The following is a 56,526-nucleotide window of genomic DNA, read 5'->3' as shown; positions in this document are numbered from 1 at the left end:
CGCCGACGTCGAGCAGTTGCTGGGTCTGCTCGACCGGCTCGTCGACTCCGGCAAGTCCGTCATCGTCATCGAGCACCACCAAGCGGTCATGGCACACGCCGACTGGATCATCGACCTCGGCCCGGGCGCCGGCCACGACGGCGGCAAGATCGTCTTCGAGGGTACCCCTGCCGACCTCATCGCTGCCCGCTCCACCCTCACGGGCGAGCACCTCGCGGCCTACGTCGGCAGCTGACCGAGGCTCTTGCGGAGACGTGGGACGAGACACCTGAAGCGGGATCGAGCTCTTGCCGATGACCAGCAGACCCGCCTCAGGTGTCGCCCATGCCGAACGCATCGTGGATCGGCCCGGACTTCGACCGCTACGACGTGGAAGTCAAGGACACGTTCGGCGATCGCACGTGCCCGTTCCGCACTGGCACAGTCGATCACGTAGTAGGCGGTCAGCTGCTCGCTCGCCTCGCGGAACGGGCCATCCGTCGTGTCCGCTCCCTCCTTGCGCCGTCGGATGGTCGTCGTGTCCTTCGGGGGTCCGTGGTCGCCATGCGTGCCTCGCTCTCTACCTGCACTTTCTCGGGAGTTACTAAGGCGACGCTAACTCCGGGGCGGCGGGGTGCGTGTGGGCCGAACGTCCCGAACCGGGCGGACCGAACGGCCCGGTCACAGCAGGCTGCTCCAGTACGACCAGAAGCGGGTGAGGACCAGCACGACGATCAGGCCGTACCAGGCCGCCAACAGCATCCAGTGGGTCTCCAGCACCAGGTTCAGCAGGCTGCGGCCGCGCGCCGGCACCGGGATGACGCCGTGCTCGAGGTTGTGCAGCGTGACGTACCAGAACAGCGCGATGGTGATGACCCAGACGACGGCGCAGTAGGGGCACAGCCGGTTCAGCTCGAACAGCGACTGGAAGATCAGCCAGTGAGTGAATCCGATTCCGATGAGCGTTCCCGCGTTGAGGGCGAGCCACAGCAGCCGGTGCAGGCGCGCCCCTGCCAGCACCGCGACGCCGAGCGAGGCGACGGCGGCGAAGGCGCCCAGGCCGAGCAGCATGTTGGGGAAGCCGAACAGATTGCCCTGCCTGCTCGCCATGGCGCTGCCGCAGCCGACGACCGGGCTGATGTTGCACGTCGGCTGGTAGCTGGGGTCCTTGAGAACGAGCCAGTCGTCGATGGCCAGGCGGAGGGAGGCGAGCCAGCCGATGATTCCGGTCAGCGCCATCAGCCAGCCGATGCGCCTGCCGGCCCCGGCGGTGTACGGCGGCGTCATGCGGCGCGGGTGCGCGGCAGCGGCGCAGGGCTCGCGGGGCGACGCACCGGGTGGCCCTGGTCGCGGGTCCGTTCGTCGGCGCGGGCCTTCGTGCGGGTGAGCGGTGTGAGGGCGGCCGGCGGCGGCCTGTCCTCCGTCACGCGCGACTGTCCCTGTCGAGCGTTGTGATCGTTCTCCATGGTCGGGAACGCTAGGTGCTGCCCGCGACCGGGGACTGGGGCCGAACGTCCCCGGTCGGGCGGCCCTTCCGGCCCGATTCCTGTGGGCGTCGAGGGGACTGCGCCTCGCGTGGCGCGGTCGCCCGTGCCGCTTGGGCCGGACGGCCCTTTGCGTGGGGCTGTTCGGCCCTGTCCGGCGTCGGGATTGTGGACCGGTGGGCGGTGTGGACGGGGACGCACGGCCCATGCCCTGACGCATGCGGCGCGAAAGGCTGGTCCGAGACCGGTCGGGAGGCGACACGGACCGTCGCGTTCCGGCTGCTCGGCCCCGTCTTCTCGTGTTCAGGGCCGCAGTCGGCGCGTGGTGCCCCCGGGCCGGTCACCGTCCGGCCACCGTTCTGCAGCCGCCGGACGGTGTTCCGCCACGGCCCCGGTGACGGCGCTCACCATGCCCAGGCCGCCCGGTGCGCCGACCGCTCCGGGGGCGTGGCGGAACAGCCGCCCCGACCAGAACCGGCCGTATCTTCCGGCCTTGAACCGCTGGAGAGACCTGAATGAGTGCCCTCACCTTCGCATCGGCCCCGGAGGACGCCGAGGCTCTCCACAGCGCCGAGGCGCGCTACGCCCGGATGGCAGGAGAACTGGCCGGACGTGTGACGCTGTTGCTCACCGCCGTCGGCCGCGACGAGCGTGCCGCCGAACGCTTCCGCGCAGGCCTCGTGGCCTTCTGCGATCGTGAACTCCTGCCGTACGCGGCTGCCGAGGAGGCCACGTTGTACCCCGTGGCCCGCCGTTTGCCCGACACGCGCTTGCTCGTCGAGGGCCTCATCGGTGAACACCGCTGCCTGGCCTCGCTGGTCGACGCCCTGCGCGGTGCGCCCACTACGGCCGGTGCCGCGGCAGACGCCCGCGCTCTGCAGGTGGTCTTCGAGGAGCACGTGGCGAAGCAGAACGGCCTTGTGCTGCCGCTGCTCGCCGCGGCACCCGGCGTCCGCCTGGCCCGGCTGCTCGAGAGACTCCACCACCGGATCGCTCATACCCCGACGAACGGTGGCGGCGCCCCTGACGCCGACGAAACAGAGAAGGCAGGAGAAACGAAGACCGAGGACAAGACCGAAGAGACCAGTGGCTGCGGGTGTGCCTGTGGCGGCGAGGAAGCGGCCGAACCCGTACTCGACGTCTGAGGCATCCCGCACGCCCTGCGCCACGCCACCGTGTTCGGCGCTCTCGAGGCCGTCCCGGCAGGCCAGGCCATGGTTCTGGTCGCGCCGCACGACCCGATTGCCCTGTTGGCACAGATCGAGCAGCGCAGCCCCGGGCTCTTCGCGGTGGAGTATCTGCAGCGGGGCCCCGAAGCCTGGCGGTTGCGGCTCAGCCACCTCTGACAGGTGGTGAATGCGTTGCCGGGTGCGGCCTGCCGCACCCGGCTGCTCGTTTCAGTGGGCTCGGATGCCGTGCTTCAGCGCGGGGAGCGCCGCGACAGCCCCGGTACGCGAGCCCCCGTGAGGAGAGACGACGAGGGCCGCGCCCACCCCGGTCAGCAGCGCGCCGAGGCCGGTGACCAGTGACGTCAGTTGCCAGGCCTGGTAGGCGGACATCAGCGAGGCGCGCAACGTCTCACCCATGAAAGCGGTCTGCCGGAGCGTGGCCAGCTTCTCGTCGTCCCCGGTGGCGTGCAGTTCCGCGGTGATCTCGGAGTAGGTGCGGCCGTTCGTCGCACGGGCCAGGTTCCCCTTGATCATGTCGGCGAAGGCCCGCGCCTCCGGTCCGGTCTCGACGGGACGGCCGGCGAACGGCGCCAGGTGGGAGGGCAGTCCGCGCTCCGGAAAAGTGATCTTCTGGGCCGTGAGTTCGGTGCGGATCTCGTGCCTGCCGCTGCGGCTGCGCCACAGCATCACGGGTCCGGCGGCCAGCATGGCCGCACCCATTGCCTTGAGCAGAGCGTCGGCTCCGCGGTTCGTGTATGTCATCGGTGTTCTTCCTCGCATGTGACGTGGGGGTGTCCGGCTGGTCGATGCCTGTGTCCTGGAGTCCGCTACTGGTCCTCGAAGAGCGCAGTGCTCAGATAGCGCTCGCCCGTGTCGGGCAGAACGACGACGATCAGGGCGTCCTTGTGCTGCGGATGGCGCGCCAGGGTCGAGGCGGCGTGCAGCGCGGCACCCCCGGGCGCGGGGAGTGGGGAACGCGGGGACGTTCCTCCTGCCGCAACCCGCCGTCGAGAGTGAGGGATACGAGACGGTTCATGGTGCTCAGCCGCCGGCACCCGGACGGCGGTCGGTCTCGGCGGTCCATCGTGCGGCCAGTTCCGCGGCACGACGGGCGGCCTCGGCCACGGCCTGGGGGCCGCCACCCTCCAGGCCTGCCGCGTAGCCCACCAGGAAGGCGGTCAGCGGCGCGGCGGGCCGGGCGACGCCGTGCGCGGTGTCCCGTGCGAGATCGAGAAGAACGGCCCTGTCGACCTTCAGGTCGATGCCCAGCTCGTCCTTGACCGCGTCGATCCATTGCTCCATCGAGTGTGCTCCGTTCTCAGTACTGCCCGTGCGCCCCCAGGGGCCGGGCTCATGCCGCTCGCCGGGTGCTCTGCCGTGTCATGGGTGTCGCCACGGGGGTGTTCGTCCGGCGGCGGTAGACCAGGTACGGGCGGGCCAGGTAGCCGATCGGCACGCTCCACACGTGGACGAGGCGGGTGAACGGCCAGGCCGCGAAGAGCAGGCAGGCGGTCAGGGCGTGCAGCTGGAACAGCAGCGGGGCGCCGGTGATCGCCTCGGGCCGGGGCTGCAGGGTGAAGATGCCGCGGAACCAGACGGAGATGGTCTCCCGGTAGTCGTAGCCCGGGCCGAAGACGTTGTGCGCGGCGGTCGCGGAGATGCCGAGCAGTACCGTTGCGGACAGCAGCGGGAAGAGGAGCTTGTCGCTGCGGTCGGTGCCGAGGCGGATCCGGCGGGACAGCAGCCGCCGGGCGCACAGCATGCCGAGCCCCGTGGCCATGGCGACGCCCGCCACCGAGCCGGCCCACACGGCCGTGGTGTGGTACTGGTGCTCGCTGATGCCCACGGACTCGGTCCAGGAGGCGGGGACCGCCAGGCCCACCACGTGTCCGCCGATGACCATGAAGGCGCCCAGGTGGAACAGCGGGCTGCCCCAGCGCAGCCAGCGGTGTTCGAGGAGCTGGCTGGTGCGGGAGGTCCAGCCGAACTGGTCCTGCCGGTAGCGCCAGATGTGCCCGACGACGAACACGGCCAGGCAGATGCAGGGGAACGCGACCCACAGCAGCAGGTCGGCGCCGCTGGTGGTGGCGAGGGAGGCGGCGGTGCTCATCGGAGGCCTTCCGGGGAGGACAAGGGCGGCATGAGGGTCGGCGGGGCCTGCTCGGGCGGGACGAAGGTGCCGGGCGGGGCGAACTCCCCGCTGCCGTACGGGTCGAGGCCGACGTCCTCGCCCGGCGGTCCCTGGGCGGCCAGCTCGGCCACGGCCTTCAGGTCGGCTTCGGTGGCCGGCGGCAGGAGGCTGAGCAGGGCGGCCAGGACATGCCGGTAGGGGGAATCCATGTCGGCCAACGCCCGGTGCATCAGCTCCAGGCCGCGCCGGTGCTGGCGCAGCGGGGCCTCGCCGGGGCCCGGCCCGCAGAGCGCGGCGAACTCCAGGGCGACCGGCAGGTGGTCGGGCAGTTCCCCGCCGTCGGTGTCCCAGCCGGCGGCGCGATAGCGCTGGGCCAGGGCGAGCAGGGCCATGCCGCGCCGGCGGGTGTCGCCGTGCAGGTAGTAGGTGAGGTAGAGGCTGCTCTTGCGGCGCAGGTCGAACGTCTCGACGTAGTGGCGTTCCAGCGCGTCGGGTTCCTGCGCGGTGAACCAGGCCGTGAAGGCGGCCAGTTCGGTGGCGGCCGGTGAGGGCGCCAGCGCGGCCACGGTGGCGGCGACGACCGGCCGGGCGGCGACCAGTTCGGCGTCCGGGTACTGCAGCAGCAGGGACATCAGCCGCAGTAGCAGGGCACGGTCCTCCGCCTCGCGGGGGGTGAGCGGGGCACGGCGGCGGGTGGCCGCGCGGATACGGGTGCGCACGATCGCGGGGACGGTGGTGGGCAGCGGGCTCACGGGTGGCCTCCGGCGGGGGCGTCGGGGTTGCGGCGGCGCAGGGTGGGGATGCCGAGCATGACGCGGCGGCCGTCCGCGGGCTGGGGGTCGCCGGAGGACTCCACCGGGCAGCGGTTCTCCATCGCGGACAGCGCCGCGGCGTCCTCCTTGTGCGCGGCGGGGATGACGTACCGGTCCTTGTACTTGGCGACCGCGAGCAGCCGGTGCATGTCCTCCGCCTCGCGGACGGTCAGGCCCACGGCCTTCAGCGCGCTCTCGTCGCCGGTCTCGCCGAGGATGCGTTCGCGCATGTACGAGCGCAGCGCGGTGAGCTTCATCAGCACGCCCGCGACGACGTCGGTGTCCCCGGCGGTGAACAGCTCGGCCAGGTACTCCAGCGGGATGCGCAGCCGGGTGACGGCGGCGAAGACGTGGTCGGGGTCGTCCTGGTTGCCGCCTGCCGCGTCCACGGCGTCCAGCACCGGGGACAGCGGAGGCACATACCAGACCATCGGCAGTGTGCGGTACTCCGGGTGCAGTGGCAGCGCCACCTTGTACGTCGAGATCAGCGCGTACACCGGGGAGCGACGGGCGGCGTCCAGCCAGTCCTCGGGGATTCCGGACCTGCGTGCCGCGGCGATCACTTCGGGGTCGGACGGGTCGAGGAAGACGTTGCGCTGGGCGTCCAGCAGGTCCTTCTCGTCCGGGGTGGCCGCGGCCTCACCGACGCGGTCGGCGTCGTACAGCACCAGTCCCAGGTAGCGCAGTCGTCCCACGCAGGTCTCGGAGCAGACGGTGGGCTGCCCGGCCTCGATGCGCGGGAAGCAGAAGGTGCACTTCTCGGCCTTGCCGGTGGCGTGGTTGACGTACACCTTCTTGTACGGGCACGCGGTCACGCACATGCGCCAGCCGCGGCAGCGGTCCTGGTCGACCAGGACGATGCCGTCCTCCACCCGCTTGTACATCGCGCCCGAGGGGCAGGCGGAGACACAGGCCGGGTTGAGGCAGTGCTCGCACAGCCGGGGCAGGTGGAAGAGGAAGGTCTGCTCGAACTCGAACTTGACCTTCTCCGCCCATTCCCCGGTCAGGTTGGGGTCGGCTCCGGCGTGTTCGGGCGCACCGCCCAGGCCGTCCTCCCAGTTGGCGCCCCAGGTGATCGCGGTGGGCTTGCCGGTGAGGACGGAGCGGGGGCGGGCGACGGGCATGTCCTGGCCCGCGGGGGCGTTGACGAGGTTGTCGTAGTCGTAGGTGACCGGCTCGTAGTAGTCCTCGATGGACGGCAGGTCGGGGTTGGAGAACAGCGACAGCAGGCGCTTGACCCGGCCGCCGGAGCGCAGCACCAGCCGGCCGCGCTTGTCGAGCATCCAGCCGCCCTTCCACTGCTCCTGGTCCTCGTAGCGGCGGGGGTAGCCGACGCCGGGCTTGGTCTCGACGTTGTTGAACCAGGCGTACTCGACGCCGGTCCGGTTGGTCCACGTCTGCTTGCAGGTGACCGAGCAGGTGTGGCAGCCGATGCACTTGTCGAGGTTCATCACCATGGCGACTTGCGCCATCACCCGTCCGATGGGGACTCCGGCACGGGGCATCTCAGTACTCCACATCCTGCGAGCGACGGCGGATGACCGTGACCTCGTCGCGCTGGTTTCCGGTCGGGCCGTAGTAGTTGAAGGCGTAGGTGAACTGCGCGTAGCCGCCCGCGAGATGGGTGGGCTTGAGCAGCAGCCTGGTCAGGGAGTTGTGGATACCGCCGCGCTTCTTGCTGACCTCGGTCTTCGGCACGTTCACGTTGCGGTCCTGGGCGTGGTACATGTACACCGTGCCCTCGGGCATGCGGTGGGTGACCACGGCCCGGGCGGCGACCACGCCGTTGCGGTTGTACGCCTCGATCCAGTCGTTGTCCTTGACGCCGATCTTCTCGGCGTCGCCGGTGGACATCCAGATCACCGGGCCGCCGCGGGACAGGGCCAGCATGTGGGCGTTGTCCTGGTAGTTCGAGTGGATGGACCACTTGGAGTGCGGGGTCAGATAGCGGACCGTGACCTCGGCCCGGCCGTCCTCGCGCAGGTGCTCGTCGCCGTAGTGCCGGGGCGTGTTCAACGGCGGTCGGTACACCGGCAGTTGCTCGCCGAGCTCGGCCATCCAGTCGTGCTGGACGAAGAAGTGCTGGCGCCCGGTGAGGGTGTGCCAGGGCTTCTTGTGCTCGACGTTGATGACGAACGGAGAGTAGCGGCGCCCGCCGGTCTCCGAGCCCGACCACTCGTACGACGTCATCACGGCGCGCGGCTGGGTGCGGGTGTCGGCGAAGGTGATCCGCTCCGCCTCACGCTCGGAGGCGAGCTCCACCAGCCCCTCGCTGCCGGTCTGCCGCTCCAGCGCGCGGAAGCCTTCCGTGGCGAGCCGTCCGTTGGTCGTGCCGGACAGGGCGAGGATCGCCTCGCACATGTCGCTGGCGGTGGCCAGGGAGGGGCGTCCGGCGGCGATCCCGTCGCGGACGGTGCCGTTGCGGTGGCGCAGCTCCTCGATCTCCTGGTCCGGGTGGACGGTGACGCCCTTGGTGGTGGTGCCCAGGGTGTCCAGGAGCGGGCCGACGGCGCGCATCTTCTGGGCGATCGCCGTGTAGTCCCGCTCGATGACGACCAGCTTCGGCATGGTGCGCCCCGGAACCGGCTCGCACTCGCCCGTCTTCCAGTCCCGCACGACGCCGCCGGGCTGGGCGAGTTCGTCGGGCGTGTCGTGCAGCAGCGGCACGGCGAGGACGTCGGTGCGGGTGCCGAGGTGGTCGGCGGCGAGCTCGCTGAACCTGTCGGCGATGGTGAGGAACGTGTCGTAGTCGGTGCGGGCCTGCCAGGGCGGGGCGATGGCCGGCGTGAAGGCGTGCACGAAGGGGTGCATGTCCGTGCTGGACAGGTCGTCCTTCTCGTACCAGGTCGCGGCCGGGAGGACGACGTCGGCGAGCAGGCCGGTGGAGGTCATCCGGAAGTCCACCGCGACCATCAGGTCCAGCTTGCCCTCGGGGGCCTCCTCGTGCCACACCACCTCCTTCGGGCGGGCCCCGGGCGGGGTCTCCTCGGAGCGGACCGCCGCGTCCGTGCCCAGCAGGTGGCGCAGGAAGTACTCGTTGCCCTTGCCGGAGGAGCCCAGCAGGTTCGCCCGCCACACGGTCAGGACACGGGGGAAGTTGGCCGGGTCGTCCGGGTCCTCGGCGGCGAACCGCAGCCGCCCGGACTTCAGTTCCTCGACGATGTGCTCGCCGACCTCGCGTCCCCGCGCCGCCGCCTCGTCCGTCAGATCCAGCGGGTTGCGGTTGAAGCCGGGGTGACCGGGCGTCCAGCCCATGCGTATCGCCTGCGCGAGACAGTCGGCGAAGCCCTTGTCCTTGAACCGGCCCTCACCGAGTGGCGAGGCCAGCTCGTCCGGCCCGAAGGCCTCGTAGCGCCACTGGTCGGTGTTGAGGTACCAGTACGAGGTGCCCGCCATGTGCCGGGTGGGCCGCTGCCAGTCGAAGGCGAACGACAGGTGCTGCTGCCCGGTGACCGGGCGGACCTTCTCCTGGCCGACGTAGTGCGCCCAGCCGCCGCCGTTGACACCTTGGCAGCCGGTCATCGTCGTCAGGGCCAGGAAGGCCCGGTAGATCGTGTCGGAGTGGAACCAGTGGTTGGTCCCCGCACCGAGAGCGATCATGGAGCGTCCGTTGGTGCGTTCGGCGTTGCGGGCGAACTCGCGGGCGATCCGGGCCGCCTGCTCGGCCGGCACCGAGGTGATCGACTCCTGCCAGGCGGGGGTGTAGGGCTGGCTCACGTCGTCGTACGAGGACGGCCAGGTGCCCGGCAGACCGGGGCGCTCGACTCCGTACTGGGCGAGCATCAGGTCGAACACAGTGGTGACGAGGCGGCCGCCGATCCGGCGCACCGGCACCCCGCGCACCATGAAGGAGCCGCCCTCGGTGGCGCCCTCGTCGAAGCGGGGCAGGGCCACGGAGACCGAGTCGCCGGCCCGCTCCAGCAGGCTCAGCTCGGGCACGGTGTCGCCCAGGTCGAGGTTCCAGCGGCCCTTGCCCTCCTCCCCCCAGCGGAAGCCGAGCGAGCCGTTCGGGACGACCGGCTCGCCGCTCGCGCTGTCCACCAGGACGGTCTTGGACTCCGCGTGCTCGCTCGCCTCCCCGAGGTCGGCGGCCGTCAGGAAGCCGTCCGGGACGAAGCCGCCGTCGCGCTCGCGCAGCGTGACCAGGAAGGGGGCGTCGGTGAACTTCCTCAAGTAGTCCTGGAAGTAGGGCACCTGGCGGTCGACGAGGAACTCGCGCAGGATGACGTGGCCCATCGCCATCGCCAGCGCCCCGTCCGTGCCCGGGTGCGGGGCCAGCCACTCGTCGGCGAACTTCACGTTGTCCGCGTAGTCGGGGCTGACCGTGACCACCTTCGTGCCGTTGTAGCGGGTCTCGGTCAGGAAGTGCGCGTCGGGCGTGCGGGTGACCGGGATGTTGGAGCCCCACATGATCAGATAGCCCGCGTTCCACCAGTCCGCGGACTCCGGCACGTCGGTCTGGTCACCGAAGACCTGCGGAGAGGCGACCGGCAGGTCCGCGTACCAGTCGTAGAACGAGAGCAGCGTGCCGCCGAGCAGGGACATGAACCGGGCACCCGCCGCGAACGACGCCATGGACATCGCCGGGATCGGGGAGAAGCCCGCCACCCGGTCCGGGCCGTACTCCTTGACGGTGTGCACCTGCGCGGCGGCGACCAGCTCGGCCACCTCGTCCCAGTCGGCGCGCACCAGGCCGCCCTTGCCGCGGGCCCGCTTGTACGCGCGCGCCTTCGCCGGGTCGCCGGTGATCTCCGCCCAGGCCGCCACCGGGTCGCCGAGCCGGCGCCGGGCCTCCCGCCACATCTTCAGCAGCGTGCCGCGCACATACGGGTAGCGGACCCTGCTGGGGGAGTACGTGTACCAGGAGAAGGACGCCCCGCGCGGGCAGCCGCGCGGCTCGTACTCGGGGCAGTCGGTACCGATCGACGGGTAGTCGGTGGCCTGGTGCTCCCACGTGATGATGCCGTCCTTGACGTACACCATCCACGAACACGAGCCGGTGCAGTTCACCCCGTGCGTGGAGCGCACCACCTTGTCGTGCGCCCAGCGGTCCCGGTAGAAGCTCTCCCACTGCGGGTCGCCCTCGCCGAACACCGCGCGACCGTCCGCCGACACCTCACGGCGCGTGAGCAGCCGCCGGGCCGCCAGCGGCCATTTTTCTCCGGCACGCTGCTTGGCAGGGCGGGTGATCTCGTCGTTCTCCATGGTTGCGAACGCTAGGCGGTGGGGGGTGCCCGGCACGTGGGCCGAATGGCCCTGCCCCGGGGACTGACAGACCCGAGAAACCCGCTCTGGCCAGGGACCGAAGGTCCGCGCCGCAGGGACCGCCGGCCCAGGCGCCGGCAGCGGGCGCAGGGACATGCTTGCGTCGACCGAACCGGAGGTTTGACGTGTACGACCGCATCGGGCGCCCGCCCGGACAGTCCCCCCGGGCAGCTCCGCGACGGGCGGGGCGTACCCATCGGTCCGGTCACCGGCCGGCCGCCCACCGCGACTGCCACCGCGGCCGGGCGGCCGGAACCGGCCCTTGCACGAGCGGGCGCCCCTGGCCGGGCAGACCCGGCCGTCGGGCGAACGCACACCCGGGGGTGGCACGATGAGCGCCCCCCGCGTGCTGCGCCATCAGCACCAGGACGCGGCGGAGCGGCCGTTCATCGTGATCTGGGAGACCACCCGGGCCTGCCCGCTGGCCTGCCTGCACTGCCGCGCCGAGGCCGTACCCGACCGGGACCCGCGCGAGCTGGACACCGTGGCCGCACAGGACCTGATGCGGCAGGTGGCCGCCTTCGGTCATCCCGCGCCGCTGTTCGTCATCACCGGCGGGGACCCCTTCCAGCGGCCCGACCTGCTGGAACTGATCGGGTACGGACGGCAGATCGGTCTGCCGGTCGCCGTCTCGCCCTCCGGCACCCCGACCCTCACCCCGGACCGGCTCCGGGCCGTCCACGAGGCGGGCGCGAAGGGACTCTCCTTGAGTCTGGACGGCTCCACGGCCGCACTGCACGACGGCTTCCGCGGCGTGGAGGGCGTCTACGGCTGGACACTGAACGCCTGGGACACCGCGCGCGCCCTCGGCATGAAGGTGCAGATCAACACCACGGTCACCCGGCACGACCTGCCCGACATCGTCCGGCTGGTCCACCGGCACGGAGCGATGCTGTGGAGTGCCTTCTTCCTGGTGCCCACCGGCCGGGGCAGGTCGCTGGGCGCGTTGACCCCCGCCGAGACCGAGGACGTCCTCAACTTCGTGTACGACGTCGGGCTGACCGTGCCTGCCAAGACCACCGAGGCCCACCACTTCCGCCGGGTCGCCCTGCAGCGCCGGATCATCGAGGACGCAGGGGAGGACCATGTGGCCGTACTCGGGCTCGGGCCGCTCTACCGTCAGCTGCGCGAGCGGGTCGTCGAACTCGGGCTCGACGCGGGCGAGCGGCGCACTCGAAGGCCGCCGCTAGACGTCAACGCCGGCCGCGGATTCGTCTTCGTCTCGCACACCGGCACCGTTCATCCCAGCGGATTCCTGCCGTTGGGCGCCGGGAGCGTGCGGGAGACGCCGCTGACCGAGATCTACCGGAACTCCGACCTCTTCACCGGCCTGCGGGACGCCGACCGGCTGGCCGGCCGGTGCGGCAGCTGCGAGTTCCGCCGGGTGTGCGGCGGATCCCGCTCGCGCGCCTACGGCGTCACAGGCGATCCCTACGCCGAGGAGCCCTGGTGCGGTTACCGCCCCGGTTCCTTCCCCTACCAGCGGGAGCTTGCCGAGCTCCTGCCCGACACCCCCGGCGGAACAGCATGATCACCATCGGGCGCGGCCCCGCACAGACCGGCGGCCCGAGCGGGCCTGCCAAGTACCCGAGCAGATTCGGGGAGTCCGGCCTGCGCGTCCGCCATCTGCGCGCCCACCTGCTCGTCGTCGCCTGGTTCGCGCCGGCCCTGCTGGCGGCCGCCGCCCAGCAGTCGCTTCCGGTGGCCCGCTGGCTGGCGGTGCATCTCTTCCTGCTGGGCGGCGCGACCACCGCCATCCTGATCTGGAGCGAGCACTTCGCCGTCGCGCTGCTGCACGCGCGGATCCCCGACGAGCGGTGGAGCGACGCCCGCCTGGCCGGAGCCAACGTGGCCGTCACCGGCATCCTCGTGGGCGTATGGGCGGACCTGCCCGTACTGACCGGCCTCGGCGGTCTGCTGCTGGTCGCCGTCGCCACCGCACACCTGGTGGTGCTCATACGGATGGGCCGGGGCGCCCTCGGCGGCCGGCTCAAGCCGGTCGTCGGCTACTACCGCATAGCGACCGCGGCCCTGATCGCCGGGGCCGTGCTGGGCGGTCTGCTGGCCACCGGTCACGCGGGCGCCGCCCATTACGCCGGGCTCCGCCTGGCCCACATCCATGTCACGCTGCTCGGCTGGATCGGACTCCCCGTCCTGGGGACCCTGTTCATGCTGTGGCCCACCGTGCTGGGCGTACGGATGAAGGAACTCACCACCCGGGTGTCGCGCTGGGTGCTGTGGCTCACCGGCAGCGGTCTGTCGGCGGCCGCCGTCGGACTGGCCCTGCAGTGGCGCCGGCCGGCCGCGGCCGGCTTTGCCGTATACGCGTGCGGGGCCGCGCTGGCGGCGGGGCTCTTCGCCCGAACCGTACGACGCAATCGCCCCGTTTCCGCGGCGGCGGCCTGGATGCTGGCGGCCGCCACCTGCTGGCTGCTGATCTCCGTGACCATCGATCTGGTCATGCTGGCCGCCCGGTCGGTCACGGCGGTCCAGACGGTGCTGGAGGACCTGGTGCCGGTGCTGCTCATCGGCTTCGTCGCACAGGTCCTGATCGGCGCCCTGACCTATCTGCTGCCCGTGGTGCTCAGCCGCGGCCCCAAGGACCGGGCGGCCGTGCGGGCGGTGCTGGAACGGGGATGGCTGCCGCGGCTCGTGGCGCTCAACGCCGGCGTGGCGCCGGCGGCGCTTCCGCTGCCCGGACCCTGCGCCTTCGTGGGCCTGAGCCTGGCCGGTGTGTCCGCGGCCGCGTTCCTGGTCCTGGTCGTGCTCGTGCTGGCCCACAGCCGTCGCACCGGGCAGGACCCGGCGACAGCCGGTTCCGGACCGGAACAGACGACGGCGACCTCCTCCCGGCGGCCCGCGCTGCTGGGTACCGCGGCCGGAGTGGTGATCACCGTGCTGGCGGTGCTCGTGGCGAACGGCGGCCGGGACACCGGAACTTCACCCGACACAACCGGTGGCGGATCCAGCTCGAGCGCCGGGTCCCGCACCGTCAGCGTCTCGATCAGGGGCATGAGTCTGAGCCCGAACCGGATCGAGGTCGCCAAGGGGACCTCCCTGCGTCTGAAGGTCACCAACAACGACGCCCAGCGCCATGACCTCAAGGCCGAGAACGGCCGCGCGACCCCGCTGCTGTCTTATGGTCAGAGCCACACCCTCGACATGGGGAAGGTCACCGACGACCTGCAGGTGTGGTGCACCGTGCCCGGCCACCGTGCCGCCGGTATGCAGATGGACATCGTCGTGAAGCCGGGCACGGGCGCGGCCGGCGACCAGAACACCCCGTCGTCCGGTTCCGCCATGAACATGGACCACGGCGGGCACTCCATGGACTCCGCCGGCGGCGGACTCGACCTGGCCAAGGGCTTCTCGACGGGCTGGACACCCCGCTCGGCCGACCTGCCGGCCGCCGGCAGCGCGAACGTCCACAAGGTCGAACTGCACGCCGCCCACCGCACCGTCGAGGTCGCGCCCGGCGTCAAGCAGCAGATGTGGACCTTCGGCGGCACCGCCCCCGGCCCCACCCTGCACGGCAGGATCGGCGACGTCTTCGAGATCACGCTCGTCAACGACGACACCGGCATGGGCCACGGCATCGACTTCCACGCCGGAGCCCTCGCCCCCGACAAGCCCATGCGGACCATCGACCCGGGGGAGCGGCTGGTCTACCGGTTCCGCGCCGCACGGGCCGGTGCCTGGCTGTACCACTGCAGCACCGCACCCATGCTCCAGCACATGGGCAACGGCATGTACGGTGCCGTGATCATCGACCCGCCCGGACTGCCCGAGGTCGACCACGAGTACGCCCTGGTCTCCTCCGAGCTCTACCTCGGCACGCCCGGCAGCACGGCCCAGGTCGACAAGATGCGCAACGACACCCCGGACGCCTGGGTGTTCAACGGCATCGCCGCCCAGTACGCCAAGGCACCCCTGAGGATGAAGGCCGGGGAGCGGGCCCGCTTCTGGGTGGTGGCCGCCGGGCCCAGTGACGGGATCGCCTTCCACATCGTCGGCACCGTCTTCGACACCGTCTACAAGGAGGGCGCGTACCTGCTGACGCCGAAGCAGCCCGGCGGGGCTCAGGTGCTCGAGCTGTCCGCGGCCCAGGGCGGCTTCGTGGAGAGCACGTTCACCGAAGCCGGTCACTACTCCTTCGTCGACCACGACATGCGCCACGCCGACGCCGGTGCGCACGGCATGATCGAGGTGACACCGTGATGGGCGCCGTCGGCCTGTGGAGCCTGGTGCGTTTCACCCACGTCATCGGTGCGGTGGTGTGGGTGGGCGGACAGCTGGCCCTGTCCCTGGTGGTTCTGCCGCTGGGCCGCCGGCTGCTCGACACGGAGGCATTCGCCCGGTTCAGCGCGGCGGCCGGCCGCCGCTTCGGGATCCTCACCGGAGCGGCGTTCCTGCCGCTGCAACTGGGCACGGGCTGGGTCCTCGCCTGGCACAAGGGCGTGACCTGGGCAGCTCTGGGCGAGCCCGGCTACGGGCGCACCCTCGCGGCCAAACTGGCCCTGTTCGTCGCGGTGATGCTCGCGGCGGCCGCACACGGCTGGGCCCATGCCAAGGGCCGCGCCGAACTGGCCAAGGCACTCGCCGTCGTCTCCCTCGTCGGCTCGCTCGGGGTCGTGCTGCTGGCCACCGCTCTGCCCGCCGGCTGACCGGACGAGAGAAGCCGGGGTACGCCACCGTGGCGTACCCCGGCTTCTCTCGTCACCACGGCCGGAGAGCACCGCGGTGGCCCCGTCCCGCCCTGTCGGCCGGAGGTCCCAACGGGCCCCAGAACGGCCCTGGTGGCGTGGCCCGCTCGGCGGGCCGGTAGGGACTGATGGCCCACCCCGTGCAGGGGTGCCGTCACCGAATCTGATTGCGGGCGGTACGCGCGGAACGCGGCCCCCGATCCGGACCGGATCAGCCGGGCCGGACCCTGTGAGCAAGAGGAGCAGGCAGAATGCTGCAGGCATCGCAGAACAAGGACAGCGGGACGGCGTCCGTTCCGCGCCAGGCGTGGCTGATGCTGGCGCTGGCCACGGTCGGTTTCGCCGTGAACTTCTGGGCGTGGGCGCTGCTCAGCCCGCTGGGCCCGCGGTTCAAGGACTCCCTCGGCCTCTCCTCGTTCCAGCAGTCGCTGTTGGTCGCGGTGCCAGTGGTGGTCGGATCGCTGGGCCGGATCCCGGTGGGCGCACTCACCGACCGGTTCGGTGGTCGGGTGATGTTCCCGCTCGTGTCGGCCGCCACCATCGTGCCGGTGCTGTACCTCGGTCTTGCCGGACACGACTCGCTGGCGACGCTGCTGTTGGGCGGCTTCTTCCTCGGCATCGGCGGCACCGCCTTCGCCGTGGGTGTGCCCCTGGTCAGCGCCTGGTTCCCCGCAGAGCGGCGGGGCACGGCGATCGGCATCTTCGGCGCGGGCATGGGCGGTACCGCGATCAGCGCCCTGACGACCGTGAAGCTGGTGGACGCGCACGGCATGGCGAACCCGTTCCTGATCACCGCGGGCGTGCTGGCGGTGTACGCGGTGATCGCCGCGCTGCTGCTGCGGGAGGCGCCGGGTCGCACGGTGCCGACCGAGCCGCTGGCCGACCGTCTGGCCGCGACCTTCAAGCTGAGCATCACCTGGCAGGCCTCAGCCCTGTACGCGGTGGCCTTCGGCGGCTACGTCGCCTTCTCCGTCTACCTGCCGACCTACCTGAAGACCGGCTACGGACTGGCCCAGGCCGACGCCGCCAACCGGATGGCCGGGTTCGTGCTGCTGGCGGTCGCGATGCGGCCGGTGGGCGGCTGGCTGTCGGACCGTATCGGTGCCGTGCGGGTGCTGACGGGGGCGCTGGGCCTGGTGCTCGTCGGTGCCTTTGTGCAGGCGATGACGCCGTCGCTGGCCCCGGTGGGCACGGCCGCCTTCCTGACCATGGCCGCCGCGCTCGGTGCCGGCAGCGGCGCGGTGTTCGCGCTGGTGGGGCTGCTGGCTCCGTCGAACATGGTCGGCTCGGTCACCGGCGTCGTGGGCGCCGCGGGCGGTCTGGGCGGCTTCCTGCCGCCGCTGGTGATGGGCTCGCTCTACGGTGCCTACGGCTCGTACGCCATTGGCCTGAGCCTCCTCGGAGTCGTCGCCACCGCCGCCCTGGCCTTCACCGCGACGGGCGTGCGCCAGGCCGTCTCGCGCCGCCCGGCGACCGCACAGTCGCACTGAATCCAGCTCCGTAGAACACGGACGAACCCGAAGGCACAACACGATGTGCGAGTACTGCGGATGCCAGTCACTGGCAGCCATCGACGAACTGACCCGTGAGCACGAGACCGTCGTGAACCTGATCGGCGACGTGCACGACGCCCGGCGTGACGGTGACGTGACGCGCATGGCGGAGCGGGCTCGGGACATCGCCGCAGTGCTCGCCCCGCACACGGCGGTCGAGGAAGGCGCGCTCTTCCCCGCCATGGCCGAGGAGTTTCCCGGCCAGATCGCCGTACTGGAAGCCGAGCACCGCCGTATCGAGGCGGTGCTGGCGGAGTCGGAGGAGGAGGTCCCGGCCGATCCGGGCTGGCCGGAGCGGCTGATGGAGATGCTCGCCCTGCTGCGTGAGCACATCCTCAAGGAGCAGGACGGCGTCTTCCCCGCCGCCCTGGCAGTCCTGGACACCGAGCAGTGGGAGATGGTGGACGCGGTACGGCTCCGCGGCGGCGGTCTCACGCAGGCACCGAACCGCTGACAACCGACGCAGGACGCAGACGAGGCCCGGCCCGCGGCATCCGCCACGGCCCGGGCGTCGTTCATGTGCGCCGTCGTTCGTGTGCGCCGGTGAGGAAGCCGGCCGGGGAAGTCACTCGGCCGAGAGAGTCACTCACGCCTCGGTGACCCGGATGCCGCACACCAGATCGGGCCGGATGCGCACGGCCTGGTCCATGGTCTGCCTCACCCAGGGGCGAAGCATCTCCCGGTAGCGCGCCAGGTCTTGTTCGTCCGTGACCAGCTCGGCGAAACCGGTGACCACCACGCTCCAGCCCACATGTGTGTCCGGGTCGATCATGTCGGCCTCGTAGGCGACGACGACGCCCCGGCTGCCGTTGTGGCGGGTGTGCGAGGTCAGGGCCGCGCCCTCGTGGGTGCGGATGACGATCTGACCGTCGTCGAGGATGTGATTGACCGGGCGGATGGTCGGCAGCGCGCTCCGGGTGAAGACGATCCTGCCCATGGGCACGCTGCCCAGCAGCCGTAGGGCTTCGGCACTGTCGAGTTCTGCGCTCCGGCGCGGCTCCGCAAGGGCCGGCTCGGCGTTCTGGATAGGCATGGCGTGTGTCCGTAGGGAGGGGTTCGGCACGTACTCATGTGCGGCCGGTGTCCGCTGATCGTCCGGTGTCCGGGTTCAGGGACCTCGATCAGACCAGTGAAATGGCCTGCGTGCGGGTCGTGCCAGGGCCGTTCGGCCCTGGGCTGGCCGCGTCCGGCCCCGCTTCGCGGGCGTCCCCGGGTGCGTGGACGCGTAAGCCGATCCTCCGTGCCGCCATCCGTCCCCGGCCCGATACCGTGGCAGATGTTCAGAAGGATCGGTGTCGGCACCGTGACCAGGTACGGAGGACAACGGTGGGAAGCTCCGACGACGCTCGCGAGGCGCGCATGCGGCTGCCGCAGCTGCGGCTGGACGAGCTCCTGGAGGAGCTGCAGGCCCGCCTGGACGCCGCCCGCGGCACCCGGGACCGGGTGCACAGCCTCCTTGAGGCGGTCCTCTCGGTCGGCCGGGAGCTGGACCTGGAGCAGGCGCTGCGCAGCATCGTGGAGGCCGCGGCGGTCCTGGTCGACGCGGAGTACGCGGCGCTGGGCGTGATCGGGCCGGACGGAAAGCTGCTGTCGGACTTCCTCACGGTCGGCGTGAGCGACGAGCAGATCGCCGCCATCGGTCCCTTCCCGCAGGGGCACGGCATTCTGGGCGAGCTGATCCGGCACCCCGAACCGCTGCGGCTGGCCAATCTCTCCGAGCACCCGGCGTCGTACGGCTTTCCGCCCCACCACCCGCCGATGAACACCTTCCTCGGCGTCCCGATCCGGGTACGCGGCCACGTCTTCGGCAACCTGTACCTCACCGAGAAGCGGGGCGGCGCGCAGTTCGACGAGGAGGACGAGTCGGTCCTGTCCACACTGGCCGTGGCGGCCGGCGTGGCGATCGACAACGCCCGCCTGTACGAGGAGTCACGGCTGCGCGAGCGCTGGCTGCGCGCGAGTACCGAGATCACCCACGGGCTGATGTCCGGCATCGAGAGAGGCGAGGTCCTCAGACTGATCGCCGAGCGGGCGGGGGAGATCACCTCGGCGTCCCTGGCCGTGGTAGCCGTACCGATGGCGGACACCGACGCGCTCACCGTGGAACTGGCGATCGGCGAGGAGGCGGAGGCCCACCGCGGTCTGGTGCTGCCCATGGACGACAGCCTGATCGGCCGGGCGTTCTCCAGCGGCGCCCCCATCACCAGCGCCGACGTGTGCCGCGACGAGCGCGTCTCGTCGGGCCCCCCGCGGTTCTACGGACTCGGCCCCGCCGTGGCCGTCCCCATCGGCTCCGGCGAGGGCGTACGAGGTGTCGTCCTGCTCGTCCGGGCCGCGGGCAGGCCCCCGTTCTCCGAGGCGGAGACGGAGCCGCTGCGGGGCTTCGCCGCGCAGGCCGCCGTCGCCATGGAGCTGGCCGAGCGACGCAAGGACTCCGAGCAGATCGCCGTGCTCGAGGAACGTGACCGGATCGCCCGGGACCTGCACGATCTGGCGATCCAGCGGCTGTTCGCCACCGGAATGACGCTCCAGAGCGCCGGGCGTTTCATCGAGCACGCGGAGGCGTCGGGCCGGGTGCTGCGGGCGGTGGACGACCTGGACGAGACGATCAAGATCATCAGGTCCACGATCTTCGGTCTGCGGGCGCAGGACAGCGCCTCCGGTCCCGGTCTGCGGGCGCGGTCGGTACGCGCGGTGGGCGAGGCCGCGCCGCTGCTAGGGTTCGCGCCCAGCCTGCGGATGGAGGGCCTGCTGGACACCGATGTGCCCCGGGAGACCGCCGACCAGGTGATGGCGGTGCTCTCCGAGGCGCTGACGAACGTCGCGCGCCACGCCCACGCCTCCAAGACCGAGGTGGCGCTGGAGACCGACGGCAGGCAGATACGGCTGACGGTCTCCGACAACGGCGTGGGCATCCCTCCCCACGGCCGCCGCAGCGGCCTGCGCAACATGACGGAACGGGCCCGGCAGCTGGGCGGGGACATGGAGCTGACCGACCGGGCCGGCGGCGGTACGACACTGGTGTGGCACGCGCCGGTGGGGGAGCCCTAGCCAGGATCACCCTTTGCTCGCTGCCGCTCGTGGGGGCGGGCCGATGCCTTTCGGCGGATACTGGGACCGGCTGCCCCGGCGCGGGAGGAACCGGGCCGGGGACCGGAACGAGGACCGTGCCCGACCCTGAATGCGACCGTCCCGGGTGCCTGCCGAACCGGACCGCCGACGGGCGAGGAGGCTGCAAGGGCCATGCGACCGCTCGACGTGCAGACGGTGTCCACGCTGGTCGGGGAGGCCACGGCCGCCCCGTCCATGCACAACGCTCAGCCGTGGAGCTTTTGCTTCGTGACCGACGAGCGTCTCCTGCTGCTGCGTGCGGACCTCGACCGGGCCATGCACCGGTCCGATCCGGGCAACCGGGCACTGCACATCGGATGCGGGGCGGCGCTGTTCAATCTGCGTGTCTCCGCCGTGCACGCCGGGTTCACCCCGCAGGTCCTACTGTTGCCCGACCCCGCGGATCCAGTGCTGCTGGCTTCCGTGCACCTGGACGATCCCGGCGCGGCGGCCCCGGACGAGGACGACCTTCGGCCACTGCATCCGGCGATCATGCAACGGCACACCAGCCGCCATCCCTTCGACGAGAAGGACATCCCCGACGACGTGCAGGCCGGGCTGCGGGCGGCGGCCGCCCGGGAGGGTGCCGAACTGCTCTTCCCCGGGCCCTGGCACATCGACTCCCTGCTGGATCTCGTCCGTGACGCGGAGAGCCGCGACACCTTGGATCCCGGGGGCCGCGAGGACCTGGAGCGCTGGACCCGGATCGGCCCGGAAGCGGAAACAGCCACCGACGGAGTGCCCGAGTACGCGTTCGGGCCGCGGCCGTCGAGCGGCCGGGCGCCGCTGCGCGATTTCGCCGGGCGCCGGGCCGTGGCCGAGCGCGGGAGCGCCGCCTTCGAACGGAACCCCCATCTGGCGCTGCTGAGCACACACACCGACACGTCTGCCGACTGGCTGCTGGCCGGGCAGGCGCTGGAGCGCGTCCTCCTGCGAGCCACCCTGGCCGGTCTGGCCACCGCCCTGACCTCTCACGCGCTGGAGAGCCGGGAACTGCGCCTGCTGGCCCGCGATCCGGTGTCGGGCACGGGCCACGTGCAGATGGTGCTGCGCCTCGGCTACGGACCGCACGGCTCCGCCACACCCCGCCGTCCCGTCCAGGACGTCCTCGACATCGCCTAGGCAGTGCCTTCCCGGACAGGGGGAGCCTTTCCTGCCGCGGAACCGTGGTGCGCCACGATCGCGACCGGGACCGTCGGCTGGTGCGCTAGGGCCATCCGGCCCTCATGGGGCCGCATTGCCGGGCCCAAGCGTCCTGACCTGCGGAGCCGTTCGGCCCTGATCGGGTCCGCAAGCCCGTGAGCGGGCCCGGACCGCCGCTTAATGGATTGCAGCTGTGATGCGTGAGCGCCCGCCCGCGCACGTCTGTATTTCCGAGGAGAGCCATGCTTTCGCCCGAGTCCGCCGCTGTCGTCCGCGCCACTCTGCCCGCCGTGGGCGGCGCCCTCGACGAGATCACGACGCGCTTCTACGCCACGATGTTCGGCGAGCAGCCCCAGCTGCTGGACGGGATGTTCAACCGGGGCAACCAGGCCAACGGCGAACAGCGGCAGGCTCTGGCCGGGTCCATCGCCGCCTTCGCCCAGGCGCTCCTCGCCGACCCCGACGCCCGCCCGGACGCCCTGCTGTCCCGGATCGCGCACAAGCACGCCGCGCTCGGTGTGACCGAGGACCAGTACACGATCGTCCACAAGTACCTGTTCGGTGCCATCGCCGAGGTCCTCGGCGAGGCGGTCACCCCCGAGGTCGTCGGGGCCTGGGACGAGGTGTACTGGCTGATGGCCGGCGCGCTCATAGCCCAGGAGGCCCGCCTCTACCAGGAGGCCGACGTCGACCCGCGGCACCCCTGGCGGCAGTGGACCGTCGTCGAGCGCCGTGAGGAGACCCCGGACGTCGTCTCCTTCCTGCTGCGCCCGGCAGACGGGTCGCCCGTACCGCCCTCCCGCGCGGGCCAGTACGTCAGCGTGCGTGTCGAAATGCCCGACGGCATCCACCAGTTGCGCCAGTACAGCCTCTCCGGAGCCACCGACGGGCAGCTGCGGCGCATCACGGTCAAGCGCGTGGCGAGTGTGGCCGAGGCTCCCGAGGGCGAGGTCTCCAACCAGCTGCACCGCACCGTGAAGGCCGGCGACGAGCTGACCCTGTCGGAGCCGTTCGGCGACGTGGTCCTCGACGACGCTGACGCCCCACTGCTGCTGGTCTCCGCCGGTATCGGCTGCACCCCGATGGTCGGCATGCTCGAACACCTCGCCGCCACCGACTCGTCCCGGCAGGTCTGGGTACTGCACGCCGACCGCTCCCCGAAGGACCACGCCCTGCGCGCCGACACCCGCCGCCTGGTGGAGCAACTGCCCAACGCGCGCGCGGAGTTCTGGTACGAGGAGGCCGCCGAGAACGCAGTCGGGGAAGCCGGTGCCCGCACCGGGCTGATGATCCTCGACGAGCTCCAGCTGCCCGCCGGCGCCGACGTGTACCTGTGCGGCTCGCTGCCCTTCATGCGCGCCGTCCGCGGCCAACTGCTCCAGGCCGGCATCCCCGCGCACCACATCCGCTACGAGGTGTTCGGCCCCGACCTGTGGCTGGCGCACGCCGAGGACTGACAGCGGCGCGGTGCGCTCCACGGCCGACCCCCGTTGCCGGACGGGGGCGGCGCAGCCAACCCCTGGACGACACCGGCCTGCCCGATGAGGCAGGCCGGTGTCGTCGTGCGACCGGACGGCGGTCGGGCAGCGGCCCGCTGCAGTCGCCGCCCGTCACCGCCGTACTCCTTGACCGCCTGGGCCGAAGGTCCCGGACCGGGAGACCGGCCGGGCCCCGAAACCCGCCCGTATCAGAGCCTTGTGGCCCTTGAACGGGGCCCGTCCGGCAGTGGGTGCCGTGCCGGACGTTCGGCCACGCTGGGAGCGACCGAACCGGAGGATCACGTGTACGGATCCAACGGGCGCTCACCCGTTCGGCTTTTCCGTCCAGAGCCGGCGGCGCGGCGCTCGTACCGGTTCGGTCGCCGTCCGGCCGCCCGCCGTGTCTGCCCTGACTCCCGGGCGGCCGGCCGGACCAGGGGCTCGGCGCGGGCCGTACCGAACCGGCCCCCACCCCGGCGGTCGTCAGGAGAAGCGCATGCACGCACCAGGCATATCGGAGATCGATGCCACCGCTCTGGAGACGCTGTTGGCGGCCGCGACAGCGGCGCCGTCGATCCACAACACCCAGCCCTGGCGGTTCCGACTGGACCCTGTCACCCGGGTGTTGCAGGTCCGCGCCGTGCCGCAGAAGTCGCTCTCGCTGACCGATCCGGAGTTCCGCGCCCAGTATCTGTCGGTCGGCGCCGCGCTGTTCAACCTGCGCGTCGCCGTGGATCACCTGGGTCTGCAAGCGATGGTGCGGCTGCTGCCGGACCCGTCCGACCCCGGGCTGCTGGCCGCCGTGTGGCCCTGCCGCTCCGACCCCTTCCCGACCGAGCAGTGGCGGGAGCTTGATCTGTACGAGGCCATCGCGCGGCGGCACACGAGCCGGATGCCGTTCACCGGGCGTCCGGTGCCGGAGCCCATCGTGGCGCAGATGGCCGAGGCCGCCCGGCTCGAAGGGGCGAAGCTGCGGGTACCGGACTTCGCCGGGACCCGGCGGCTGCTGCACCTGACCGCGGCGGGAGAGGCGCGCAACCATGCCGACGCGGGGCGTGCGGCCGAGACCAGGGCCTGGATCACGGCGCCGGGTGAAGGCCCGTACGGCATTCCGGTGACCGCGCTGGGGCCACAGGACTCGGCCGGGCGGATGCCCATGCGGGACTTCGTCGGCACCCAGCGGTCCCGGCGCCTGCCCGGGCTCCGCTTCGAGCGTCACGCCCAGGTGGCCCTGCTGTGCACGGCGCGGGACCGGCGCGTGGACTGGCTTCGCGCGGGTCAGGCGCTGCAGTGTGTGCTGCTGGTGGCCACCGCGCACGGGGTGCGCACGTCGATGCTGCACCAGGCCCTGGAGTGGCCGGATCTGCGGTGGGCGATGCGCAATGGACCTGAGCGGCGCTGCAGTCCGCAGCTGCTGATCCGCTTCGGATACGGCCCGGAGGGCGGCCGGACCCCGCGTGCACCCGCACGGCCCTGAGGGCATGGGCTCACTCGGCCGGGTGAGGTGTGGCGGCCCGGTGAGAACGAAGGAGCAGACAGGATGCCGCAGGCACCGACTCAGCAGGAGGCAGGGCCGGCACCGGTTCCCGGTCGGTCCTGGCTGATGCTGGCACTGGCCACGGTCGGCTTCGCCGTCAACTTCTGGGCGTGGGCGCTGCTGAGCCCGCTCGGCCCCCGATTCAAGGACTCCCTGGGCCTGTCCTCCTTCGAGCAGTCGCTGCTGGTGGCGGTGCCGGTCGTGGTCGGCTCGCTGGGCCGCATTCCGGTCGGCGCGCTCACCGACCGGTTCGGCGGACGGGTGATGTTCCCGCTGGTCTCCGCGGCCAGCATCGTCCCCGTCCTCTACCTCGGGCTCGCGGGCCACTCCTCGCTGGCGGCCCTGCTGGTGGGCGGGTTCCTCCTCGGTATCGGCGGCACCGCCTTCGCCGTCGGGGTGCCCCTCGTCAACGCCTGGTTCCCGCCCGAGCGACGAGGGTTCGCCATCGGGATCTTCGGCATGGGCATTGACGAGCTTCACCGCGATCAGCGCGCTGACCACGGTGAAGCTCGTCAATGCCCATGGCATGTCCACCCCCGGGCTACCTCACCCGCCCCTACATCGTCTACCGCAGCCGTGACATCGGCCTGGGCGCCCGGGCGCCGCGCCGCGGCTGGGAACGCGTCGGATAGCGGGCCCGCCGGGCGTGACCGGCCGTCAGCCCTTGGGCCAGAGGATGAAGTCCGCGAAGGCCCGCCGGGCGGGCTCGGGCCCGACCTCGTCCAGGGCGGCGCGCACGGCGTGGAGGTGGTCGGGAGTCATCTCCAGCGGGGGTTCCTCCGGCTGATAGGTGGTCCGGATCGGATAGTCGACGCCAGGCCGGCGCGTCATCTCGATGTGGCAGCCCAGGACATGCGTGACCGGACGGCGGCCGGCGAATGCGATCAGCCGGTCGATCGTCCGCGAGAACGCCGGCCAGTCCTCGATGTACAACCGGCCGCGGTAGACGGTGTCTCCGGTCAGCAGGAACCCGGTCCACGGGTCGTAGAAGGTGATCGCCGCGGCGTCATGGCCGGGTGTCGCGAGCGCCTCCAGGACCCGCCCCCCGAGATCGAGCGGCCTCACCGTTTCCGGGTTCTCCGCGAAGCCGAGGAATGCCCATGCCGCATGCCGATCGGCACCGACCACCAGCGTGTCCGGCCGGTCGAGGAACTGGCCGTCGCCCGCGACATGATCGCCGTGCGAGTGCGTGTGGAGGACGAGCAGCCGATAGCCATCGCGCGGATTTCGAGCCAGCCACGTCCCGACGAGATCATCGACGGTCCGGCGCACCGGAAAGAAGTCCGGCGACGCCGTGGCACCGGTGTCGATCAGGACCGCCTGGCTCTCTCCGAACAGCAGATACAGAAACGGGGCCTCGTAGTCGATCGCCTTGTTCTGCCGCAGCACCACCGTGTGCTCGTCGTACCAGTGCACCTGAAGATCGGGATCGGTGTTGTGCTTGGCCGACGGCGACCCGTGGATCCAGGCCACACCCAGCGGCTCCGCGCTGAACTTCCGGCCACCGAGCTCGCCCGCACCGGACATGACGCCTCCCGAAGTGCGTCGTCTTGGCGGGCCGGGTACGGCGCACATCTCGTCCGGGGAGACACGCATGTGCGCCTCCGGCTGGACGCTATCACCGCATATCAGACGCGAGCGAGCACCCCTTGGGCTCCGAGCTGCCACGCCTGCGGGTTCCTCCTGGGCCTGCGTGCGGGTCGGCGCCTCAGCGCCGCTGCCCCCAGGCCATCATCATGCCCGGCCCGAGCTCGGCGAGCCGGGGCGAGGCCAGGTATGCCAGTGCCTCATCGATCACGGTGGCGTCGACTCGGCCGGTCTCCTCCAGCGCGGGCCGCATCCGGCTCCAGGTCTCGGACCAGAAGCGAGCCGGCGGGCTGCCTGCGACCAGCGGCGGGCAGTGCAGCTCCGCGGCGACGTCCTGCAGGCCCTCCTCTCTCAGGAAGTGCGGATACGCCGGTACGGAGGTGGTGTCCGTCCCGATCGTCGCCCTCAGCGCCTGCCACATGGCGTCCATGACCCGCCGGTAGGCGGACGAGGTGTCCAGGACGTCCGGCACCTCCACGGCATCGGCGAGCACCAGCCGGCCTCCGGGGTTCAGCCAGCGCGCAAGCCGTGAGATCAGCCGGCGGCGCTCGGGCAGGTGCATGAGGACGAACCTGGCATGGATCACGTCGAAGGTGCCGGGCCGCAGGTTCTCGTCCATGAGATCGGCGGTGACCACGCGCAGTCGCGGGCCCGCGAGGGCGGCCAGGGCGCTGGTGTCCCGGTCCAGGGCGACCACTTCCTCGACGCCTGCCTCCTCCAGCAGCCAGCGCGCCACCGTTCCGGTCCCGGCACCCACTTCCAGGCACCGCTTCCCCGGCCCTGCGCCCAACGCACGCAGACGGTGCGTGGTGACGGGGTCGAAGGCCAACGCGCCGGCGTCGATCCGCTCGGATTCCCGGGGGTGGTCCGGTGGGAACAGGTCCTCTCCGTAGCGGCCCTCGCCTGCGGCCGCGCTGCCGGAGGAAGCCGAACCGGTCATGGTTGCCTACGGCCGTCAGCTCTGGCGCGGATTCGGCTTCAGCACGGCGAACACCGCTTGGGCCGGGTCCGCCAGCCAGGCGATGCGCCCGACGTCCGGCACGTCCGCGGCCGGCATGAGCACCGTCCCGCCGTTCTCCTGCACCGCGGTGACGACGGCATCCGCGTCGGCAACGGCGAAGTACGGCACCCAGCGCGCCACCTCGTGCTCCCCCTGAAGCGGAGCCACGCCGCCGAAGGCCCCCTCCTCCTGGTCGCCGTCACTGATGCTCAGGACCCGGTACGTCATGCCCGGCGCCTGCATCTCCTGAGAGCGCCAGCCGAACAGCCCGTGATAGAAGCGGATGGCCGCTTGCGGGTCCGCGACATGCAGCTCGACCCACACCAGCGTGTTGTCCTCGGACGTCACCTCCAGGCCCGCCCCGGCTTCGAACACGGCGAACTCCGCACCCTGGGGATCGGTGAACTGGGCCAGTTGGCCCTCTCCCACGCTCATCGGCTCGAGGCGCACACTGCCGCCGCCGCCGACCACATCACGGGCGGTGGCCTGGATGTCGTCGCTGCGGAAGTACGTCGTCCAGGCCGACTGGGCGCCCTCCTCGGTCAGCGGCCCGAGGGCGCCGACGGTCTTCCCGTCCTGCTGGAAGAGCCCGTACCCGCCCGCTTCGGGCCCGAGGGACATGAACCGCCAGCCGAAGACGGCGCTGTAGAACGTGGTCGCCGCGTCCAAGTCCGGGCTGCCGAGGTCGATCCAGACGGGCGATCCGGCGCGGAAGTCGGTGCCGAGCATGCGTTTCCTCCTGCGCGTCCGGTACTGAGACTTCGTCACTATGCCGCCCCTCATGGGTGCGCCCGGCGCAACGGTCCGAATGTCCCTCGCCTTTCACCCCGGCTGGGGAACCCGATCAGCTGCACCACTCACGTGCAGTCGAGCCGCTGGGCCGACGCGGGCTGCCGGGTGCTGGTGTGCCCGACAAGGCCGGCGAGCAGCAGGGCAATGAGGGCGATGAGGGTGACGCCCCGCCAGCCGAGACCGTCGAGCACGGGTGCCGCGAGTGCGGTGCCGATGGCGCCGACGACGAAGTACAGCACCAGGTAGACGCTGCTGAGGCTGCCGCCGCGGCCGGGGTCGAGGGCGATGATCCGGCTCTGATTGGCCGCTTGGGCGGCGAAGCAGCCGGCGTCGAAGAGGGCGAGTCCGAGCCCGGTGAGCGGTGGGGTGCCGAGGCTGGTGACGAGCAGGGCGGTTCCGCCTGCCGCGGCCGGCAGGGCGGCGGTGATCACGGTGCGGGACCGTGAGGGCTACCACGGCCTCGGCGTCGGCTCCGCCCTGATGACCGCCCTCGTCGCGGCCGCACGCCAAGCCGGCCACCACGCGATGATCGCGGGCATCGAGTCCGGCAACACCGCGTCGATCCGCCTCCACGAGGGCTGCGGCTTCCGCCACGTCGGAACGATGCCGGAGGTCGGCACCAAGTTCGGCCGCCGGCTGGACCTGACCCTCATGCAACTGCCCTTGACCTGAACTGCCGACGGCGCGGGGAACGGAGCGCGGGCCAGGGTGTCGCCATGCCGCAGCTACCGCCTCGCCCGCAAGACGAAGTCGCCGGCGGGGAGGCGCTCTCGGCCTTCACGTTCAACTCCGTGAGGCGGTGGTGCAGCCCTCGGTGCGGCGTTGGCTGGCCGGGCATGGCGGTCCTTTCGCCGATGTTGTTCGTCACCGGCGACGATGGATACGACGAAGTAGGCCTGTTCCTGGCCCGGATGACGCGGTGTTACTTGATGTGCCGCGCAGGCCGGGTGGCGAGGTGGAGCAGGTATTCGAAGGGGCCTCGACGGAACAGACGGGTCCATACGGTTGCCAGGAGGGCGGCGGCCGCGATGAAAGCGAGGAGAGCGGGAAGCGCGGCCATCGTGTCGTCCTGGACCGTGGCCACGTACCAGACGTCGGTGAAGAACCAGAGGGCGACGATGTGCAGGACGTAGACCGTCAGCGCCATCATGCCGACCGCCGAGACGGGTGTGGCCAGACGCGTGAGCCGCGGCAGCCGGTCCGCGGCGGTCAGGCATACGACCACGACCAGCAGGGCGACACCGGTGTTGCCGAGTATCGAGAAGGTCGTCTGGCTGTGCGGCGCGGCCACCAGCAGCCAGGAGAGCGGGGCGTGCCCGTCGGGTTCGCCCACGGCGTCGGACCACCATGCCGACGCCGCCGAACTTCCCGTGGCGTCCGCGACGGCTGTCAGGGCGTGCGGGACCAGACGCAGCGCCAGCCAGGAGCCGCCGTAGCCGAGGAGTCCGAGTGCCGCACCGGTGAGGGCGAGCCGGAACCGGAAGCCGGGCCGGGTGAGATCGAGTTTGGCCACTGCCATGCCCGCGAGCAGGAGCGGCATCCAGGTGAGGACCGGATACGCCCCGGTGAACATCAGTTCGGTAATGCCGTCGGTTCCGCTGAGCCGGGCCAGTGGGTCCCAGGAGACGACGGCGTCCGCCCAGTTCCCCTCCTCGATCGAATTCCGGATCACGTGCAGCGCCTGGGGCAGGATCAGTGCCCCCGCGGCGGCGATGACCGCCAGCGTTCCGGCGCGCAACCGGTACAGCGGGAGTACGGTCAGAAAGAGCAGCCCGTAGAAGCTGAGGATCACGTCGACGTCGGTGCCCAGGGCGGTCAGGGCGTATCCGAGCACCAAGAGGACGGCAGCGCGGATCACGACTCGGCCCACCGCCTGTCGGCCGGGCCGGCCGGTCCGGGGGCGGGGCCGTCCGGTGATGATGATCAGCGAGAACCCGGCGAGCAGCGCGAAGAGCGCGGACGAGCGGCCCCGCGCCGTCTCCAGCAGGAACCCCAGGGGTCCGCCTGTCGACACGTCCGGGCCGACATGAGCGGAGAACATGCCGAAGACCGCGAGACCGCGGGCCAGGTCTATGCCGATCAGCCGCCCGGGCGACGGCGCAACGGCCGGGGCGGCGGGGCACTGCGTCTCGAGCGGACGTGACACCGCCGCTGGTGCGTCGGGCGATGCGTTCTGGGTCATGTCTTCAGAGTGTGCCGAAGACCCGGCCCGGCTCACAGGGCACGTTTCCGAAGGCACCCTGTCGAGCGGCCCGAACCACCCCGTCGAGCGGCCGGAGACGGCCCGGTCGACCGGTCGGAGCCGCGCCGCCAATCGGCGGGAATCGCCTTCGCGCGGCTGAGGAACGGCCTTCGCCGTGGTACGGATCGAACGGGAGTATGCGACGAGCGGAGCGCACGTGATCCGGGTCCTGGTGGTCGACGACGAAGCCCTGGTCCGCGGGGGCTTCACCCACATCCTCAACGCGGCGGACGACATCGAAGTCGTGGCAGCCGTCCCCGGCGGCCAGGCCGTCCGAACGGTGCGCGAGTCGCATCCCGACGTCGTTCTGCTGGACATCCGGATGCCGGACGTGGACGGGCTCACCGTCCTGGCCGACCTGCGCCGTATGCCGGACCCCCCGGTGGTGGCCATGCTCACCACGTTCGACGCCGACGAATACGTGGCGACCGCCCTGCGCTCGGGTGCGGCCGGCTTTCTGCTCAAGGACACCGACCCGGAGCAGCTGCCCTACCTCGTGCGAGCCTTGGCCGAGGGCGGGACCGTGCTGTCGTCCAAGGTCACACGCACGGTGGTGGACGCTTACCTCGACAAGGACTTGCGCGAGCCCGCCGTCCACCTCACGGCCCGGCTGACCGAGCGCGAGCGCGCCGTCCTCGTTCTCATGGCCCAGGGCCTGGCCAACACCGACATCGGCGACCGGCTGCATCTGAGTACCGGCACGGTCAAGGGCCATGTCAGCGCCGTGCTGAGCAAACTGCGCGTCAGCAGCCGCGTCCAGGCTGTGCTGGTCGCCGAGCGAGCGGGACTGCTGGCGCCGTCGCAGGACGAGGACGCAGGGTGAGCGGGCGAGAGGTGCCGGCTCCACTGGTGGACGCCGTCCTCGTGCTGGTCGCGCTGGTGGACGCGTGGGCCCGTGTGGGCATCCAGGCGCCGTTGGCCATGGCCTGCGCGTTGCTCGCGGCCGGAGCCCTGTCCCTCCGTCGCCGTGCACCACTGGCAACCTTCCTCCTCACCCTGCCCACCGCCATGCTCTCCGACGCGGTGTTCGCCACGATCGCCGCGCTGTACACGCTCTCCTCGCTCAGCCGCCACCGCGTCCTGCTGGCAGGCTGCGCCCTCACGTATGCGGTCATCGACTTCCTGCCCTGGCCCTGGTCGTCCCTGGAGGCCGCCGAACTCGACCGGATCGACACCCTCCTGCACATCAGTTACACACTGGCCACCGCGGTGGCACCCGTCTTCCTGGGCCAGCTCGTGCAGGCGCGACGCGACCTGTCCCTGCGGCTCGCCGAGATCACCGAGGCACGCGAGCAGGAACGGCAGCTGGCCGCCCAGAGCATCCTGGCCCAGGAACGTGCCCAACTGGCCCGCGAGATGCACGACGTGGTCTCCCACCAGGTCAGTCTGATCGCCGTACAGGCCGGAGCGCTCCAGGTGGGCAGCCAGGACGCGGAGACCAGAAAGGCCGCAGCCACGATCCGGCAGCTCAGTGTGCAGACCCTCGACGAACTGCGGCACATGGTCAGCGTGCTGCGCGCCTCCGGCAGCCGGCCCACGGAGCTCACCCCCCAGCCGTCCCTGGCCGACCTGCAGAGCCTCGTCGACAGCAGCGGCATCGAAACAGAACTGAAGACAGACCTGCCGACCTCCCTTCCGCCCACCGTCCAGCGCGCCGTCTACCGCACGGTGCAGGAAGCCCTCACCAACGTCCGCAAACACGCTCCCGGTGCCTCGGCAACCGTCCAGATCCACCAGGAGGACGGCGCCGTCCACACCGTCATCACCAACGATGCCCCCACCCGGCCCGTACTCGCCCTGCCCAGCGCCCACCACGGCCTCGCCGGCCTGCGCCAGCGTGCCGAACTCCTCGGCGGCTCCGTCACATCCGGCCCCACGGCCGACGGCGGCTACGAACTCCACCTGGAACTGCCCGTCGAACAGAACCGATGACGGTGCTCGGCAGGTTCAACCTGGTCAACATCGAGGATGGCACTGCGGAAGTCGGCTACCGGGTCGCGCAACACGTCGCCGGCCACGGTGTGGCGACCGCAACCGTCCGGGAGCTGTGCCGGCTGGCGGCGGAGCGGCACGGGCTGCGTACCCTCAGGGCGGCCGCCGCCCGCGAGAATGCCGCGTCCCAGAAGGTACTGACCAAGGCCGGCTTCGTCCCGGTCGGCCTGGCGGACCCGGCCGAACTCGGCGGTAAGCCAGGCACCTGGTACCAGCGCGACACGGTACTCCCGCGGTAGACCGTGATCTTGCTGGTGGGCGACTGACGACCGCAGTCACCTCGTGGCGGCTTCCGCAGGGTCGCCCACTCCCACCTCACGGGTCTCGACCCGGCCGGCCCTGCGGCACCCGACCCGCGCCGCTGGAGCCTCCAGCAGTCGCCGGTGACTCTGGACAGGATCCGATGACGACGTGACCTGAGTATCTCGGATGAGTAGTTGTGCTCATGCCGTGGGGTCAGTCGCTGGACGAACATGAAGTCAACGCCGCGAACGCGGCGCACACACAAGGTAGTTGACCTGACTACGGGGGTTGGTTTCATGTCCAGGCGCATCATTGTCTCCTCGCTCGCCGCTGTTGCCGTGCTGGGAGCGGCCGGTGCCTACGCCTTCGTGGCGCAGGCCTCCGAGGACGGACCGGCGGTGAAGGACAGCTCCGCCGAATACATCGCCCCGGTCACCGGCCACGACGGCTCTCTCGCCTTTACGACCCGTGTGACGGATGACTCGGGAGTGCGGAGCGTGAAGGTTCTGGCCTGGCCGGGGAGCATGAAGCCGGCTCCGACGGCGAAGGAGATGTCCGCCGTCGAGTCCGCCAAGTGCACGGCGGCCGGGCACGGAGCCGCCACGTGCCGGTACACCGCCAAGGTCTCCGGCACGGACGCCGCTGCAGCACCGCGCGGGACGTGGCACGTCGCGGTCCTCGTCACCGCGAAGGACGGCGACACGGTGTTCGTGCCCAAGGCAGCGGACTTCACTGTGACTCGCTGACCATTGTCACGCCTTCTTCTCCGACTTCCGGTGGGCTGTAGGCGGGGTCATGGCGCCGTGCGGCGGTATGACCCCGGCCGACAGAACCGTCGCCGAACCACCCACCTCGGTTCGGCAACTCATTCGATCTTCGAGCGTTCGTCCCCTATCGTCGGCTCGTCCTGTCCGGTCGCCTGTCGAGGGAACACGCCGAGTGAAGAGAAGTACCAAGTGGCTCAGCTCGTCAAAGCACCGTGCAGGTCGGCGCGGTGCTCTTCTCATGGCCGTAGCCGGAGCGACGATCGGCTTGATCACAACGGCGGCTGTGGTCGATACGGCTGGTGCCGCTGACGTTCCCAGAGTGTCCACGGCCGCGAAATCGAGCACGCCGCCTTCCGTGCCGGCGGTGCCGCGCTGGACGGCTGTGTCGGCGCAGCGGTTCTGGACCGACGAACGTATGGCCGCCGCGAAGCCGCTTCCGGATGCGGTAGCGAAGGTGCATACGGGCCGTGCCGGTGTGACCGGTGTGACCGGTGTGACCGGTGTCGGCCCGGGGAGCTCGCACTTCGGTGGGTTGGCGATGATCGGGCGGATGTATGTGCAGCGGGGCAGCGGCTCCTACTTCTGCACCGCGAGTGTGATCAACAGCCCCCACCGCAACATCGTTCTGACCGCGGGTCATTGCCTGGACGCCAGGGCCGGGAGCGGCTCGATGGCCTTCGTGCCGCAGTGGACCGCGGCCACCCCGCGACCGCACGGGATCTTTCCGGTCGCTACCGACTCCCGCGGGCGCAGCCGGGTCTGGATCGATGCGCGCTACTACGACCGCGGGCACGCGAAAGGCGCACCGTGGGACGTGGCTTTCGTCCAGGTCGGCTCACGCGGCGACGGCAAGAAGGTGCAGGACGTCGTGGGCGGCAACGCCCTTGTCACCGGGCGCGGTTACGTGTTCCCCCGGATCAGGCTCGTCGGCTATCCCGGCACGGACCGGCAACCGCTGACCTGCACCAACTCCACGACGCGGTTCACACCCAGGGACGGCACGCCGGGGTCGTACCTCCGCATCGCCTGCGACGACTACCGGTCGGGTACCAGCGGCAGCCCCTTCCTGGCGAACTTCGATTCGCGGACCGGGACGGGTGAGGTGGTCGGCAGCATAGGCGGCTGGAAGACGGGCGGGCCCACTGCCGACGTCTCCTACAGCTCGTACTTCGGGTCCGACATCCGGCGTCTGTACAACGCGGCCGTGGCCGGCTCCGAGCCCGCCCGGCCGCACACGCGGCCCAGCGCCGCCCACTGATCCATGCCGCTCACCGGAGGAAGACGACCGAGCGCAGCTTCAAGCGGTCCGTAGCGGGCGCACCGTGTGGGCGCAGGATCCAGAAGGCACCGGTGCAGTCGGGCTCGGTGAATACCACCGCAATCTCGTCTGTGTCGTTGTGCGGGGCGAAGGCGGGTTCGGAGGCGCCGGGGTCCGCGGCCTCCGGGATGTCGAGGCATTGGCCGCTCGACGGGTTGTGGAGGGTGGCCGGGTACGGCTTTCCGTTGAGGCCGATGAACTTGTAGCTGAAGTCGCCGGTCGCGGCATGCGCGGGTGTGGCCAGGGCGGCGGTGAGGGCAAGAGCACCGACTGCTGCGGAGATGGAGTGCCGAATACGCACGGAGTTCTCGTTTCCTTAAAGACGCCAAGATCACCGCACCTTTACCTCTCACCCGGCCCCGTATGCGCAGACTCCGGAAGGGAAGGTTTCTTCCTCATCCGTTTGGAGGAGTCCCGCCTGTGGCCGATATGGCGGGGGCCTGTCACTGCCGGGTCGTAGGGTGCCGCACGCAGCGTGTCGCTCGACGCGATGGGGGTGGCGGTGCGCAGGCCGGTCGACGGTGAAGTACGGCAGGGCACCCGACTGGACGACAGTCCCAACTCGACTGCTGTCTTCCCCAGTTCTGGCCCGCACCGCCCGCGCCCGACCGCCTGCTGAAGCAGACCTCGGCGGACGCCGCTCACTGGCATGACTACGCCCGTCGACAGCCACCTCCACCCACACCCCGCTCGCCGCGCGTGCGAGGTGGCCGGTCTCGTGGAGCTCGACTGGGTTGCCGCAGGACTCGCAGCGCCGGCGGAGGGGCGCCCGCTGCCGCCGCCCTTCGACGACCCGGACCACGTGTGGCGGGTCCTGGACTCCGACCCATGGGTCCCCGGCAGAACCGTCGGCCGGGCCGTCCCGCCCGAACGCCCGCCGTTCGAGCCGCCTGCTTACGAGAGCGAACCTGCGCCAATGTCCCAGATCGTGGGCCCCGCGGCCGCCATGGTGAAGTTGCCGAGCCCGCCCGTACCGCCGACGCCGCTGCCCGCCGGAGCCGTACGGTACGCGCTGATGGTCAGGGTCGGTGAGCTGGACCCGTCCTTGCGCATGTCCCCGCCGCACATGGCGGTTCCCGCGGTGCTGGGTGCCGCCGAGGCCGATCCGCTGCAGGCGGCCCTCGACGCGGTGCACGCAGCCGTTGCCGGTTACGGCGAGGACTACCCGACCGTCCTGTGGGAGGTTCATGGGCGCCGGAGCAGGTGAAAGCCCGGGGCAGGCAGGCGACGGGGGGAGGAGTGCGCCTGCCTGCCGCGGTGGGTGATACCCCCTCCGGGAAGTCAGGATCGGAAGGGGTACCGCGTGCCCCGTGGCGGGGTCATCCCCTACAGCGCGGCACGCGCCGACAGTGTCACTGCGTCGGTCTTCCGTAAGCGCAACGGGCGCGGGCGAGGGTGCCGGGGTACCCTCGCCCGCGCCGTGGATGATCGCTGGGAGCGGCCGGATACCGGCGTCCGCCGACGTAGATCCCGTTGTCACCGGCGTGCTCGACGGTGATGCCGTGGACGTGCCAGTACGAGGCGTTCAGGTGGCGCCCGCGGTTCGATGAACTCTCGCTCTGGGCCGAGAAGTTCAGCACGGGGGTCTCGCCCGGCCAGGCCGCAGCGTGGTGCGGGCGCCGGCGGTACCGTCGTTGCCCTGCGGGATGGTGACGGTCGACGAGTTGCCGTACGTCCCATTGCGCAGGAAATGGTGCCGGAGAGCGCGACGAGCGTGAACGGCACGACCACCGCCGCGACCACCCGCTACGAGGCCGAGAACTCCCCGGCAGTCTGCACCGGCACCAACGCGGTCGGTGCCGACGCACAGTTCACCGTGAACGGCCTCCAACGCGGGCACGGCGACACCGCGGATCCGCTTCGCCGACTCCAGGTCGAGCCATTGGCCAAGGGGCAGTGCTGGGCGCGGGGCAGAAGTACCCCGCGCCCAGTCGAGCCTGCCGGATGCGCCCTCAGATGCCGGCGGCGACCTTGCCGGGGCCGGGCACGTTGCGGAAGCGGAACGGCTCCGGTTCGCGGCCGGCCTGGATGAACCAGCACTCCCCGGTGCCGTCGCCGGTGACGATCCTCAGCACCGTGTCCGCCACGGCCTGAGCCGGGATGACCGGCAGTCCCTGCTCGGAGAGCATGTCGCGCAGCGGGTCGATGATCCGCGACTCGGCGAACCCCGGACAGACGGCATTGAAGCGCACGTTGTCCGGCGCGAGGGCCGGTCCCAGGGAGCGTGCGAGTCCTACGACCGCATGTTTGTTGGCCGCATACAGGGGATCGAGCGGTACCGCCGCCAGGCCCGCCAGGGACGCGGTCGCCACGATCGAGCCTCCGCCGCGCGCCCGCAGCGCCGGCAGCACCGCGTGAGTTCCGAAGACCACGCCGTCGAGGTTGGCGCCCATCGCACGCCGGTAGCGCGCCGGGTCGAAGTCCTCGCCGACCCCGCATCCGGTCGCCACCCCCGCGTTGAGCAACGCGATGTCGATCCCGCCGTACTGCTCCTGGGCGAAGTCGACCAGGGCGCGGTTGGCGTCGAGATCGGAGACGTCACAGGCGCGGAACTGGCCGCCGACCAGCTCGGCCACCTCCCGGCCGCCCCGCGCGTCGAGGTCGGCGACGACCACCTTGGCCCCGGCCTCGGCGAGCGCCAGTGCCGAGGCCCGGCCCAGTCCGCTGGCACCACCGGTGACGATGGCCACTTTGCCCTGGAGCGGGCCGCCGTCCGCCTGTTCGCGCCGTGCGACGGTCGGGCTCTGGTCGGCGGTCACGTCAGCTCCAGCACGAGCTTGCCGACGTTCTCGCCGCGGAACAGCATCTGCAGCGTCTCGGGGAAGTCGTCCAGAGCGCCCCTCACCACATGTTCCTTGACCTTGATGCGGCCGGCGCCGATCAGGGCGGAGATCTCCTGCGCTGCCTCCGCGTAGCGCTTGGCGTAGTCGAAGACGACGAAGCCCTCCATGCGGGCGCGGCGTACCAGCAGCGAGAGGTAGTTGGAGGGGCCGTGGACCGGCGTGGCGTTGTTGTACTGGCTGATCGCGCCGCAGACCACGACGCGCGCGTGCATCGCCAGGCGGGTCAGGGCGGCGTCGAGGATCTCCCCTCCGACGTTGTCGAAATAGACGTCGATGCCGTCGGGGGCATGCTGGCGCAGTGCCTTCCTGACGTCTTCGGATCGGTAGTCGATCGCCGCGTCGAATCCGAGCTCGTCGGTGAGCAGCGCGCACTTCTCCGGCCCTCCGGCGATGCCCACGACCCGGCAGCCCTTGGCCTTCGCGATCTGACCGGCGATGGTTCCGACCGCGCCGGCCGCCCCGGACACCACCACGGTCTCGCCGTCCTTCAGCGCCCCGACGTCCAGCAGGCCGAAATACGCGGTCATGCCGGGCATGCCCAGCGCCCCCAGATAGGTGGAGGGCGGGGCGAGGGAGGTGTCGATCTTCATGGCGCCCCGGCCGTCGGAGACCACGTACTCCTGGACCCCGAACGTGCCGACCACATGGTCGCCGACCTGGTAGTCGGGGTGGTTGGATGCGGTGACCTCGATGACCGATCCGGCGCGCATCACCTCACCGATGCCCACGGGCGGCAGATAGGAGGGGCGGTCGTCCAGCCACCCCCGCATGGCCGGGTCCAAGGAGATGACGCGCGTCCGGCCCGCGAACCGGCCCGGGCCAGGTTCCTCGACCGGCTCGGAACAGTGGTCCCAGTCTTCGGGTTTCACTTCGCCCACGGGGCGCGCTGCCAGACGGATCTGACGGTTGGTCGCAGACATCATGCCTCCTGTCGCTCACGGCTCCTTGGTGACCATACCGACCAGTAGGTACGCGGCGGTGCGTGATCTTTGCCACACGCTCTCAGTGACCCTGCCCCCAGGTGCCCAGCCGGATGCCGGATCGAGCCGAAAATGTAACGCCCAACGGGGTTATCAGGCATTCCAACCGGTCGGTAACGTGCGCCGCCACACCTGTTCTCCCTGCCGCCCCCCACGGATCAGAGCCGCACCGGAAGGCCATGCGATGACATACGCCGACGACCACCGGCATCCGCCACCAGCACCGACGGGATGGCCGCAGCCGCAGGGCCGGTCCTATGGTCACACCCCTCGGCAGGAGTCGTACGCGCCCGATCCGTGGCAGGAGTCGTACGGACGCGACGTTCCTCGCTACGACTCGTACGGATACGACGCCTTGCCGTACGACCCGTACGGGCGAGCCCCCCGGCAGGAACCGTACGCACACCAGACCGATCGCCAGAATGCCGACCTCGTTGCCCTCCGCTCGGCCTACCGCGTGCTGCGCCGGGTCTCCACGCTGACCGCGCTCGGCTCCTTCGTGCTGTACGTGATGCTGTCCTGCTTCGCGCCGGACCTGATGGGGTCCTCCATCGCCGGTGAGGTGAGCCTGGGCATGGCCCTGGGGGTCCTCCAGCTCGTCGTCACCTTCGCGGCGATCCTCTGGTACGGACGCAGCGCACGACGCTCCGTGGACCCGTTGGCGCAGCTCGTGAGGGAGCGGGCGGGCGCGTCCGCCCGGAACGCCGGGGTGGCGCGATGACCGACTTCGGCTCCGGGACGCAGGCCACCGTCCTGATTCTGTTCACGGCCCTGGTCACCCTCACCCTTCTCATGTGTGTGATGGCCGGACCGGACCGCGACGACCTGACGAACTTCTACACCGGCTACCTCTCGCTCACGCCCCTCAGGAACGGCCTGGCGATCGCGGGTGACTACATCTCCGCAGCGACCGTGCTGAGCACCACCGGCATCATCGCGCTCGCCGGATACGACGGCTATGTCCTGGCGGTCAGCACCGCCATGTCGCTGGTGCTGCTGATGTTTTTGCTGGCCGAACCCCTGCGCAACGCCGGCAAGTTCACCATGGGCGACGTCCTGGCCCGCAACATGCCCGGGCGGGCCGTCCGTGTCGCCTCCTGCGTGGTGACACTGGCGGCGACTCTCCCCTTCCTGGTCGTCCAGCTCTCCGGGGCCGGGTCGCTGCTCACCTTCATCCTGGGCATCCCGCACTCGGCGGGCGCCAGGACGACCTGTATCGTCCTCGTCGGCACCCTGATGATCATTTACGCGGCGATCGGCGGAATGCGCGGCACCGCGCTCATCCAGATGATCAAGATCGTGATTCTGCTGGGCACCAGCCTCGTCGTCGCCGTCCTGGTCCTGAACCGCTTCGACTGGAACCCCGGCGACGTCCTCCGGGCCGCCCAGCACGGCAGCGGCGCCGGCTCCGCCTACCTCCGGCAGGGCCTGCAACTGGGCACCTCCGCCGGCGACCGGCTGGACTTCGCCAGTCTCCAGATCACCGTGATCCTCGGCGCGGCCTGCCTGCCGCACATCACGATGCGCCTGTACTCCGCGCGCGACGTACCCGCCGTGCGCCGCTCCATGTCGTGGGCGGTCGGCACGGTCACGACCTTCTGCCTGATCGTGATCATCATGGGTACCGGCGCGGCGGCACTGGTGGGATCCCGCTACATCACCGCGGCCGACCCGCACGGCAGGACGGCGGTGCTCATGCTGTCCCGGATGCTCGGCGGCGACCCCGGCACCGCAGGCTCGACGATTCTCTACGCGGCCGTAGCCGGCACGGTGTTCATCACCCTGCTCTCCTCGGTCGCCGGGATGACCCTGGCCGCGGCCTCGTCGCTCGCCCACGACCTGTTCACCCATGCGGCGCGGCGGGGACAGGCCGCGCCGCGTACGGAGATGACGGTGGCGGGCTGGGCGAGCCTGGTCGTGGGAGCCGTTGCCATCGCACTCTCCACCCTGGTCCAGAACTGGGACGTCGGCGTGCTGACCACACTGGCGATCTGCATCGGGGCGTCCGCCGTGGCCCCCGCGTTGACCTACTCGCTGTTCTGGCGGGGATTCACGCGTACCGGCCTGCTCGCGAGTCTCTACGGGGGCGCGGCCAGCGCGCTCGTGCTGATGGTCTTCTCCAAGGCCGTGTCGGGTACGCCGACCTCGGTCTTCCCGAACGCGGACTTCGGCTGGTTCCCCATGCAGTCCACCGGACTGGTCTCCATCCCGGTCGGCTATCTGGCGGGCTGGCTGGGCAGCCGAATCGACCACTGGCGCAACGCTTCCGAAAGCCAGGAGAACCGGCGGCTGTACGAGGAGAGCGAGGCACGGCTGCTCGCCGCAGCAGAGTGATCAAGAGCCGGCGGCGGCCAGCGCTCCGCCGCCGGTGGCGATGCCGCCCCGTGGCTCGGGTGCGGAGAACGGGGCCCTGTCCGGTCGGCACGTTGCTCCGGCCGGCGGGAGGGTGCCGTCGATGAGGTAGCGGCTCTCGTACGCGTTGACGCAGCTGCTGGGGTTGAGCATGGCGGTGTGTCCGTACCCGTCGTTGGTGAGAAGGCGGGCGTTGGCCAGGTCCTCGGCCATGGCCCGCGCCGCTTCGTAAGGGGTGGCGGGGTCGTATCTGGTGCCGACCACCAGCACGGGGTGGGCCGTCGGCTTGTTCCACGGGCCGCGATAGCGGTTTGCGGCCACCGCCGGCCAGGTGGCGCACGGCTCCGCCGCCCAGGTCCAGAAGCGCCCGGTGTCGCCCGTACGGAGGGCGGCGGCCTCCTCCAGAGCGTGGTAGACACCCGGGTCGTGTGGATTGGGGCTGTCGGAGCAGAGCACGGCACCACCCTGTTCCTCGCCCAAGTACGGGATCGGTACGGGCGGCGCGGGCAGGGGCGCGGACGGCTTCGGTACGCGCCCCTGCCACAGGTCCTGCAACTTGCCGGCGAGGTCCGCCCAGCCGGGGTGAACGACGTTGAGGGCGCTCACCACGTCACCGATCGTCCGGCCATAGGTCCACGCGCCCACCGGATGTACCCGCAGACGCCGCGTCAGCTCGGCGAACTTGTCCCGAGTCGCTCTGGGGCTGCCGGCCGAGAAGGCGCAGCCGTCGACGGTGGCCGAGCCGCACAGGGCGAGGAACTGGTCCAGGGTTGCCGCCGCGCCGCGGTCCGAACCCATGCGCAGAAACACCGGCAGCTCGGGTTCCTCGTTGGAGGCGTGGTTCGTCCAGGCCTGCGGATCGATGTTGCTGTCGAGAATCATGGCGCGGACCTTGCCGGGAAAGAGGTTGGCATAGGTGGCGCCGAGGAACGTGCCGTAGGAGATGCCCAAGTAGGTCAGTTGTGGTTCGCCCACCGCCCGGCGGAGCTGGTCGAGGTCGCGGGCGGTGTCCGCGGTCGACACATGACGCAGGAGCTCGGGGTCGCGCTGCCGGCAGCGCCGGGACAGATCCTTGTACGCGGCGATCCAGGCCGTCCGCTGCTGCTCGCCCACCGGGAAGCCGGCCGGCCTGCCCGACATCCACGCCCGGGCTTCCTTGGGACTCGCGAAGCAGTTCACGGCGGTGCTGTTGCCGACTCCGCGTGGATCCCAGCTGACGATGTCGAACCGCTCCCGTATCTCCTGCGGGAAGAACTGGTAATTCTGCGGCATCTGCACCGTTCCGGGGCCGCCGGGACCGCCGGGGTTGAAGAACAGGGTGCCGATTCGCCGTTCGGGGTCGGTCGCCTTCCGCTTGACGACCGACAGGTCGATGGTGCGACCACCGGGGTTGAGGTAGTCCAGCGGTACTTTAACGGTTGCGCAGTCGAACTCCGGGCCCCGGACGCAGGGTTTCCACGCCAACTGCGGAGCAGGCACCGACGGCACCGGTCCGTCGGCTGCGGTGACATTCTGCGTGGTGCCCACTACCGCCAAGCAGCTCACCGCCGTGGCGATGGCAGCGGCACGGCGCGCTCGGACGGCTATGGAGCCGGATATGGCCATGCTCTGTCTTTCTGCTCTGTCCCCCGCAGCCGAGCGCCTTACGCCACCAGCGCCTCATACGCCGGTGCGCACCCGCTTCAACAACACCGTGGTCGGACACGGCACGCCAGCCCAGGGCGGCCGAACGGACCAAGCCCCATCGGGTAGGACCAGCGGACGGCTCACGTCGCTTTGGGATGCCGCTGGCGTCCCTGTCGGAGAGCGAGGCCGGAAACGGGGTCCGTCGATCCCCTCCAAAGCTGCGCGTGCCGCGGCGAGGGGCTCGGCGCGTGGCTCGGTGGCTGACGGCAGATGTGTGATCAGGTCGTGGTGGTGCAGGGTCCACTCGCGCACGTATGCGGACAGGTGGTCGGCGACGGTCAGCACCTGGTCGCGGGTGCTGACACGCAGGGCGAGGGCGACCTCCGCGGTGACCCGCCCGGAGTTCTCGACGGATGGTCCGAGCCGGAAGTCGAATGCCTGCTCGTCCGCGGTGCTCCAAGACGTTGCTCGACCAGCCGGCCTGGTGGACGAACGCGCTCCGGTCGGCGCGCAAAACCGCCCCCTGTCCGGCATGAGGGTGGCGCGACGGGGTTCGTCGCGTGGCGTACTCCAGGGCAGTGCGCTGCGTGCCGGTCCTGGGCACGACCCTACCGACGGACAGGACCGGTGATCTCCGGCGGGTCGTTGTCGGCCTTGCAGCCGCATCCGTGTTCGCTCGTGGCCGCGGACCTGCATGAGCATGAGGGGCGGCGCCGGCCGAACAACCGCGTGGCCCCGGCCAGCGCGGCGAGAGCGACGGAGAGGGCGGGCAGCCAGCCCACGACGGCGGAGGCTCCCGCGCCTACGACGCCCGCCGTTATCAGGACGGGCAGCAGACAACAGGCCAGGCAGGCCAGCCCGGCGAGGCCCGCCAACGCCTTCGGCGTCCGGGGGGAGCGCGGGTCAGCAGCAGGGTCCGGCATGACGGTTCTCCTCGGCGAGGTCGGTGAAGGGGATGGGGCAGCAGGCACTGCCGGCGCACGCGGTCAGGTCGTCGCAGCCGGCCTCGACAGCGGCGACCAGTACGGTGCGGATGGTGGTCAGGTCTGCGATCTTCGCGTCGACCTCGGCGAGCTTCGCCTTCGCCCGCTCTTGCAGCCCGGCGACGGGACGGCCGTGGCGGTGGCGGCCGGTCTCCAGCAACTCGGCGACCTCATCCAAGGTGAAGCCGAGGCGCTGGGCTGCCTTGATCACGCGCAGCGCGGTGACCGCGTCGTCGCCGTACAGCCGGTGGCCGCCGGGACTGCGCTGGGGCTCGGCCAGCAGGCCGCGGCGTTCGTAATAACGCAGGGTCTGGATGTTCACACCGGCCGCGTCGGCGACCTGACCGCTGCGCAGACCCTCACTCACGCCTGTTCCGCCTTTCCCACCAGGGCTGCGGCCCGGACGGCGAGTGCGTCCAGGACTGGTGCGTACGCCTGATCCACCGCGATGTCCAGGCGTACGCGAGAGCCTTCGCCTGCCACGGTGAAGGTGAAGAACGAGCAGCAGCCGCTTTCCCGCTCGACCAGGTCGCGGACCCGCTCCTGGACAGTGCCGCCGCCGGGCAACTCCAGGCGCAGGAGCAACGGTTCAGGCCGGAAAACGTCCGTCAGCCGCTCGCTGAACAGCGCATCCCACTCCGCCACCCGTAGGGGGCGCTCCGTCGTCGGCAGAGTGCAGGACTGGGGCACCCATCCCAGGTCGGTCATCGCGCTCACTCCTGTCGCGGAGCCCCGAGCACCGCAGCCGGGGACACCACTGACGGTAAACCTGTACCCAGGTATCGGATGCAAGCTCCCGTCGGCGCCGGGCGAAGCCGGTGCCTGACCCGGCCGGTCGAGTCAGCTGCCGCCGATGCCCAGGGCGGTGAGCAGGACCAGAACGAGGATCACCACGGCGAACAGGCCGTGGGCCGGCACCACCGGCAGTGGGAAGTGCTGCTCTGCGGGGACGGCCGCCTCGGCTCCGTGAGCCGCTGCGGCGGCCGGTGCCGGCCCTGCCGCAGCACGGTCACGATAGACGGGGATCCAGCGGGCCGGCATCACGAAGCCCAGCAGGGCGACCGGTAGCAGCAGACCGAATGCGGTCCAGGCCAGGGCGCGCCGAACGGCGCATGACCGGCCGTGTCGCGGACCGGGTAGGCGGTGCCGTCGACGACTCCGTACACGGTGGACAACGGCACGGAGGTACCGCTCGCGGAAACCGGTGGGATCGCGATCCGCGGGCACAACGTCATGAAGCGGTAGCCGAGACGGGCAGGCAATGAGGCACTTTGGCGGGGGAGTGGACCTCTCCGCGAACGATCCGCTCGACTAACCTCGAGTCGCCGCAAATCAGTTCGAGTAACCCCGAGTCCCCGCGATTCCTCCTGAGTCTGTTGAAAACGGAAGCCTTACAAGCGCTTGCTGACGCCATGATGTGAGCCTCGCCTGGGGACGTGGCAGACCGTGGGGGGTCTTATGGAGGCGTTGCGCGCGCTGGGGGTGGGGGATCCCGACTGGGTCGGGCCCTACCGGCTGGTGGGCCGGCTAGGGGCAGGCGGCATGGGTCGGGTCTATCTGGCCCGCTCCAGGGGCGGCCGGGCGGTCGCCGTGAAGGTCGTACGGCCCGAGCTCGCAGAGGACCGCGAGTTCCGGCAGCGATTCGCGCGAGAGGTTGCCGCCGCCCGCCGGGTGAACGGCGTGTTCACGGCGGGCGTGGTGGACGCCGACCCGGAGGCGGACCCGCCGTGGCTGGCCACGGCTTATGTGCCGGGCATCTCGTTGGACACCGCAGTTGCGCGGTACGGGGCCTGGCAGTCGGGCCCGGTGATGACGCTGGCGGCCGGGCTCGTCGAGGCGCTGGAGGCGATCCATGCGGCGGGGCTCGTGCACCGCGATCTGAAGCCGTCGAACGTGCTGCTCGCCGCCGACGGTCCCCGCGTCATCGACTTCGGCATCTCGACGGCTTCCGAGGCGAGCGCGATCACCCGTACCGGGGTGGTGATCGGGACTCCTGGATTCATGTCGCCGGAGCAACTCACCGGCGAACCCGTCGGACCGGCGAGCGATGTGTTTGCGCTGGGCGCGGTCCTCGCGTTCACCGCGTCGGGCTCCGGTCCCTTCGGTACCGGGTCGGCTCAGGGCCTGATGTATCGCATCGTCCACGGTGAGCCCGACCTGAGCGCGGTGCGCGGGACGGTTCGCGGGCTGGTCGCGCGCTGCTTGGCCAAGCGGCCCGAGGACCGGCCCCGCGTCGATGTGCTCCTCTCGGAACTCATGGACGTGGCAGGCGCGTCCCGTACGGCGCTCATGTTCACGAGCGTTTCCTGGCTCCCCCCGATGGTGGCCTCCGCGGTGCGGGAGGCACGGGACGGCAGCGGAGCGAGGCAGGCCCCGACGGGACCCGGGGCGACGGTGCCAAAGACGCCCCCGGCCGGGGGCACAGCGACTCCGCCCGACGCGCCGGGGTTTGCGGTCGGAGGGTATCCGCCGCTCGGGACACCGCCGCCGGGACCCATGGGCCCCTCGACTCCGTCCCATCAGGCACCCACCATGACCGGGCCGATTCCGGCGACCCCGCCGCCTGCTCATGCGCCCCCAGGCACTCCACCGCCCGGAACCGTGATCTCCGGCATGCTGCCTGCTCCGGTGCCGGGGAAGCCCGGCGGCCCCGGCAGGAGCTCCCCCCGAAGACGGCGCGTGGCCGTGATCGGCTCCGCTCTCGCCGCGGTGCTTGCGATCGGGCTCGTGGCGTGGAAGGCGGACGCCCTGCTCGGCGGTGGCGGGTCCGGCTCGAACTCGGGGGAGTCGTCCTCGGGCTCGTCACCGTACGTCTCGCCGTACGACGACAGCCCGACCCCGTTGAACAGCCCGTCCTCGCCTGCCGACACCCCCACCCCGCTGGACAGCCCGTCCTCGCCCGCCGACACCCCGACCTCGCCCTCAACCACGCCGGCCGACGACACTCCCTCGTCACCCCCTGCGGACGCGACCGACCTGTCGGGCCGCTGGAACGGCAGCTATGTGTGCAACCAGGGCATCACCGGTCTCGTGCTCACCATCGAGGACCACGACGACGGCACCGCCGACGCGGTGTTCTCGTTCTATCCGGCGCCCTCCAACCCGCAGGTACCCCGCGGCTCGTTCGCGATGACGGGTACCGTCGAGAACGGGGTGCTGACGCTGAGGGCCACACAGTGGATCAACCAGCCGCCGAACTATCTGACGGTCGATCTCCAGGGCTCCTACGACACGTTGACGCCGAACCATCTGGACGGGAGGGTCTACGGCCCCAACTGCACGACGTTTTCCGCGGACCGGTCCTGAGCGGCCGCACATCCCGGAAACGGCGTTCAGTCCCGGCCTACGGGGCCCTTTCGGCACCGAACGGTTTGAGGACTGGGGCCGGTATCTGCCCGGCGTGGCTGTCGGTCTGTGGTGGCATACAGGGGTTCCCCTCGGCGTAACCCCGTCCCCGGCCCCCCGTGGCGTGGACGTGCGTCGTGCTGACCGAATTCATGAAGGATCTCATCGTGTCGACCCCGGTAGAAACCGTCGTCCCCGCTCCCGCGCTGCTGGTGCGCTCCGAGGTGGAGCACAGACTGCGGGTCTTCCTGGCCGAACGGGCAGCCGGCCGGGACGGCGAACCCGCCCTGCCGGAAGAACTGTGGCCGGTGCTCACCGGGTATGCCCTGCGCGGCGGAAAGCGCCTGCGTTCCCTGCTGTGTGTCACGGGCTGGCACGCCGCGGGCCGCCGCAAGCTGCCTGACTTCGTGCTCCGGACCGCGGCGTCGCTGGAGCTGTTCCACGCCTGCGCGCTGCTGATCGACGACGTGATGGACGACAGCGAGGTGCGCCGTGGTCTGCCGACCGCTCATCGTGTCCTGGCGCAGAGCAGCGGGGGCGGCGGCCGTGACGGCCGGTCAGGTGACCGGCTGGGCGTCAACGCCGCGATCCTGCTGGGCAACCTCGCCTTCAGCTGGTCCGACGAACTCTTCCGCAGCGCCGACATGACTCCCGGTCAGCAACGGCGCGGCTACGAGGAGCTCGACGCGATGCGCACCGCCACTGTCTACGGTCAGTACCAGGACCTTCTCGCCGCGCACCGGGGCTCTTTCCGCGCCGAGGAAGCCCTCTTCATCGCCCACTACAAGACCGCCCGCTACACCGTCGAAGCTCCGCTGCGGCTCGGCGCCGTCCTGGCGGACGCCGATGAGGCGCTGTTGCACTCGCTGAGTGAGTTCGCCGTCCCCCTGGGGATCGCCTTCCAACTGCGGGACGACCTGCTCGGTGTCTTCGGCGACCCGGGGCAGACGGGCAAATCGCACAGTGATGACCTGCGTGACGGCAAGTGCACCCTTCTTGCGGCACTGGCCGTGTCCATCGGCGACGCCGAACAGGCCGCGAGCCTGAGGGAGTTGCTGGGATCCGGCAGCATCGAAGCGGCGGGCCAGGCCGAGGCACGGCGCCTGCTGGAGGAGACCGGCGCGCGGGCAGCGGTCGAGGCGCGCATCGGTGCGCTCAGGGACGAAGCGCTGAGCGCGCTGGATGCCGCGCCGATTCCCCGGGAGGTGGCCGACAGCCTCAGGGACATCGCAGGTTCTGCGATCGCCCGTGCCGCCTGACACCCGCAAACGAACCTCTGCTCATCCTTGCGGAGGATGCCGATAACCGGCGTTCGCCTTTGACTCGACACCGCCCTGTGAAGTTCCTGCGCATTTCCATGCTGAGGGGGGTGTCACGAGATGAGCAGCCGACCGGCACGACGCCATCGCCGGGCACGGCCACTGGTTCCGCTCGGGGTGTTAAGCGGTGCCGCCCGTGCGTAGGAGAATGGCAACTGCCGCCATGACGGCGGCGCTGGCGAGCGCAGCGCTGATGACCGGTGGCGCGAACAAGGCATCGGCGTACAGCGCCCCGGTCTCGTACGCCGTCTCACCAGGCCGCGCCGACGCCCTCATGGCCCTTGCCACGTACGACGATGGCCACGGTCCGGTCGGCGACAGGTCCGTGGCCGCGGGTCCCCGTAAAGGAAGCATCGGGACCTCGGGGCATGAGCTTCCGCGTGCGGGGGACGGGGGCACGCCCGCTCCGGGCGTCGCCGAGCCGTGGTGGGATCATCGGGGCAAGGGCGTAGCGCAGGATGTCGGTGGTTGGATTTCGCTGGCCGCGGTGCTGATCGCGGCCGTGACCGCACTGGTCGGCGGTGGACGGCGCGGTCGCGATGGCTGACTCGCCGGAGGAGCGCAGCCTTCGGGCGCTGGTCGCATTGACAATCAGTCACTGCCTCGGCCAGTGTGCCAGCGCTGACTCCCGTCGGCCCCAGGGCGCTCGGTCTGCACCCCTCGACCCTGCCGCCGCCGGACGGCAACCAGAGCCCGTGGGTGGTCCTCCTGCACGCCGGCGAAGGTAGAACACCATGATCAGGGTAGTCATCGCCGACGACGAGGAGCTGACCAGGGAGAGCCTGCGGCTCATCCTGGAGACGGACGACGCCATCACCGTGGTGGCAGCCGTTCCCGACGGCGAGCAGGCAGTCGCCGCCGCGCTCTCCCACCAGCCCGACGTGGTCCTCACCGATGTGCAGATGCCGGCCATGGACGGGCTCTCGGCCGCCCTGGCCCTGCGGCGCCTGGCCCAGCCGCCCCGCATCGTCGTCCTCACCTCGTACTCCCGGGACGAGTACCTCTACTCGGCGCTCAAGGCCGGAGTCGACGGCTTTCTCCTCAAGGACGTCCGTCCTCACGAACTCATCGACGCCATCAAGGTCGTCGCCCGCGGCGAGGCGATCATCTCTCCCTCCATGACCCGGATGCTCATGGAACAGTTCACTGTCCCGCGCGAGGCCGTAGACGCCCGGGAACGTCTCAAGCCCCTGCCGCAGGAGCAGCAGACGATCCTGGCCCTGCTAGCGCAGGGGCTCTCGAACGCCGAAATAGGCGCCCGCATGCAACTGTCCGAGTCGCAGATCAAGGTGCACGTCAGCCGTATCCTGCGCCTGCTCGGATGCGGCAATCGCGTCCAGGCCGCGATCCTTGCCCACACCGCGGGGCTCACTCCTCCCGCCATCCCTTCCTGACCGAGGCGAGCGGCCGCCGTACGCTGCGGATGCGGCCGTCGCCCTGCTCAGCAGCTGTGTCGGACGCACACAACCGCAGGTGTCTTTCGTTGTCCCGAAGCTGGTTCTCCGGAAGGATTCCGATCACTTTCGTTGTGGATTGACTCGGGTCGTCCGCGAACGCGGACGGCCCGAGTCAACAACAGCCGCGGCTCGTGCGGTTGGCAGCGGTCTCGTCGGCCTGGTCCACACCTGGAGACTCCCGTGACCCGAACGCGACCGTTCACCTGGCCCTTCCCCAACCTGGAAGCTCCGCTCCCGCCTTGGGACGCCACTGTCTGCGATTGCGACTGGGAACTGTGCTCCGAGCCGTGTGCCGTGGCCTCGGCGATGGTGGCCATGTCCTGGATGTACGACGGCCTGCCCGATCCGGTGTCGGCGCAACCGAGACGACAACTGCGCTGACCGCCTGTTCCTGTTGTTCCCGGGGCCGCTTGCCCTGCTGACGGTGTCGGCCTGATCCAAGCCGCGCACCATCTTCCCTCACACCTGTGCGAGGTTCACACCAAGTGCTCCACGATCCCCGTGCCGGACAGCATGCTGCCGGAACCCCTGACCCAACGGCGCGACGGCGCCCCGACATTCGCCGTGAGCCTGCCGGCTGCACCGGCCCGGTGAAGAGGTCCATCGTCACTGCGCGCCGTCTCGGCGCCGTGGCGCTGGCCTGCCTCGTCGCTGTCGGGCCGGCCTCCGTCGCATCGGCGACCTGCGCACCGGCCGCCGGCCGGGACTATGTCGCCCTCGGCGACTCCTACGCCTCCGCGCCGGGAGTCCCCGACCAGACCGACCCCGCATGCGGCCGTTCCAACCGCAACTACCCGTCCCTCGTGGCCGGCAAGCAGAACGCCCGCCTCACGGACGTCACCTGCGCCGGGGCGACCACGGTCGAACTGGCGGTCAGCAGGGACGGACGCCGCGCACAGTACGACGCACTGACCCGCGGCACCGACCTGGTGACCGTCAGCATCGGTGGCAACGACGGGGTCGGGTTCTCCGCGGTGCTGAAGAGCTGTGCGCTCCTGAGCCGTGACGATCCGTCGGGCGCGCCGTGCCGCAGCCATTACACCACCGGCGGAGGGGACCGCCTCGAGGAGGGCATCGCCGCCACTGCTCCGAAGGTCGACGCGGTCCTCGACACCATTCACCGACGCTCCCCGCACGCCAAGGTCCTCCTCGTCGGCTATCCGTCGATCTTCCCGGACGACGGGACGGGCTGCACCAGTCCCGCGGTTCCCTTCGCCGCAGGGGACTTCGCATATCTCAGGGACACGACCAAGGCGCTCAACGCCATGCTCGCCCGCCGCGCGGAGCAGGGCAGGGCCGTCTACGTCGACACCTACACCCCGACGATCGGGCACGACATGTGCCGCCCGGCCGGCCTGCGGTGGATCGAGAACCTTGCCCCGGCGGACCCGGCCGCGGCTGCACACCCGACCACACGAGGTGAGCAGGCCATGGCGGAAGCCGTGTCCCGGGCGCTGACCTGCCCATCGGCGCATACCGAGGGCGCCGGCCCCGCCGCACGGCGGCCATGACCCCTCGTCTGCCGTGAGGGCGTGCGGCCGGAAGCGCCACCCTCCCGGCGCACCCTGCCGCACCATCGCCGGGGTGCTTCGCCCAAGTCAGCGCAGGGCCTGCTCGAGGCCATGACGGCCACTCACGTTGAGCTTCGCGTAGACCTTCGACAGATGCATCTCCACCGTGCGCAGGCCCACGAACAGGTGGGCGGCGATCTCGGCGTTGGTCATCCCCTGCGCGGCGAGCTCCGCCACCTGGCGCTGCGCGGGGGTCAGTGCCTCCCTTCCCCGGAACGTCGGGGTCCGGGGCCGGTCGCCGAGCTCCCGCAGCCCGGCCCGTGCCTGCGCCGCGATCGGCTCGGCGCCGCAGTCGTGGGCCACGCTGACCGCCTCCTGGAGCGCGGCGCGCGCGTCCTCCGGCCGCCCGTACCGTACGGCCAGCGTCCCCCGGTCCGCCTGGATCTGCGCATGGCGGAACCGCGCGGGGTTGCCGCCGATCAACAGCGCCGCCTCGTCGAGCAGTTCAAGGCCCTCCTGACCGCCCACCACCAGGGCCCGGCCACGCAGCGCCACTGCCGTCATCTCCGCGACCCCCCAGGCCCGCGCCAGCCGCAACTCCTGATCGGCCAGCGCGAGAGCGGACTCCCGGTCGCCCAGGAGCAGGTGCACCAGTGCGGCCTCGGACCGCCACGGGTAGAGCCCCGGGCCCGGCATTCCACGGGCGGTCAGACGCTCACCGAGGTGCAGGAAGTCCGCCAGCGCCCGCTCGAGGCGGTTCTGTGCCGCGTGCACCCAGCCTCTGACGAGCAGCGGGTAGTCGTAGATCGTGTGGAACCGGAGCGGACCGGCCAGGTCGCTGTCGTCCAAGAGCGCCTCGGCGTCCTGCGCCTGACCCTGTCGGATGAAGACCTCCGCCAAGGTCGCCACCGTGAAGACGCTGTGGCTCTCCCGTCGGTCGACGCCGATCTCCCGGAACACGGCCAGCGCGTGCTTCGCGTCCGTCTGTGCGTCCGTGAACGCCCCACGCCGGCAATGAGCGTTCGCCCGTGTGCTGAGGGCCTGCGCGTACGGCAGCGCGGAGGCCCTCGCCTGCGTTTCCGCCACGGCCGCGTCGGCGTACTCGAACGTCAGGTCCGGCCTGCCCGCGGCGCCCAGCGCCAGGGCGGCGCAGGGGTACACGATGGACTCGTCGCCCATCGGCGCCATGCCCCTGCTCAGCCCGAGCCGGGCCCATGCGACGACGTCGTCGGCGCCCTCGCCGAGCGCGGCTCCACGGAAGCTGAGCAGCGCCGCCAGCGCTCTGCGCCCCGCGGCATCCTCGGCGTCCTGGAGACGCAACTCCAGCAGACGCGGCCGCGTACGCACCGCCGACGCCGCCTCACCGAGGCTGACGAGCAGATAGTCCAGCTCCAGCCGAAGCGCGGACTGAGCGTCCACGGCACGCAGCCGCTGGATCGTCCCCTCCAGCATCGTCAGGGCTTCCCCGTAGCGGTCCATGGCGAACAGCGCACCGGTCAGGCTGCGCGCGGAGTGAGCCAGCGCCGACGGTGCCGCGTCGAGCCGCAGGCTGCTGCGCAGTTCCGGTACGGCGGCCGGTACATCGGAGTCGAGCCGGGCAGCGCCGATCAGGGTCAGAACCTCATTGCGCTCCTGCTCGTCGAGAGCCTCGCTCAGGGTGCGCCGCAGATAGATCACCGCCTCGTCGGGCGCGCCGCGGTCGAGCGCGGCCTGGGCCGCACGCCGCAGGACGGCCGGGGCACCCTCCATGCCGGTCGGCCCATGGACCAGGTGTGGTGCCACCTGCTCGGCGGACGCCCCCCAACTGAGCAGCAGCCGGGCCACGCGGGCATGGTGCTCCTTGCGGCAGGTGGGCGAGACCCCCTGTGCCAGGCCGGCCACGAGCAGGGGCGGATGCAGCCGGACCCGTACCCCGGCGTGCTGCAGGAGTTCGGCCTGAGCCAGCGCGTGGAGGGCGTCCTCGACCGTGTGCCGGTCCATCGCACCGGCATGGGCTATCAGCTCCGGGGGTTGAGCGCCCCCCAGCGAAGCGAGAACGGCGGCGACCCGTTCGGCATCGGGACCGATCCTGCGCAATGCCGCTCGGACCACCACTCCGATGTCCGCGAGGAGCGGTTTCAGCGCAGCGGCCAGCGCACTGCTCCGGGTGCTGTCCGGTTGACCGTCCTCACAGCGGAGTCGACCGTGCACGGCTGCCAGCAGCGTGCGGATCAAGTACTGGTTTCCTGCCGCCGCCGTCAGCAGCGGGGACAGGACTTCGGCTGCGGCTCCGTTGTTCTCGGACGTGCCGAGAATCCCGGCCGCTTGGCGGGCAACCGTGGATTCGTCGAGAGGCGAGAGCTGGACATGGTGGTCGAGGAGGCGCAGCACAGCACCGAGTGCCGGCTCGTCGACCGACTCGCCGGGCCCCATCGAGCAAACGACCGTCACCGGATGCGAACCCACGGCCCGCGCGATGTTCCGCAGCTCCCGCAGGGACGCCGCATCGGCCCACTGCAGGTCATCGACCAGCACCAGCACGCGCTGCGCCGGTGCGGACCGGGCGGCGGCGAGTGTCTCGTCCGTGGGCGGTGCTGTGGCGCCCGCGGCCAGCCAGCGCACCAGTGCCGTGGCCGGCTCAGCGCCTCCGTCCGGCACCAGCGAGCACATCGTGCGCGGCGGGGTGCCCTCGGGACGGTGGCCCGCAGCAGGCTCGCAGCATGCGCTCAATACGGCGAACCCGGCCGCGCGGGCCCGCTCACCGAGGTCCGTGAGCAGCCCCGACTTGCCGCTGCCGAATCCCCCGCGCAGCAGGACACTCGCTCCGCCCGGCCGCACCAGCAGTTCGTACAGCGTGTCCCGTTCGCGTTCGCGGCCGAGAAGTGTGGGTATCACGCTGCTGCTGCTCCTTCGTCCGGTCTGCCGTCGCAGACCCTGTGGTCCGTCCACCGTACTCAGCCAGGACATCGGCCACCTTCGGTGGCCCACCGAAAGAAATGGATCTTTCGGTGCGGGTGGGGTGGCCCGCGCATGGGCGCCGGTGATCGGATGAGGTGACGCACCTCGCTCGTCGCGAGGCGTATGCGTACCCCCGCAGCCGCCCAATGCCCCGGGCAGTCGTGTGCCCATGCCACATCCACCCCGGGCGGGCGGCACCAGGTCGAGCACCGACCGGTTTCGCCGTCTCCGCCCGCGAGGGCGGTCGCAGCGAGCCTTCGCTACACCGTGTTTGGAGAGACATGCCTTCTGACAGGCCCCAGCTTGTCGCGGTCCCCCAGTTCCCCGCCTCGCCGGACGTACCACCCCCGCCGTGCGAGCCGAGCCGGTCGGTCCCGCCGAGCACGGTGATCATCGTGATTCTGTCCTGCGCGCTGCTGCTCAGCCTGTGCCTGTCGTACGCGCTGATCGTCAAGGCGGCCGGCTCCCGGTGCGAGCCGGGCGGCCAGATCGTCTGCGCGCCCACCGCACCCCAGCCTGCCTACACCCCACCGCCTTCGGATGACGGTCCCCGGGTGAACGTGCACCTGCGTCGGCTGCCGCCCGCCGGAAACACGAACTGACCCATTCATACAAGGAAAGACATGACGAGCAACGACCGATCCCCAGCCTTCGGTCACCAACAGGCATACGACACCGCGCCGGAAGGGGACCCGGGGCACACGCCCGTCCCCGCGAACCCCGGGTCGCTCTACGACCTCGCGGAATTCACCGAGCTGCGGCGCCGCCACCGTGTGCTCGTGTGCACGATGACCGCGGCGTTCTTCGCCTTCTACCTGCTGTACGTGCTGCTGTGCACGTTCTCCCCGGACGCGATCGCGTTCAAGGTCACGGGGAACGTGAACTTCGCGCTCGTGCTCGGGCTCGCGCAGTTCGGGTCGACCTTCCTGATCGCCTGGCTCTACAGCCGCGCGGCCGACAGGCGGCTGTCCCCCCTGGCACAGCACCTTGCGGACCGATGCGGTGCCGTCGAGCAGGCCGCCACCGTCCCGGCCCGACACAGGAGCAACTGAACCATGGCCCATGTCGAGCTCCCGGCCCTGGCGGCATCCAGCACTCCGCCGAACAGGGCCCTCATCCTCGTTCTGTTCCTGTTCTTCGTCGCGGCCACCCTGGCCGTGACGGTATGGGCCGGCCGAAAGAACCGTGGCGCGGCCGACTTCTACGCGGGTGGCAGTTCGTTCACCGGCCTCCAGAACGGACTGGCCATCTCCGGCGACTACATGTCCGCCGCCTCGTTCCTCGGTATCACCGGATCCATCGCGCTCTTCGGCTACGACGGTTTCCTCTACTCCATCGGCTTCCTCGTCGCCTGGCTGGTCGCCCTGCTCCTCGTGGCCGAACCCCTGCGCAACGTGGGACGGTTCACCATGGCGGACGTGCTCGCCTTCCGCATGCGCCGGCGTCCGGTGCGTACCGCCGCGGGAGTGTCGACCATCGTGGTGTCGGTGGTCTATCTGGTGGCCCAGATGGTCGGCGCCGGTTCTCTGGTCGCGCTGCTGCTCGGGGTTACGGGGGAGGGCACCAAGAGGTGGATCATCCTGGCCGTCGGTGCCCTGATGGTCCTCTACGTCTGTGTCGGCGGCATGCGGGGCACCACCTGGGTGCAGATCATCAAGGCCGTGATGCTGATCGCCTGTGCGGGTCTGCTGTCGGTACTGGTGATGCACCGATTCGGTTGGAGTCCGTCGGCTCTGCTGGGAGCGGCCGCGGATGCCGGCGGACATGGCGACGCCTTCCTCGAACCCGGACTGAAGTACGGCGCCAACCTGTCCAGCCGTCTCGACTTCATCAGCCTGGCCCTCGCACTCGTACTGGGTACCGCCGGCCTCCCGCACATCCTCGTGCGCTTCTACACGGTCCCCACGGCACGCGCGGCCCGCACGTCCGTCAACTGGGCCATCGTCATCATCGGCGCCTTCTATCTGATGACCATCGCTCTCGGATTCGGAGCCGCCGCGCTGATCGGTCCGAAGACCATCGCCGCCTCCAACCCGGCCGGGACCACGGCCGCCCCGATGCTCGCCGAGTACCTGGGCGACGGATCGGGTTCCACCACGGGGGCCGTGCTGCTCGCCGTCGTGTCGGCGGTCGCGTTCGCCACCATCCTGGCCGTGGTCGCCGGACTCACCCTCGCCTCGTCGGCGTCGTTCGCCCACGACCTGTACGCCCACGTCCTGCGCAAGGGCCAGGCCGACGAGCGCAGCGAAGTGGCCGTGGCCCGGCGGGCCGCCGTGGCGATCGGAGCGATCGCCGTCGTCCTGAGCCTGTACGCGGACAAGCTGAACACGGCGGCGCTCGTTGCACTCGCCTTCGCGGTGGCGGCTTCCGCCAATGTGCCGACTCTGCTCTACAGCCTGTTCTGGCGGAAGTTCACCACCCGCGGCGCGCTCTTCGCCGTGTACGGCGGCCTGGCCACGTCCCTCGGCCTGGTGATCTTCTCACCCGTGCTGTCCGGCGGACCGACGGCCATGCTGCCGGACCTCGACTTCGCCTGGTTCCCGCTGGAGAACCCGGGCCTGGTCTCCATTCCCGCCGGCTTCGTCTTCGGCTGGCTCGGCACCGTGCTCTCGCCCGCCGCCGAGCGCGACGACGACAAGTTCAAGGACCTCCGAGTCCGTTCCCTCACCGGTATCGGGGCGCGGTGAGACCCGCTGTGACCACCCCATCGAAGACACATGCTTGTTTGAAGGAGACGAAGGTGAGCAACGAAAGCCTGGCCAACCTGCTCAAGGAGGAGCGCAGGTTTGCGCCGCCCGCCGAGCTGGCCGCGCACGCCAATGTGACGGCGGAGGCGTATGAACAGGCCAAGGCTGACAGGCTCGGCT

General features: G+C 70.9%; 50 protein-coding genes, 5 pseudogenes and 1 riboswitch (1 of these 56 only partly in view). Of the genes and pseudogenes, 31 read left to right on the top strand and 24 right to left on the bottom strand.

Going from position 1 to position 56,526, the window contains the following annotated elements; genetic code table 11:
• Positions 1-235 carry the 3' portion of an excinuclease ABC subunit UvrA gene (locus Q8A52_RS41570; protein ID WP_316761971.1) on the top strand. 2,150 nt of this gene lie to the left of the window's left edge, so 235 of the gene's 2,385 nt are visible here — the last part of the coding sequence; its start codon lies beyond the left edge, outside the window; it ends in the stop codon at positions 233-235.
• Between the two features lie 425 nt (positions 236-660).
• On the opposite strand, the gene Q8A52_RS41565 is transcribed toward Q8A52_RS41570, so the two are convergent.
• Positions 661-1,266, bottom strand: coding sequence for a vitamin K epoxide reductase family protein (locus Q8A52_RS41565; RefSeq protein WP_316761969.1), 606 nt, complete (start codon positions 1,264-1,266; stop codon positions 661-663).
• Positions 1,263-1,406, bottom strand: a complete 144-nt coding sequence (locus Q8A52_RS41560; protein ID WP_316761966.1) for a hypothetical protein — start codon at positions 1,404-1,406, stop codon at positions 1,263-1,265. The genes Q8A52_RS41565 and Q8A52_RS41560 overlap by 4 nt, the downstream gene beginning before the upstream one ends.
• Before the next feature lie 572 nt (positions 1,407-1,978).
• Between Q8A52_RS41560 and Q8A52_RS41555 the strand changes: the two genes are divergently transcribed.
• Both Q8A52_RS41555 and Q8A52_RS41550 read left to right on the top strand, forming a co-directional pair.
• On the top strand, positions 1,979-2,608 hold the full coding sequence (locus Q8A52_RS41555; protein ID WP_316761963.1) for a hemerythrin domain-containing protein: 630 nt from the start codon (positions 1,979-1,981) through the stop codon (positions 2,606-2,608).
• 3 nt (positions 2,609-2,611) lie between these two features.
• Complete coding sequence (locus Q8A52_RS41550; protein WP_316762113.1) at positions 2,612-2,809, top strand: DUF2249 domain-containing protein; 198 nt, start codon at positions 2,612-2,614, stop codon at positions 2,807-2,809.
• 51 nt (positions 2,810-2,860) lie between these two features.
• On the opposite strand, the gene Q8A52_RS41545 is transcribed toward Q8A52_RS41550, so the two are convergent.
• The 6 genes and pseudogenes from Q8A52_RS41545 to Q8A52_RS41520 form a co-directional block, all read right to left on the bottom strand.
• Positions 2,861-3,394, bottom strand: coding sequence for a hypothetical protein (locus tag Q8A52_RS41545; protein WP_316761962.1), 534 nt, complete (start codon positions 3,392-3,394; stop codon positions 2,861-2,863).
• A gap of 279 nt (positions 3,395-3,673) precedes the next feature.
• Positions 3,674-3,940: pseudogene (locus tag Q8A52_RS41540) on the bottom strand (DUF6457 domain-containing protein); the annotation flags it as partial.
• A 43-nt stretch (positions 3,941-3,983) separates the two neighbouring features.
• A complete protein-coding gene (gene narI / locus Q8A52_RS41535) occupies positions 3,984-4,742 on the bottom strand; it encodes a respiratory nitrate reductase subunit gamma (protein WP_316761958.1) in 759 nt (252 codons plus the stop codon).
• Positions 4,739-5,515: a nitrate reductase molybdenum cofactor assembly chaperone gene (narJ, locus tag Q8A52_RS41530; protein ID WP_316761955.1), complete on the bottom strand. Its 777-nt coding sequence runs from the start codon at positions 5,513-5,515 to the stop codon at positions 4,739-4,741. The genes narI and narJ overlap by 4 nt, the downstream gene beginning before the upstream one ends.
• The gene (gene narH, locus Q8A52_RS41525; protein ID WP_316761952.1) at positions 5,512-7,080 is read right to left on the bottom strand and encodes a nitrate reductase subunit beta; all 1,569 of its coding nucleotides are present in this window, start codon (positions 7,078-7,080) and stop codon (positions 5,512-5,514) included. The genes narJ and narH overlap by 4 nt, the downstream gene beginning before the upstream one ends.
• A gap of 1 nt (position 7,081) precedes the next feature.
• Positions 7,082-10,780, bottom strand: coding sequence for a nitrate reductase subunit alpha (locus Q8A52_RS41520; protein ID WP_316761951.1), 3,699 nt, complete (start codon positions 10,778-10,780; stop codon positions 7,082-7,084).
• 391 nt (positions 10,781-11,171) lie between these two features.
• On the opposite strand from Q8A52_RS41520, the gene Q8A52_RS41515 reads away from it, so the two are divergent.
• The 5 genes from Q8A52_RS41515 to Q8A52_RS41495 all read left to right on the top strand — a co-directional run bounded on the left by Q8A52_RS41515 (position 11,172) and on the right by Q8A52_RS41495 (position 17,550).
• Positions 11,172-12,371, top strand: a complete 1,200-nt coding sequence (locus Q8A52_RS41515; RefSeq protein ID WP_316761948.1) for a TIGR04053 family radical SAM/SPASM domain-containing protein — start codon at positions 11,172-11,174, stop codon at positions 12,369-12,371.
• Positions 12,368-15,058 carry a multicopper oxidase domain-containing protein gene (locus tag Q8A52_RS41510; protein ID WP_316761947.1) on the top strand — a complete coding sequence of 897 codons (2,691 nt, stop codon included), beginning with the start codon at positions 12,368-12,370 and terminating at the stop codon, positions 15,056-15,058. Before Q8A52_RS41515 ends, Q8A52_RS41510 begins: the two co-directional genes overlap by 4 nt.
• The gene (locus Q8A52_RS41505; protein ID WP_316761946.1) at positions 15,058-15,504 is read left to right on the top strand and encodes a hypothetical protein; all 447 of its coding nucleotides are present in this window, start codon (positions 15,058-15,060) and stop codon (positions 15,502-15,504) included. Before Q8A52_RS41510 ends, Q8A52_RS41505 begins: the two co-directional genes overlap by 1 nt.
• A 290-nt stretch (positions 15,505-15,794) precedes the next feature.
• Entirely contained in the window at positions 15,795-17,033 is a 1,239-nt protein-coding gene (locus Q8A52_RS41500) for an MFS transporter (protein ID WP_316761944.1), read from the top strand.
• A gap of 43 nt (positions 17,034-17,076) precedes the next feature.
• Positions 17,077-17,550 carry a hemerythrin domain-containing protein gene (locus Q8A52_RS41495; RefSeq protein ID WP_316761942.1) on the top strand — a complete coding sequence of 158 codons (474 nt, stop codon included), beginning with the start codon at positions 17,077-17,079 and terminating at the stop codon, positions 17,548-17,550.
• Positions 17,551-17,682: 132 nt separating this feature from the next.
• Here Q8A52_RS41495 and Q8A52_RS41490 read toward each other — a convergent pair whose 3' ends face one another.
• Entirely contained in the window at positions 17,683-18,129 is a 447-nt protein-coding gene (locus Q8A52_RS41490; protein WP_316761939.1) for a pyridoxamine 5'-phosphate oxidase family protein, read from the bottom strand.
• Between the two features lie 326 nt (positions 18,130-18,455).
• On the opposite strand from Q8A52_RS41490, the gene Q8A52_RS41485 reads away from it, so the two are divergent.
• The 6 genes and pseudogenes from Q8A52_RS41485 to Q8A52_RS41460 form a co-directional block, all read left to right on the top strand.
• Positions 18,456-20,147, top strand: a complete 1,692-nt coding sequence (locus Q8A52_RS41485) for a sensor histidine kinase (protein ID WP_408649350.1) — start codon at positions 18,456-18,458, stop codon at positions 20,145-20,147.
• A gap of 192 nt (positions 20,148-20,339) precedes the next feature.
• Positions 20,340-21,329 carry an Acg family FMN-binding oxidoreductase gene (locus Q8A52_RS41480; protein WP_316761933.1) on the top strand — a complete coding sequence of 330 codons (990 nt, stop codon included), beginning with the start codon at positions 20,340-20,342 and terminating at the stop codon, positions 21,327-21,329.
• A 263-nt stretch (positions 21,330-21,592) separates the two neighbouring features.
• Positions 21,593-22,807, top strand: coding sequence for a globin domain-containing protein (locus Q8A52_RS41475; protein ID WP_316761930.1), 1,215 nt, complete (start codon positions 21,593-21,595; stop codon positions 22,805-22,807).
• Between the two features lie 517 nt (positions 22,808-23,324).
• Complete coding sequence (locus tag Q8A52_RS41470) at positions 23,325-24,305, top strand: Acg family FMN-binding oxidoreductase (RefSeq protein WP_316761927.1); 981 nt, start codon at positions 23,325-23,327, stop codon at positions 24,303-24,305.
• A 63-nt stretch (positions 24,306-24,368) separates the two neighbouring features.
• Positions 24,369-24,909: pseudogene (locus Q8A52_RS41465) on the top strand (MFS transporter); the annotation flags it as partial.
• Positions 24,899-24,997, top strand: a pseudogene (locus tag Q8A52_RS41460) (respiratory nitrate reductase subunit gamma); the annotation flags it as partial. The pseudogenes Q8A52_RS41465 and Q8A52_RS41460, both read left to right, overlap by 11 nt.
• Positions 24,998-25,022: 25 nt before the next feature.
• On the opposite strand, the gene Q8A52_RS41455 reads toward Q8A52_RS41460, so the two are convergent.
• The 4 genes from Q8A52_RS41455 to Q8A52_RS41440 all read right to left on the bottom strand — a co-directional run bounded on the left by Q8A52_RS41455 (position 25,023) and on the right by Q8A52_RS41440 (position 28,175).
• Positions 25,023-25,892 carry an MBL fold metallo-hydrolase gene (locus tag Q8A52_RS41455; protein ID WP_316761925.1) on the bottom strand — a complete coding sequence of 290 codons (870 nt, stop codon included), beginning with the start codon at positions 25,890-25,892 and terminating at the stop codon, positions 25,023-25,025.
• Between the two features lie 12 nt (positions 25,893-25,904).
• Positions 25,905-25,973: riboswitch (guanidine-III (ykkC-III) riboswitch) on the bottom strand.
• A 100-nt stretch (positions 25,974-26,073) separates the two neighbouring features.
• Positions 26,074-26,892: a class I SAM-dependent methyltransferase gene (locus tag Q8A52_RS41450; RefSeq protein ID WP_316761922.1), complete on the bottom strand. Its 819-nt coding sequence runs from the start codon at positions 26,890-26,892 to the stop codon at positions 26,074-26,076.
• Between the two features lie 15 nt (positions 26,893-26,907).
• The gene (locus tag Q8A52_RS41445) at positions 26,908-27,681 is read right to left on the bottom strand and encodes a VOC family protein (RefSeq protein WP_316761920.1); all 774 of its coding nucleotides are present in this window, start codon (positions 27,679-27,681) and stop codon (positions 26,908-26,910) included.
• A 128-nt stretch (positions 27,682-27,809) separates the two neighbouring features.
• A complete protein-coding gene (locus tag Q8A52_RS41440; RefSeq protein WP_316761918.1) occupies positions 27,810-28,175 on the bottom strand; it encodes an MFS transporter in 366 nt (121 codons plus the stop codon).
• Between the two features lies 1 nt (position 28,176).
• Between Q8A52_RS41440 and Q8A52_RS41435 the strand changes: the two genes are divergently transcribed.
• The gene (locus tag Q8A52_RS41435) at positions 28,177-28,416 is read left to right on the top strand and encodes a GNAT family N-acetyltransferase (protein ID WP_408649346.1); all 240 of its coding nucleotides are present in this window, start codon (positions 28,177-28,179) and stop codon (positions 28,414-28,416) included.
• Positions 28,417-28,666: 250 nt separating this feature from the next.
• On the opposite strand, the gene Q8A52_RS41430 is transcribed toward Q8A52_RS41435, so the two are convergent.
• A complete protein-coding gene (locus tag Q8A52_RS41430; RefSeq protein WP_316761915.1) occupies positions 28,667-29,926 on the bottom strand; it encodes a DUF418 domain-containing protein in 1,260 nt (419 codons plus the stop codon).
• A 217-nt stretch (positions 29,927-30,143) separates the two neighbouring features.
• On the opposite strand from Q8A52_RS41430, the gene Q8A52_RS41425 reads away from it, so the two are divergent.
• The 5 genes and pseudogenes from Q8A52_RS41425 (at position 30,144) to Q8A52_RS41405 (ending at position 34,246) form a co-directional block, all read left to right on the top strand.
• Positions 30,144-30,809, top strand: coding sequence for a response regulator transcription factor (locus Q8A52_RS41425; RefSeq protein ID WP_316762110.1), 666 nt, complete (start codon positions 30,144-30,146; stop codon positions 30,807-30,809).
• Positions 30,806-31,918 (top strand): sensor histidine kinase, encoded by a 1,113-nt coding sequence (locus Q8A52_RS41420; protein WP_316761913.1) that lies wholly within the window; start codon positions 30,806-30,808, stop codon positions 31,916-31,918. The genes Q8A52_RS41425 and Q8A52_RS41420 overlap by 4 nt, the downstream gene beginning before the upstream one ends.
• Positions 31,909-32,217 (top strand): annotated as a pseudogene (locus tag Q8A52_RS41415) (GNAT family N-acetyltransferase); the annotation flags it as partial. The gene Q8A52_RS41420 and the pseudogene Q8A52_RS41415, both read left to right, overlap by 10 nt.
• A 300-nt stretch (positions 32,218-32,517) precedes the next feature.
• Positions 32,518-32,967: a DUF5707 domain-containing protein gene (locus tag Q8A52_RS41410; protein WP_316761910.1), complete on the top strand. Its 450-nt coding sequence runs from the start codon at positions 32,518-32,520 to the stop codon at positions 32,965-32,967.
• A 475-nt stretch (positions 32,968-33,442) separates the two neighbouring features.
• Positions 33,443-34,246, top strand: a complete 804-nt coding sequence (locus Q8A52_RS41405; protein WP_316761908.1) for a trypsin-like serine peptidase — start codon at positions 33,443-33,445, stop codon at positions 34,244-34,246.
• 10 nt (positions 34,247-34,256) lie between these two features.
• On the opposite strand, the gene Q8A52_RS41400 is transcribed toward Q8A52_RS41405, so the two are convergent.
• The gene (locus Q8A52_RS41400) at positions 34,257-34,607 is read right to left on the bottom strand and encodes a hypothetical protein (RefSeq protein ID WP_316761906.1); all 351 of its coding nucleotides are present in this window, start codon (positions 34,605-34,607) and stop codon (positions 34,257-34,259) included.
• 348 nt (positions 34,608-34,955) lie between these two features.
• On the opposite strand from Q8A52_RS41400, the gene Q8A52_RS41395 reads away from it, so the two are divergent.
• Positions 34,956-35,513, top strand: coding sequence for a hypothetical protein (locus tag Q8A52_RS41395; protein WP_316761903.1), 558 nt, complete (start codon positions 34,956-34,958; stop codon positions 35,511-35,513).
• A gap of 247 nt (positions 35,514-35,760) precedes the next feature.
• Here the strand turns inward: Q8A52_RS41395 and Q8A52_RS41390 are convergent.
• The 3 genes and pseudogenes from Q8A52_RS41390 to Q8A52_RS41380 all read right to left on the bottom strand — a co-directional run.
• Positions 35,761-35,996, bottom strand: a pseudogene (locus Q8A52_RS41390) (silent information regulator protein Sir2); the annotation flags it as partial.
• 262 nt (positions 35,997-36,258) lie between these two features.
• Positions 36,259-37,065: an SDR family NAD(P)-dependent oxidoreductase gene (locus Q8A52_RS41385; RefSeq protein ID WP_316761901.1), complete on the bottom strand. Its 807-nt coding sequence runs from the start codon at positions 37,063-37,065 to the stop codon at positions 36,259-36,261.
• Complete coding sequence (locus Q8A52_RS41380) at positions 37,062-38,069, bottom strand: NADP-dependent oxidoreductase (protein ID WP_316761898.1); 1,008 nt, start codon at positions 38,067-38,069, stop codon at positions 37,062-37,064. The genes Q8A52_RS41385 and Q8A52_RS41380 overlap by 4 nt, the downstream gene beginning before the upstream one ends.
• A 244-nt stretch (positions 38,070-38,313) precedes the next feature.
• Between Q8A52_RS41380 and Q8A52_RS41375 the strand changes: the two genes are divergently transcribed.
• Both Q8A52_RS41375 and Q8A52_RS41370 read left to right on the top strand, forming a co-directional pair.
• On the top strand, positions 38,314-38,850 hold the full coding sequence (locus Q8A52_RS41375) for a DUF485 domain-containing protein (protein WP_316761895.1): 537 nt from the start codon (positions 38,314-38,316) through the stop codon (positions 38,848-38,850).
• Positions 38,847-40,463: a sodium/solute symporter gene (locus Q8A52_RS41370; protein WP_316761892.1), complete on the top strand. Its 1,617-nt coding sequence runs from the start codon at positions 38,847-38,849 to the stop codon at positions 40,461-40,463. Before Q8A52_RS41375 ends, Q8A52_RS41370 begins: the two co-directional genes overlap by 4 nt.
• On the opposite strand, the gene Q8A52_RS41365 is transcribed toward Q8A52_RS41370, so the two are convergent.
• From Q8A52_RS41365 to Q8A52_RS41340, 5 genes are all read right to left on the bottom strand, one after another.
• Positions 40,464-42,086 (bottom strand): alpha/beta hydrolase, encoded by a 1,623-nt coding sequence (locus Q8A52_RS41365; protein ID WP_316761889.1) that lies wholly within the window; start codon positions 42,084-42,086, stop codon positions 40,464-40,466. It abuts the gene before it with no gap.
• Positions 42,087-42,715: 629 nt separating this feature from the next.
• Positions 42,716-43,030, bottom strand: a complete 315-nt coding sequence (locus Q8A52_RS41355; protein ID WP_316761887.1) for a hypothetical protein — start codon at positions 43,028-43,030, stop codon at positions 42,716-42,718.
• A complete protein-coding gene (locus Q8A52_RS41350) occupies positions 43,011-43,457 on the bottom strand; it encodes a MerR family transcriptional regulator (protein WP_316761885.1) in 447 nt (148 codons plus the stop codon). The genes Q8A52_RS41355 and Q8A52_RS41350 overlap by 20 nt, the downstream gene beginning before the upstream one ends.
• A complete protein-coding gene (locus Q8A52_RS41345) occupies positions 43,454-43,798 on the bottom strand; it encodes a hypothetical protein (protein ID WP_316761884.1) in 345 nt (114 codons plus the stop codon). Before Q8A52_RS41345 ends, Q8A52_RS41350 begins: the two co-directional genes overlap by 4 nt.
• A 132-nt stretch (positions 43,799-43,930) precedes the next feature.
• Positions 43,931-44,134: a hypothetical protein gene (locus tag Q8A52_RS41340; RefSeq protein WP_316761881.1), complete on the bottom strand. Its 204-nt coding sequence runs from the start codon at positions 44,132-44,134 to the stop codon at positions 43,931-43,933.
• Positions 44,135-44,548: 414 nt separating this feature from the next.
• On the opposite strand from Q8A52_RS41340, the gene Q8A52_RS41335 reads away from it, so the two are divergent.
• The 5 genes from Q8A52_RS41335 to Q8A52_RS41315 all read left to right on the top strand — a co-directional run bounded on the left by Q8A52_RS41335 (position 44,549) and on the right by Q8A52_RS41315 (position 50,722).
• Positions 44,549-46,396 (top strand): protein kinase domain-containing protein, encoded by a 1,848-nt coding sequence (locus Q8A52_RS41335; RefSeq protein ID WP_316761879.1) that lies wholly within the window; start codon positions 44,549-44,551, stop codon positions 46,394-46,396.
• Between the two features lie 206 nt (positions 46,397-46,602).
• Entirely contained in the window at positions 46,603-47,694 is a 1,092-nt protein-coding gene (locus tag Q8A52_RS41330; protein WP_316761876.1) for a polyprenyl synthetase family protein, read from the top strand.
• Positions 47,695-47,917: 223 nt separating this feature from the next.
• A complete protein-coding gene (locus tag Q8A52_RS41325) occupies positions 47,918-48,301 on the top strand; it encodes a hypothetical protein (protein ID WP_316761873.1) in 384 nt (127 codons plus the stop codon).
• A gap of 187 nt (positions 48,302-48,488) precedes the next feature.
• Positions 48,489-49,148 carry a response regulator transcription factor gene (locus tag Q8A52_RS41320; protein ID WP_316761872.1) on the top strand — a complete coding sequence of 220 codons (660 nt, stop codon included), beginning with the start codon at positions 48,489-48,491 and terminating at the stop codon, positions 49,146-49,148.
• A gap of 653 nt (positions 49,149-49,801) precedes the next feature.
• A complete protein-coding gene (locus Q8A52_RS41315) occupies positions 49,802-50,722 on the top strand; it encodes an SGNH/GDSL hydrolase family protein (protein ID WP_316761869.1) in 921 nt (306 codons plus the stop codon).
• An 87-nt stretch (positions 50,723-50,809) separates the two neighbouring features.
• Here Q8A52_RS41315 and Q8A52_RS41310 read toward each other — a convergent pair whose 3' ends face one another.
• Positions 50,810-53,596 carry a helix-turn-helix transcriptional regulator gene (locus Q8A52_RS41310; protein ID WP_316761867.1) on the bottom strand — a complete coding sequence of 929 codons (2,787 nt, stop codon included), beginning with the start codon at positions 53,594-53,596 and terminating at the stop codon, positions 50,810-50,812.
• A gap of 458 nt (positions 53,597-54,054) precedes the next feature.
• Here Q8A52_RS41310 and Q8A52_RS41305 point away from each other — a divergent pair, with 458 nt between their 5' ends.
• Genes Q8A52_RS41305 through Q8A52_RS41295 form a run of 3 tightly spaced genes read left to right on the top strand, consistent with a single transcriptional unit; the run spans position 54,055 to position 56,346 of the window.
• Positions 54,055-54,261: a hypothetical protein gene (locus Q8A52_RS41305; RefSeq protein WP_316761864.1), complete on the top strand. Its 207-nt coding sequence runs from the start codon at positions 54,055-54,057 to the stop codon at positions 54,259-54,261.
• Positions 54,262-54,282: 21 nt separating this feature from the next.
• On the top strand, positions 54,283-54,711 hold the full coding sequence (locus Q8A52_RS41300; RefSeq protein ID WP_316761863.1) for a DUF485 domain-containing protein: 429 nt from the start codon (positions 54,283-54,285) through the stop codon (positions 54,709-54,711).
• A 3-nt stretch (positions 54,712-54,714) separates the two neighbouring features.
• The gene (locus tag Q8A52_RS41295) at positions 54,715-56,346 is read left to right on the top strand and encodes a solute symporter family protein (RefSeq protein ID WP_316761861.1); all 1,632 of its coding nucleotides are present in this window, start codon (positions 54,715-54,717) and stop codon (positions 56,344-56,346) included.
• Positions 56,347-56,526 lie beyond the last annotated feature (180 nt).

The sequence above is a fragment of the Streptomyces herbicida genome, from assembly GCF_032656585.1.
In the GTDB taxonomy this organism is placed as follows: domain Bacteria; phylum Actinomycetota; class Actinomycetes; order Streptomycetales; family Streptomycetaceae; genus Streptomyces; species Streptomyces herbicida.
Note: the sequence above shows the minus strand (reverse complement) of the source record. Positions and strands in the feature narration are given on the sequence as shown.

Coding starts and splice junctions, on each gene's coding strand:
- Q8A52_RS41565 (WP_316761969.1), bottom strand. CDS start 1,266: ATGACGCCGCCGTACACCGCCGGGGCCGGCAGGCGCATCGGCTGGCTG.
- Q8A52_RS41555 (WP_316761963.1), top strand. CDS start 1,979: ATGAGTGCCCTCACCTTCGCATCGGCCCCGGAGGACGCCGAGGCTCTC.
- Q8A52_RS41545 (WP_316761962.1), bottom strand. CDS start 3,394: ATGACATACACGAACCGCGGAGCCGACGCTCTGCTCAAGGCAATGGGT.
- narI (WP_316761958.1), bottom strand. CDS start 4,742: ATGAGCACCGCCGCCTCCCTCGCCACCACCAGCGGCGCCGACCTGCTG.
- narH (WP_316761952.1), bottom strand. CDS start 7,080: ATGCCCCGTGCCGGAGTCCCCATCGGACGGGTGATGGCGCAAGTCGCC.
- Q8A52_RS41520 (WP_316761951.1), bottom strand. CDS start 10,780: ATGGAGAACGACGAGATCACCCGCCCTGCCAAGCAGCGTGCCGGAGAA.
- Q8A52_RS41515 (WP_316761948.1), top strand. CDS start 11,172: ATGAGCGCCCCCCGCGTGCTGCGCCATCAGCACCAGGACGCGGCGGAG.
- Q8A52_RS41510 (WP_316761947.1), top strand. CDS start 12,368: ATGATCACCATCGGGCGCGGCCCCGCACAGACCGGCGGCCCGAGCGGG.
- Q8A52_RS41505 (WP_316761946.1), top strand. CDS start 15,058: ATGGGCGCCGTCGGCCTGTGGAGCCTGGTGCGTTTCACCCACGTCATC.
- Q8A52_RS41500 (WP_316761944.1), top strand. CDS start 15,795: ATGCTGCAGGCATCGCAGAACAAGGACAGCGGGACGGCGTCCGTTCCG.
- Q8A52_RS41495 (WP_316761942.1), top strand. CDS start 17,077: ATGTGCGAGTACTGCGGATGCCAGTCACTGGCAGCCATCGACGAACTG.
- Q8A52_RS41490 (WP_316761939.1), bottom strand. CDS start 18,129: ATGCCTATCCAGAACGCCGAGCCGGCCCTTGCGGAGCCGCGCCGGAGC.
- Q8A52_RS41485 (WP_408649350.1), top strand. CDS start 18,456: ATGCGGCTGCCGCAGCTGCGGCTGGACGAGCTCCTGGAGGAGCTGCAG.
- Q8A52_RS41480 (WP_316761933.1), top strand. CDS start 20,340: ATGCGACCGCTCGACGTGCAGACGGTGTCCACGCTGGTCGGGGAGGCC.
- Q8A52_RS41475 (WP_316761930.1), top strand. CDS start 21,593: ATGCTTTCGCCCGAGTCCGCCGCTGTCGTCCGCGCCACTCTGCCCGCC.
- Q8A52_RS41470 (WP_316761927.1), top strand. CDS start 23,325: ATGCACGCACCAGGCATATCGGAGATCGATGCCACCGCTCTGGAGACG.
- Q8A52_RS41455 (WP_316761925.1), bottom strand. CDS start 25,892: ATGTCCGGTGCGGGCGAGCTCGGTGGCCGGAAGTTCAGCGCGGAGCCG.
- Q8A52_RS41450 (WP_316761922.1), bottom strand. CDS start 26,892: ATGACCGGTTCGGCTTCCTCCGGCAGCGCGGCCGCAGGCGAGGGCCGC.
- Q8A52_RS41445 (WP_316761920.1), bottom strand. CDS start 27,681: ATGCTCGGCACCGACTTCCGCGCCGGATCGCCCGTCTGGATCGACCTC.
- Q8A52_RS41430 (WP_316761915.1), bottom strand. CDS start 29,926: ATGACCCAGAACGCATCGCCCGACGCACCAGCGGCGGTGTCACGTCCG.
- Q8A52_RS41410 (WP_316761910.1), top strand. CDS start 32,518: ATGTCCAGGCGCATCATTGTCTCCTCGCTCGCCGCTGTTGCCGTGCTG.
- Q8A52_RS41395 (WP_316761903.1), top strand. CDS start 34,956: ATGACTACGCCCGTCGACAGCCACCTCCACCCACACCCCGCTCGCCGC.
- Q8A52_RS41380 (WP_316761898.1), bottom strand. CDS start 38,069: ATGTCTGCGACCAACCGTCAGATCCGTCTGGCAGCGCGCCCCGTGGGC.
- Q8A52_RS41375 (WP_316761895.1), top strand. CDS start 38,314: ATGACATACGCCGACGACCACCGGCATCCGCCACCAGCACCGACGGGA.
- Q8A52_RS41370 (WP_316761892.1), top strand. CDS start 38,847: ATGACCGACTTCGGCTCCGGGACGCAGGCCACCGTCCTGATTCTGTTC.
- Q8A52_RS41365 (WP_316761889.1), bottom strand. CDS start 42,086: ATGGCCATATCCGGCTCCATAGCCGTCCGAGCGCGCCGTGCCGCTGCC.
- Q8A52_RS41355 (WP_316761887.1), bottom strand. CDS start 43,030: ATGCCGGACCCTGCTGCTGACCCGCGCTCCCCCCGGACGCCGAAGGCG.
- Q8A52_RS41345 (WP_316761884.1), bottom strand. CDS start 43,798: ATGACCGACCTGGGATGGGTGCCCCAGTCCTGCACTCTGCCGACGACG.
- Q8A52_RS41335 (WP_316761879.1), top strand. CDS start 44,549: ATGGAGGCGTTGCGCGCGCTGGGGGTGGGGGATCCCGACTGGGTCGGG.
- Q8A52_RS41325 (WP_316761873.1), top strand. CDS start 47,918: ATGACGGCGGCGCTGGCGAGCGCAGCGCTGATGACCGGTGGCGCGAAC.
- Q8A52_RS41320 (WP_316761872.1), top strand. CDS start 48,489: ATGATCAGGGTAGTCATCGCCGACGACGAGGAGCTGACCAGGGAGAGC.
- Q8A52_RS41300 (WP_316761863.1), top strand. CDS start 54,283: ATGACGAGCAACGACCGATCCCCAGCCTTCGGTCACCAACAGGCATAC.
- Q8A52_RS41295 (WP_316761861.1), top strand. CDS start 54,715: ATGGCCCATGTCGAGCTCCCGGCCCTGGCGGCATCCAGCACTCCGCCG.